Source organism: Paenibacillus glucanolyticus (genome assembly GCF_037333485.1).
GTDB classification, from domain to species: Bacteria; Bacillota; Bacilli; order Paenibacillales; family Paenibacillaceae; genus Paenibacillus_AQ; species Paenibacillus_AQ glucanolyticus.
Genome location: NZ_CP147845.1, coordinates 885,343 through 943,013 on the forward strand (window position 1 = coordinate 885,343; position 57,671 = coordinate 943,013).

The 57,671-nt window shown below is 50.8% G+C and carries 48 protein-coding genes (2 of these 48 only partly in view); 39 read left to right on the forward strand and 9 right to left on the reverse strand.

Annotated elements, in window-relative coordinates; translation table 11 throughout:
- The 9 genes from WDY75_RS04150 to WDY75_RS04190 form a co-directional block, all read left to right on the forward strand.
- Positions 1-639: the 3' portion of a sugar-binding transcriptional regulator gene (locus WDY75_RS04150; RefSeq protein WP_006212807.1), read on the forward strand. The gene continues 297 nt to the left of window position 1, outside the view; the window shows 639 of its 936 coding nt (coding positions 298-936); the start codon falls outside the window, past its left edge; the stop codon is at positions 637-639.
- A gap of 388 nt (positions 640-1,027) precedes the next feature.
- On the forward strand, positions 1,028-1,693 hold the full coding sequence (gene deoC / locus WDY75_RS04155) for a deoxyribose-phosphate aldolase (protein WP_036643563.1): 666 nt from the start codon (positions 1,028-1,030) through the stop codon (positions 1,691-1,693).
- Positions 1,694-1,770: 77 nt separating this feature from the next.
- Positions 1,771-2,949, forward strand: a complete 1,179-nt coding sequence (locus tag WDY75_RS04160; RefSeq protein WP_063477813.1) for a NupC/NupG family nucleoside CNT transporter — start codon at positions 1,771-1,773, stop codon at positions 2,947-2,949.
- A gap of 80 nt (positions 2,950-3,029) precedes the next feature.
- Positions 3,030-4,208, forward strand: coding sequence for a phosphopentomutase (gene deoB / locus WDY75_RS04165; protein ID WP_036643642.1), 1,179 nt, complete (start codon positions 3,030-3,032; stop codon positions 4,206-4,208).
- A 24-nt stretch (positions 4,209-4,232) separates the two neighbouring features.
- On the forward strand, positions 4,233-4,940 hold the full coding sequence (gene deoD, locus WDY75_RS04170; protein ID WP_006212804.1) for a purine-nucleoside phosphorylase: 708 nt from the start codon (positions 4,233-4,235) through the stop codon (positions 4,938-4,940).
- Positions 4,941-5,049: 109 nt separating this feature from the next.
- Positions 5,050-6,351, forward strand: a complete 1,302-nt coding sequence (locus WDY75_RS04175; protein ID WP_006212803.1) for a pyrimidine-nucleoside phosphorylase — start codon at positions 5,050-5,052, stop codon at positions 6,349-6,351.
- A 238-nt stretch (positions 6,352-6,589) separates the two neighbouring features.
- Positions 6,590-6,718, forward strand: coding sequence for a hypothetical protein (locus WDY75_RS04180; protein ID WP_255308638.1), 129 nt, complete (start codon positions 6,590-6,592; stop codon positions 6,716-6,718).
- A gap of 145 nt (positions 6,719-6,863) precedes the next feature.
- A complete protein-coding gene (locus WDY75_RS04185) occupies positions 6,864-7,829 on the forward strand; it encodes an MraY family glycosyltransferase (protein WP_063477812.1) in 966 nt (321 codons plus the stop codon).
- Positions 7,830-7,948: 119 nt separating this feature from the next.
- Positions 7,949-8,815 carry an SDR family oxidoreductase gene (locus WDY75_RS04190; protein ID WP_172963900.1) on the forward strand — a complete coding sequence of 289 codons (867 nt, stop codon included), beginning with the start codon at positions 7,949-7,951 and terminating at the stop codon, positions 8,813-8,815.
- Between the two features lie 127 nt (positions 8,816-8,942).
- Here WDY75_RS04190 and murQ read toward each other — a convergent pair whose 3' ends face one another.
- Both murQ and WDY75_RS04200 read right to left on the reverse strand, forming a co-directional pair.
- Positions 8,943-9,854, reverse strand: a complete 912-nt coding sequence (gene murQ / locus WDY75_RS04195) for an N-acetylmuramic acid 6-phosphate etherase (protein ID WP_063477811.1) — start codon at positions 9,852-9,854, stop codon at positions 8,943-8,945.
- 55 nt (positions 9,855-9,909) lie between these two features.
- Positions 9,910-10,866 (reverse strand): BadF/BadG/BcrA/BcrD ATPase family protein, encoded by a 957-nt coding sequence (locus tag WDY75_RS04200; RefSeq protein ID WP_063477810.1) that lies wholly within the window; start codon positions 10,864-10,866, stop codon positions 9,910-9,912.
- 225 nt (positions 10,867-11,091) lie between these two features.
- Here WDY75_RS04200 and WDY75_RS04205 point away from each other — a divergent pair, with 225 nt between their 5' ends.
- From WDY75_RS04205 to WDY75_RS04285, 17 genes are all read left to right on the forward strand, one after another.
- The gene (locus WDY75_RS04205) at positions 11,092-11,928 is read left to right on the forward strand and encodes a MurR/RpiR family transcriptional regulator (RefSeq protein WP_036643553.1); all 837 of its coding nucleotides are present in this window, start codon (positions 11,092-11,094) and stop codon (positions 11,926-11,928) included.
- A 45-nt stretch (positions 11,929-11,973) separates the two neighbouring features.
- Positions 11,974-13,368 (forward strand): ABC transporter substrate-binding protein, encoded by a 1,395-nt coding sequence (locus WDY75_RS04210; RefSeq protein ID WP_006212797.1) that lies wholly within the window; start codon positions 11,974-11,976, stop codon positions 13,366-13,368.
- A 138-nt stretch (positions 13,369-13,506) separates the two neighbouring features.
- Positions 13,507-14,424 carry a carbohydrate ABC transporter permease gene (locus tag WDY75_RS04215; protein ID WP_006212796.1) on the forward strand — a complete coding sequence of 306 codons (918 nt, stop codon included), beginning with the start codon at positions 13,507-13,509 and terminating at the stop codon, positions 14,422-14,424.
- A 33-nt stretch (positions 14,425-14,457) separates the two neighbouring features.
- Positions 14,458-15,291 carry a carbohydrate ABC transporter permease gene (locus WDY75_RS04220; protein WP_006212795.1) on the forward strand — a complete coding sequence of 278 codons (834 nt, stop codon included), beginning with the start codon at positions 14,458-14,460 and terminating at the stop codon, positions 15,289-15,291.
- Positions 15,292-15,305: 14 nt separating this feature from the next.
- Positions 15,306-16,412, forward strand: a complete 1,107-nt coding sequence (locus tag WDY75_RS04225; RefSeq protein WP_006212794.1) for an ABC transporter ATP-binding protein — start codon at positions 15,306-15,308, stop codon at positions 16,410-16,412.
- 26 nt (positions 16,413-16,438) lie between these two features.
- Entirely contained in the window at positions 16,439-17,134 is a 696-nt protein-coding gene (locus WDY75_RS04230; RefSeq protein ID WP_063477809.1) for a hypothetical protein, read from the forward strand.
- Positions 17,131-18,309, forward strand: a complete 1,179-nt coding sequence (locus WDY75_RS04235) for a DUF1343 domain-containing protein (RefSeq protein WP_063477808.1) — start codon at positions 17,131-17,133, stop codon at positions 18,307-18,309. The genes WDY75_RS04230 and WDY75_RS04235 overlap by 4 nt, the downstream gene beginning before the upstream one ends.
- 3 nt (positions 18,310-18,312) lie before the next feature.
- Complete coding sequence (locus tag WDY75_RS04240; RefSeq protein ID WP_063477807.1) at positions 18,313-19,503, forward strand: anhydro-N-acetylmuramic acid kinase; 1,191 nt, start codon at positions 18,313-18,315, stop codon at positions 19,501-19,503.
- 165 nt (positions 19,504-19,668) lie between these two features.
- Complete coding sequence (locus WDY75_RS04245) at positions 19,669-21,132, forward strand: FAD-linked oxidase C-terminal domain-containing protein (protein ID WP_063477806.1); 1,464 nt, start codon at positions 19,669-19,671, stop codon at positions 21,130-21,132.
- A 15-nt stretch (positions 21,133-21,147) separates the two neighbouring features.
- Positions 21,148-22,551, forward strand: coding sequence for a (Fe-S)-binding protein (locus WDY75_RS04250; RefSeq protein ID WP_063477805.1), 1,404 nt, complete (start codon positions 21,148-21,150; stop codon positions 22,549-22,551).
- A gap of 214 nt (positions 22,552-22,765) precedes the next feature.
- A complete protein-coding gene (locus tag WDY75_RS04255) occupies positions 22,766-23,341 on the forward strand; it encodes a class I SAM-dependent methyltransferase (RefSeq protein ID WP_006212786.1) in 576 nt (191 codons plus the stop codon).
- Positions 23,342-23,438: 97 nt separating this feature from the next.
- The gene (locus WDY75_RS04260) at positions 23,439-24,062 is read left to right on the forward strand and encodes a hypothetical protein (protein WP_063477804.1); all 624 of its coding nucleotides are present in this window, start codon (positions 23,439-23,441) and stop codon (positions 24,060-24,062) included.
- A 310-nt stretch (positions 24,063-24,372) separates the two neighbouring features.
- Positions 24,373-25,158: a TerC family protein gene (locus WDY75_RS04265; protein ID WP_006212784.1), complete on the forward strand. Its 786-nt coding sequence runs from the start codon at positions 24,373-24,375 to the stop codon at positions 25,156-25,158.
- A 541-nt stretch (positions 25,159-25,699) separates the two neighbouring features.
- Entirely contained in the window at positions 25,700-26,446 is a 747-nt protein-coding gene (map, locus tag WDY75_RS04270; protein ID WP_006212783.1) for a type I methionyl aminopeptidase, read from the forward strand.
- Between the two features lie 47 nt (positions 26,447-26,493).
- Complete coding sequence (locus WDY75_RS04275; RefSeq protein WP_156515023.1) at positions 26,494-26,649, forward strand: hypothetical protein; 156 nt, start codon at positions 26,494-26,496, stop codon at positions 26,647-26,649.
- Positions 26,650-27,025: 376 nt separating this feature from the next.
- On the forward strand, positions 27,026-27,838 hold the full coding sequence (gene pdxK / locus WDY75_RS04280; protein WP_036643640.1) for a pyridoxine/pyridoxal/pyridoxamine kinase: 813 nt from the start codon (positions 27,026-27,028) through the stop codon (positions 27,836-27,838).
- A gap of 259 nt (positions 27,839-28,097) precedes the next feature.
- Positions 28,098-28,754, forward strand: coding sequence for a YqaA family protein (locus tag WDY75_RS04285; RefSeq protein ID WP_006212780.1), 657 nt, complete (start codon positions 28,098-28,100; stop codon positions 28,752-28,754).
- 126 nt (positions 28,755-28,880) lie between these two features.
- Here WDY75_RS04285 and WDY75_RS04290 read toward each other — a convergent pair whose 3' ends face one another.
- Positions 28,881-29,501 carry a hypothetical protein gene (locus WDY75_RS04290; protein ID WP_063477802.1) on the reverse strand — a complete coding sequence of 207 codons (621 nt, stop codon included), beginning with the start codon at positions 29,499-29,501 and terminating at the stop codon, positions 28,881-28,883.
- Between the two features lie 311 nt (positions 29,502-29,812).
- On the opposite strand from WDY75_RS04290, the gene WDY75_RS04295 reads away from it, so the two are divergent.
- Both WDY75_RS04295 and WDY75_RS04300 read left to right on the forward strand, forming a co-directional pair.
- Positions 29,813-30,880, forward strand: coding sequence for an ATP-binding protein (locus WDY75_RS04295; protein WP_063477801.1), 1,068 nt, complete (start codon positions 29,813-29,815; stop codon positions 30,878-30,880).
- 66 nt (positions 30,881-30,946) lie between these two features.
- On the forward strand, positions 30,947-32,170 hold the full coding sequence (locus tag WDY75_RS04300) for an MFS transporter (RefSeq protein ID WP_040681059.1): 1,224 nt from the start codon (positions 30,947-30,949) through the stop codon (positions 32,168-32,170).
- Positions 32,171-32,319: 149 nt separating this feature from the next.
- On the opposite strand, the gene WDY75_RS04305 is transcribed toward WDY75_RS04300, so the two are convergent.
- Complete coding sequence (locus tag WDY75_RS04305; protein WP_231888097.1) at positions 32,320-33,918, reverse strand: ribonuclease J; 1,599 nt, start codon at positions 33,916-33,918, stop codon at positions 32,320-32,322.
- Positions 33,919-34,223: 305 nt separating this feature from the next.
- Here WDY75_RS04305 and WDY75_RS04310 point away from each other — a divergent pair, with 305 nt between their 5' ends.
- Complete coding sequence (locus WDY75_RS04310) at positions 34,224-34,976, forward strand: YqcI/YcgG family protein (RefSeq protein WP_063477800.1); 753 nt, start codon at positions 34,224-34,226, stop codon at positions 34,974-34,976.
- Positions 34,977-35,280: 304 nt separating this feature from the next.
- On the forward strand, positions 35,281-36,702 hold the full coding sequence (locus WDY75_RS04315) for a glycosyl hydrolase family 18 protein (RefSeq protein WP_338841929.1): 1,422 nt from the start codon (positions 35,281-35,283) through the stop codon (positions 36,700-36,702).
- Here WDY75_RS04315 and WDY75_RS04320 read toward each other — a convergent pair.
- Entirely contained in the window at positions 36,697-37,575 is an 879-nt protein-coding gene (locus WDY75_RS04320; RefSeq protein WP_063477799.1) for a helix-turn-helix transcriptional regulator, read from the reverse strand. The genes WDY75_RS04315 and WDY75_RS04320 overlap by 6 nt on opposite strands.
- A 200-nt stretch (positions 37,576-37,775) precedes the next feature.
- Here WDY75_RS04320 and yicI point away from each other — a divergent pair, with 200 nt between their 5' ends.
- The 3 genes from yicI (at position 37,776) to WDY75_RS04335 (ending at position 43,688) form a co-directional block, all read left to right on the forward strand.
- The gene (gene yicI / locus WDY75_RS04325; RefSeq protein WP_036643536.1) at positions 37,776-40,106 is read left to right on the forward strand and encodes an alpha-xylosidase; all 2,331 of its coding nucleotides are present in this window, start codon (positions 37,776-37,778) and stop codon (positions 40,104-40,106) included.
- Positions 40,107-40,351: 245 nt separating this feature from the next.
- On the forward strand, positions 40,352-42,160 hold the full coding sequence (locus WDY75_RS04330) for a sensor histidine kinase (protein WP_036643535.1): 1,809 nt from the start codon (positions 40,352-40,354) through the stop codon (positions 42,158-42,160).
- The gene (locus WDY75_RS04335; protein WP_063477798.1) at positions 42,135-43,688 is read left to right on the forward strand and encodes a response regulator transcription factor; all 1,554 of its coding nucleotides are present in this window, start codon (positions 42,135-42,137) and stop codon (positions 43,686-43,688) included. The genes WDY75_RS04330 and WDY75_RS04335 overlap by 26 nt, the downstream gene beginning before the upstream one ends.
- A gap of 172 nt (positions 43,689-43,860) precedes the next feature.
- On the opposite strand, the gene WDY75_RS04340 is transcribed toward WDY75_RS04335, so the two are convergent.
- Positions 43,861-44,097, reverse strand: a complete 237-nt coding sequence (locus WDY75_RS04340) for a hypothetical protein (protein ID WP_156515022.1) — start codon at positions 44,095-44,097, stop codon at positions 43,861-43,863.
- 114 nt (positions 44,098-44,211) lie between these two features.
- Between WDY75_RS04340 and WDY75_RS04345 the strand changes: the two genes are divergently transcribed.
- The 5 genes from WDY75_RS04345 to WDY75_RS04365 all read left to right on the forward strand — a co-directional run bounded on the left by WDY75_RS04345 (position 44,212) and on the right by WDY75_RS04365 (position 52,610).
- Positions 44,212-45,174, forward strand: a complete 963-nt coding sequence (locus tag WDY75_RS04345; protein WP_006212767.1) for an ABC transporter permease — start codon at positions 44,212-44,214, stop codon at positions 45,172-45,174.
- Between the two features lie 15 nt (positions 45,175-45,189).
- On the forward strand, positions 45,190-46,098 hold the full coding sequence (locus tag WDY75_RS04350; RefSeq protein ID WP_006212766.1) for a carbohydrate ABC transporter permease: 909 nt from the start codon (positions 45,190-45,192) through the stop codon (positions 46,096-46,098).
- A 98-nt stretch (positions 46,099-46,196) separates the two neighbouring features.
- Positions 46,197-47,909 (forward strand): ABC transporter substrate-binding protein, encoded by a 1,713-nt coding sequence (locus tag WDY75_RS04355; protein WP_006212765.1) that lies wholly within the window; start codon positions 46,197-46,199, stop codon positions 47,907-47,909.
- 172 nt (positions 47,910-48,081) lie between these two features.
- Complete coding sequence (locus tag WDY75_RS04360) at positions 48,082-50,490, forward strand: glycosyl hydrolase family 95 catalytic domain-containing protein (protein WP_231887943.1); 2,409 nt, start codon at positions 48,082-48,084, stop codon at positions 50,488-50,490.
- An 86-nt stretch (positions 50,491-50,576) separates the two neighbouring features.
- Entirely contained in the window at positions 50,577-52,610 is a 2,034-nt protein-coding gene (locus tag WDY75_RS04365) for a beta-galactosidase (protein ID WP_063477797.1), read from the forward strand.
- A gap of 180 nt (positions 52,611-52,790) precedes the next feature.
- Here WDY75_RS04365 and WDY75_RS04370 read toward each other — a convergent pair whose 3' ends face one another.
- The 3 genes from WDY75_RS04370 to WDY75_RS04380 form a co-directional block, all read right to left on the reverse strand.
- Positions 52,791-53,366: a dihydrofolate reductase family protein gene (locus WDY75_RS04370; RefSeq protein WP_053435337.1), complete on the reverse strand. Its 576-nt coding sequence runs from the start codon at positions 53,364-53,366 to the stop codon at positions 52,791-52,793.
- Positions 53,367-53,615: 249 nt separating this feature from the next.
- Complete coding sequence (locus tag WDY75_RS04375; RefSeq protein WP_063477796.1) at positions 53,616-55,253, reverse strand: response regulator; 1,638 nt, start codon at positions 55,251-55,253, stop codon at positions 53,616-53,618.
- Complete coding sequence (locus WDY75_RS04380; RefSeq protein WP_006212760.1) at positions 55,231-57,069, reverse strand: sensor histidine kinase; 1,839 nt, start codon at positions 57,067-57,069, stop codon at positions 55,231-55,233. Before WDY75_RS04380 ends, WDY75_RS04375 begins: the two co-directional genes overlap by 23 nt.
- 124 nt (positions 57,070-57,193) lie before the next feature.
- Here WDY75_RS04380 and WDY75_RS04385 point away from each other — a divergent pair, with 124 nt between their 5' ends.
- Positions 57,194-57,671, forward strand: partial view of a carbohydrate ABC transporter permease gene (locus WDY75_RS04385; protein ID WP_006212759.1) — the 5' portion only. It continues 404 nt past the right edge of the window; the window shows 478 of its 882 coding nt (coding positions 1-478); the start codon lies at positions 57,194-57,196; its stop codon lies off the right edge, out of view.

Consider the following 57,671-nt stretch of genomic DNA (forward strand, 5'->3'; position numbering starts at 1 on the left):
GATTATTTGCATGAAACGGTTCAGGATGCCGACATTATCGGCGTGACCTGGGGAACGACCATGCATGCCGTGGCGCTACAGCTGCAGCAGAAATCGGTCCGTGGCGTAGAGGTCGTGCAGCTGAAGGGCGGGGTCAGCCATTCGCATGTGAACACGTATGCAGCGGAGATTGTCAATCTCTTCGCGGAGGCGTACCATACGATGGCGAGATATTTGCCGCTGCCCGTCATATTTGACACGATGGAACTGAAGGAAATGGTTGAGAGGGACAGGCATATCCAGCGAATCATTCAATTAGGCAAGCAAGCCAACATTGCCATGTTTACGGTGGGCACGGTGCATGAAGATGCGCTCCTCTTTCGACTCGGCTACCTGAGCGAGAAAGAACAGAAGCTGCTGCAGCAGGTCGGCGCAGGTGATATCTGCTCCCGGTTTTTTGACGCCGAGGGCCGGGTGTGCAGTGAGGATATCAACAGCCGTACGGTCGGCATCGATTTGGAGGATTTGCGGCACAAGGAGAAATCCATTCTCGTTGCAGGCGGGCAGCGAAAGGTAGATGCCATAAGAGCTGCGCTAATCGGTAAATATGCCAACATACTTGTGACGGATCAGTTTACGGCGCAAGCCTTGCTTTCATGAAATCGTGCATGTCGATGCACAAGAAGGATCAAACACACCTCATTGCGGTGATCATCGAAGCGGATCGGCTTCGTGCTCACCTTCATGAGGTGTGTTTGTGCTGTGGAATATGTGACGGACTAGTGAAGGGACCGTATCTTCTGTTTATGTTTACCCCGACAGGGTATAGAGCATAGTAAACAAAGAGTTGTTAGATTATTCCTGAATGATGGCAAGTTGTTAAGCGAACAATGATAAATATCATTGCCATAAATCGGAATGAACATATTTTCATCATGTGTTTTACATATGTTCATAGCTGTGATATGATGGTCCCGTCTACAGGTTTAAGCGTAATGAGAGCGCTTTTACAAAATTACAAAAATTATATTAGGGAGTGTTTAACCAGATGAATATAGCAGGAATGATTGACCACACACTGTTGAAGGCGGATGCAACCCAAGCCGAGATTACGAAACTTACGGATGAGGCCAAAAAATACGAATTTGCTTCGGTTTGTGTGAACCCGACTTGGGTATCCTACTGTGCTGAGCAGCTTGCGGGCACTAAGGTTAAAGTATGTACCGTTATCGGCTTCCCGCTGGGAGCTTCGACAACAGCAGCCAAAGCATTTGAAGCGAAGGACGCTATTGCCAATGGGGCTGGAGAAGTGGATATGGTCATTAACATCGGGGCGCTTAAAGATCGTAATGATGAGCTCGTGCTTAAGGATATCCAAGCTGTAGTGGATGCAGCTAAGGGCAAAGCGCTTGTTAAGGTCATCATTGAGACAAGCCTTCTGACCGAGGAAGAAAAGGTGCGTGCATCCGAGTTGTCCGTGAAAGCGGGAGCGGATTTTGTTAAGACCTCTACAGGCTTCTCTACAGGCGGAGCTACTCCGGAAGATGTTGCCTTGATGCGCAAGACCGTTGGTCAGAACACCGGCGTTAAGGCGTCCGGCGGCGTACGCAGCAAAGAAGATATGGAAGCCATGATCAAAGCGGGCGCAACCCGAATCGGTGCAAGCTCCGGCGTGAAAATCATGGAGGGCGGCCAGTCCAGCTCATCCTATTAATGTAACCAGCAGTTCTGAATGATCATCGGATTAACCGTGTTATATCATAAAAATTCACCTATGGGGGAACAACGACGATGAAATTTTTAATCGCCATACTAGGTTTGCTGGTCGTATTCGGTCTTGCGTTCCTTATCAGTAATGATAAGCGCAAAATTCGTTATCGTCCGCTGGCTGTAATGATTGTGCTGCAGCTGATCCTGGGATTTATCCTGCTGAACACCAATATCGGCGAGTATCTTGTCAAAGGGATAGCGAATACGTTTAAAGCGCTGCTTGACTACGCGGGAGCCGGAATCGAGTTTGTATTTGGTGGCATTGCCAATGAAGGTGCAGGTCCGTTCTTCTTGAACGTTCTGCTGCCCATCGTGTTTATTTCCGCGTTGATTGGTATACTTCAATATATTAAGGTACTGCCGTTTATCGTAAGATATATCGGTCTCGTCTTAAGTAAAGTCAACGGCATGGGAAAGCTGGAGTCTTACAATGCGGTAGCTTCCGCGATCCTGGGGCAATCCGAGGTGTTTATATCGGTTAAAAAACAGATCGCCTTAATTCCGAAGCACCGTATGTATACGCTCTGTGCTTCCGCGATGTCCACGGTATCGATGTCGATCGTAGGTGCGTATATGACCATGATCGAGCCGCGGTACGTGGTGACCGCGCTGGTACTCAACCTGTTTGGCGGATTTATTATTGCTTCCATCGTGAACCCATATAAGGTGGAGAAGGATGAGGATATCCTGGAAGTGCAGGAAGAGGAGAAGCAATCCTTCTTCGAGATGCTGGGCGAATACATCATGGACGGTTTCAAGGTAGCGATTACCGTTGCCGCGATGCTTCTCGGATTTGTTGCATTGATCGCGATGATCAACGGCATCTTTGATATGATTTTCGGGATATCATTCCAAGAGCTGCTAGGATTTATCTTTGCTCCCTTTGCTTTTGTCATGGGTGTGCCTTGGAAAGAGGCAGTGGACGCCGGCAGTATTATGGCAACGAAGCTTGTATCGAATGAGTTCGTAGCCATGCTTGAGCTGTCCAACTTCACGAATCTGTCCGAGCGCACCATTGGTATCGTGTCCGTATTCCTGGTGTCGTTCGCAAACTTCTCCTCCATCGGCATTATTGCCGGTGCGGTGAAGGGGCTAAACGAGAAGCAGGGGAATGTGGTTGCACGTTTCGGCTTGAAGCTGCTGTACGGTGCAACGCTGGTAAGCGTGCTGTCTGCAACGATTGCCGGACTGTTCCTGTAACCAAGGGATGGAAGTAAACAACAAGCGAGCCTTATGGATAGTTTGATTTTTTGAGATCATATATGAGGGGGAGCATGGATATGGAACGTTTTGACCGAATTCACTTGATTGTACTGGATTCTGTAGGCATCGGTGAGGCACCGGATGCGGCTGATTTTGATGATATCGGATCTGACACGCTGGGGCATATCGCCCGCGAATGCGGGGGGCTCAACATGCCGAATATGGCAGCGCTTGGGCTGTCGAACATCCGGGAGATCGAAGGAGTGCCTGCTGCCGATAAGCCTCGGGCTTATTATACGAAGATGCAGGAAGCTTCGAACGGCAAGGATACGATGACAGGTCATTGGGAGATCATGGGCCTGTATATTGATACGCCTTTCCGAGTGTTCCCGGACGGTTTTCCGGATGAGCTGATTCAGCGGATTGAAGAGAAGACCGGACGCAAGGTTATCGGCAACAAGCCGGCAAGCGGAACGGAGATCATTGAAGAGCTTGGCGAGGAGCATGTAAAGACAGGTGCGCTGATTATTTATACCTCGGCGGACTCTGTGCTGCAAATCGCGGCGCATGAGGATGTGGTTCCCCTGAAGGAACTGTATGAAATTTGCGAATTCTGCCGCGAAATTACGCTGGAAGATCCTTATATGCTCGGCCGGATTATTGCGCGTCCGTTCACTGGCGAGGTTGGCAGCTTCAAGCGTACCGCGAACCGGCATGATTATGCCTTGAAGCCTTTTGGACGCACAACCATGAACGAGATGAAGGATGCAGGACTCGAAGTGATTGCCCTCGGCAAAATCTCCGATATTTATGATGGTGAAGGCATTACGAAGGCTGTCAGAACCGTATCGAATATGGACGGCATGGACAAAATGGTGCAGACCATGGATGATTCCTTCAAGGGTCTGAGCTTCATAAACCTCGTGGATTTCGATGCGGTGTACGGGCACCGCCGCGATCCGAAAGGATATGGCCAGGCATTGGAGGATTATGACCAGCGCCTGCCAGAGGTGTTCGAGAAAATGACAAACGATGATCTTCTGATCATCACGGCAGACCACGGGAATGATCCTACTTACAAAGGGACGGATCATACGCGGGAATACGTACCGCTGCTTGTCTACTCCCCGCGTTTTGCGGAAGGCAAGGAGTTGCCGCTGCGCAAGACCTTTGCCGACATTGGGGCCACGGTTGCAGACAATTTCGGGGTGAAGCTGCCGGAGCATGGCATAAGCTTTTTGAATGATTTGAAATAAATCGAAAAGTGGAGGAATTTGCACATGAGTACACATATTGGAGCGAAGCCGGGAGATATCGCAGAATCGATTCTGCTGCCAGGCGATCCGCTGCGGGCTAAATTTATTGCCGAGACGTATCTGGAGGATGTAACCTGCTACAACGAAGTGCGGGGGATGCTCGGATTTACGGGAACTTATAAGGGAAAGCGCATCTCCGTGCAGGGCTCGGGCATGGGCGTGCCTTCCATCGGTATCTATGTCAACGAACTCATTCGTGATTATGGCGTCAAAAATTTGTTCCGTGTCGGAACCTGCGGCGCGATGCAGGAGCATGTTCGTGTGCGCGACGTCATTCTGGCTCAGGCAGCATGCTCGGATTCCGGTATGAACCGCCATCACTTTAGCGGCTATGATTTCTCTCCGATTGCCAGCTTCCCGCTGCTGCTTGGTGCATATGAGCGCGGCAAGGACAAGGGCTTGAAGATGCATGTCGGCAATGTGTTCACATCCGATGTATTTTACCGTGAGGACAAGTCGGTGGTTGAGAAGCTGATGCAGCATGGCGTGCTGGGCGTAGAGATGGAGACAACGGCTCTCTACACGATTGCGGCACGGTTCGGTGTGAATGCCCTGACAATCCTGACGGTAAGTGACCATTTGCTGACAGGGGAAGAGACTTCCTCCGAGGAGCGCCAAACCACGTTTAACGAGATGATGGAAGTAGCGCTGGATACGGCGATTTCGTTGTAAAGGAATGACGAAGGAATCCGGGGGCAGCAGCGATCGGCCGAACCATTCGCGTTTGTAGTGCTGCCCATAGAAAGAACACAATCATCGCAAACAGTGAGGAGAATGTACGATGAGAATGGTTGATTTAATTGCGAAGAAACGCGACGGCAAGGAACTGACAACAGAAGAGATCAATTTCTTTATCGATGGATATACCAAGGGAGATATTCCTGATTATCAGGTAAGTGCCATGAATATGGCGATCTATTTCCAGGACATGTCCGACCGGGAGCGGGCGGACTTGACGATGGCGATGGTAAACTCCGGAGAAACGATTGATCTGTCCGCAATTGAGGGAATCAAGGTTGATAAGCACTCCACCGGGGGTGTTGGCGATACGACAACGCTTGTATTGGCACCGCTCGTAGCGGCTCTGGACATTCCCGTAGCGAAGATGTCCGGACGCGGTCTCGGTCATACCGGAGGAACGATTGACAAGCTGGAGTCCATTGAAGGCTTCCACGTGGAGATCAGCAAAGACGAATTTGTGAACCTTGTGAATCAACATAAAATTGCTGTAATCGGCCAAACCGGGAACCTCACCCCGGCTGATAAAAAGCTGTATGCACTGCGGGATGTGACGGCAACCGTCAATTCCATTCCGCTGATTGCCAGCTCTATCATGAGCAAGAAAATTGCTGCAGGTTCCGATGCGATCGTATTGGATGTTAAAACCGGTGCGGGCGCGTTCATGAAAACCGTGGAGGACGCCAAGGAATTGGCGCATGCCATGGTTAGCATCGGCAACAACGTCGGCCGCAAAACGATGGCCGTCATCTCCGATATGAGCCAGCCCCTTGGGGCTGCGATCGGCAACTCGTTGGAGGTTCAGGAAGCGATTGATGCGCTGCGCGGCGAAGGTCCGAAGGATCTGGAGGAGCTGTGCCTGGCTCTGGGCAGACAGATGGTTTATCTGGCGCAGAAGGCAGACTCGCTTGAAGATGCCGAGGAGAAGCTGCGTGAGGTTATCCGAAACGGCAAGGCACTGGAGAAGTTCAAGGAGTTCATCCAGAACCAAGGCGGCGATTCGTCTGTGGTGGATCATCCCGACCGGCTGCCGAAGGCGCAATATCTGATAGAGCTTCCTGCACAGCAGGACGGCGTTGTCGCCGAACTGGTAGCGGATGAGATCGGTACCGCGGCGATGCTGCTTGGGGCCGGACGTGCAACGAAGGAATCCGAGATAGATCTGGCTGTAGGCCTGATGCTGAACAAGAAAGTTGGCGACACCGTGAAGAAGGGTGACTCCCTCGTCACGATTCATGCCAACCGCGAGAACGTGGACGACGTGAAGCAGAAGCTGTATGAAAGCATTCGAATTGCTGATCATGCGGATGCACCTGTATTGATCTATGATATCGTAACGGAGTAGGTTAAATCCTAATCCGATCAAGCCATAACGCTGATCACCGTCAGGCGAAGCGAAGACTCTTCAAGATAGGGGGAGAGGGAGCTCTGCCCGGTGTGTCAGCACGATGTACCACCTGCCCTTTCAACCGTTCGCTGAACGGGGGCAGGTTTTTTTTTCTGGGATCTCGTCATAAATCGGGAGCGAGCCCTCATAGGATGGTAGTGGGGAAAGTAAGTAAGGCATTTAACGGGAGAGTGAGATGTATAGTCCGGGCAAGAGCCATCCTGTCATAAGGAGGCTTTCCGCCATGACCATCGATCAGTTGATTGCTTTGCTGGCACTTATCGTTATGATCATCGGACTTGTGGTGAACAAGAAGGAGTCTTAACCTGTGAGTCCGGAGGGCTGCTGCTAAGTAGATAATTCTACTGATGTGGCAGTCTTTTTCTTTTGATAGGTTGATAGAGTTCCTTATAAGTCATATACTTAGATTGCAATGTTCTCCATTATTCATCATTTATTGGGAGGAAACCATGCTCTATTTAGCAGCGTTTGTCATATCCATGGTGCTGGTCCTGGTATTGATTCCGCCATTTCGCAAACTTGCGATCAAGATTGATTTTGTGGACAAGCCAAGGCCGGACAGCGAGCGGAAAATACACCGCGAACCGATACCGCTGACAGCGGGCATCGCCATATTCATCGGATTTTTTATCACATATTTTGCACTTACCGGCACCATTTCCAGGGAAGCGGTAGGTATCTTTATCGGTAGTGCCCTGATTCTTGGGATTGGTCTTGTGGACGATTGGTATAAGTCCCAGGGCAAGGAACTGGCTTCACTGCCGAAGTTCATTGTTCAGATGAGCGCGGCTGTCGTTGTATACAGCTACGGTATTGCGTTTGAAGGATTCAACAATCCGTTCACGGGGCAATATATCAATTTGCCGGAATGGCTGCAGCTCATCTTGACAATATTATGGATTTTTGGTGTAACGACCGTCATTAATTTCTCGGACGGCATTGACGGACTAGCCGGAGGACTCTCAGCCATATCCGGAGGCACGTTGTTTGTAGTGGCCATTACGATGGGCAGAGGCGAATCCGCGCTGCTTGCGGTCGTTCTCGTGGGTGCTGCGCTTGGCTATTTGCGGTACAATAAGCCGCCGGCCAGAGTATTCATGGGGGATGCCGGTGCAACCTTCCTTGGGTTTATACTAGGGATCATTGCTCTGGATGGCGCGTTTAAAGGGGCCACCTTGGCTTCCTTGTTCGTTCCCATCTTTGCTCTGGGTGTGCCGATCTTCGATAATATCATTGTGGTTATCCGCAGAATGCTTCAATCCAAACCGATTTATCAGGCCGACGCTTCCCAGGCGCATTATCGTTTGCTGGCAACGGGGCTGAATCAGAAGCAGACACTGGTATTTCTGTGCTTGCTGAATCTGTGTTTCGGTCTGGCTGCGATCATACTGGCGATGAATGGGAGCGGAGCCTAAGGCGCTGATCCTTTGTCTGAATTACATCTGTACGTTATCTAAGTCCCGTCTCCAAATTGATGTTGGTGGCGGGATTTTTTGTTAGCATGATAGGGTAGGAAGTAAGAGGAGGTCTGCGGATGAATGACATGGCAGGGAGTATCATTATTGTAACAGGGGCTAACTCTGGTATGGGCCTGGCTACAACGATTGAGCTTGCCAAATTGGGGGCGCATGTTGTGATGGCATGCCGGAGCCAATCCAGAGGGGAAGCGGCGCTTCACCAGGCGCTGGAAGAGAGCGGAAGCACAGAGCTTGAACTGATGACGCTGGATCTGGGCTCTTTTGACAGCATTCGGGCATTTGCTGCCGATTTTAAGGCCAAGCACAACAAACTCGATGTTCTGGTGAACAATGCCGGTGTGGTTACCATTAAGCGGGAGTTGACGAAGGACGGGTACGAAGCCATGATCGGCGTTAATCATTTAGGTCATTTCCTGTTGACAAACGAGCTGCTTGAACCCCTCCAGCGTGCACGGCAGGGTCGGATCGTGAACGTATCCTCGGGGGCGCATAAGGTTGGAAGCATCCACTGGGAAGATCCTAATCTGGCGAAGGGATTCAATGTGGCCAAGGGTTATGCGCAGTCGAAGTTGGCCAATATTTTATTCACCAAAGAGTTGGCGCGCCGACTGCAGCCGACGCGGGTGACGGTCAATGCACTCCATCCCGGCGCCGTAAGCACCAGTCTTGGTGTAAACCGGGATACAGGCTTCGGTAAAGCGGTCTATAAGCTGCTTCGCCCGTTCTTCTTAACGGCGCTCGAAGGTGCCCGGACAGCGATTTATCTGGCCTCTAGTCCTGAAGTAGAGCATGTGACAGGGGAATATTACGTCAAGTGCCAGCCGGACAAAACCACAGAGAAGGCAAGGGATACAAAACTTGCCGCTCGCCTGTGGGAATGGAGCGAACAACAGGTTGGAATGAAGCAGGGCATGGACAGATGAGATCATAGGCAGTGAGTATCCGATAAAACAGCAAAAAATAAACGGGATATCGTACAGGCCAACATGGACCTGGAGATATCCCGTTTCTATTCATGGAAGGCTTACACAGCATAACAAGCCCATTGCTTTACTTGGACGCCTTTAGATCAATCGCACCGCGAACGAATCCGCGGGTACCATCAAGCAGCGTGGATGCCTCCGCAGCACTGACATTCGCCAAGAGCATAACAATTGCTGTTTTGACATGGGCACCGGCTTCATGGTAAGCCTTCTCTACTTCCTCCTCCGATGCACCTGTTGCAAGCGTAATGATGCGTTTGGCACGATGCACAAGCTTGTTATTCGAAGGGTTGAGGTCGACCATCAAGTTTTTGTACACCTTGCCAATTCGAATCATGGCCGTTGTTGTCAGCATATTGAGGATCAGCTTTTGCGATGTACCGGCCTTCATGCGCGTGGAGCCCATAATGACCTCAGGGCCAACGACGGCTTCAATCACAAAATCCGCATACTGATGCATGGGCGATTCGTAGTTATTGCAGAGCCCGACAACAACCGCTCCGAGTTCCTTGGCACGTCGCATAGCTCCAAGAACATAAGGCGTGCGTCCGCTGGCGGCGATCCCAATGACAACGTCCTTCTTGCTGATACCGTTTTCATTGATGTCCTGGGCACCCAATTCCTCGCTATCCTCCGCACCTTCAATCGCCTCCTTCACGGCTCTGAAGCCGCCTGCGATCAACCCTTGCACCATGGACGGATCCGTCCCGTAGGTAGGTGGGCATTCGGATGCGTCAAGGATACCGATTCGACCGCTGGTTCCTGCGCCTATGTAGAACAATCTGCCGCCATTCTCGAAAGCTTCTACCACGAGATCCGCTGCTCGGGCTATAAGAGGGATCTGATCACGAATCGTTTCGGTGATCAGACTATCCTCGTTATTAATAAGGATCATAATTTGTTCTGAGCTCAACTGATCAATGTTCTGCGTATGTTCATGAGGCTGTTCGGTTGTCAATTGACTTAGAGTATTCGTCATGAGACAGGTCTCCTTTTTTGCCTTGGAATATGGACGGGCACTGATGATGTGAATGCTACAGCAAGTCAGAGACGCCGTCTGTAAATAGCTTGCAGGCTAACAGGGCTGCACCATGCGCGGGTGTTCGTTCACGGTTCCCTTCGGGAAATCGCAGCTGAGGATAACGCATTAGCAGGGAGTCGCAGTACGCCTTCCGGAACTCTGGCGAATGCTTGAATATCGAGCCGATCCATACCAGATCACTCTCTTCGAATTCAGCTTGCTGCCTGATGAGAGCGCTAGTTGTATCGGCCAGCTCTTCAGCCTGCTGCCGGATGATACGGAGTGCCGCTTCATCCCCGGCTTCCGCTGCTTCAATGCAGCAGCGGGCGAAGGAAGCGATATGCTGTTTCGTTATAGCGGGCTGGTAAATGTAAGATTTGAGATCGGTAATATGCTGGAGAGGGTAGGATTCAACAATCAGGCTGGTCATGATAGTGGGCGGTGTAATGCCTTCATGACTCTTGATTACCGATTTCAGGGTCTGAAGCCCAATCTGGTAACCGCTGCCTTCATCCCCGAGAAGATGCCCCCAGCCGCCGACGCGGTGGATATCTCCCGATTGGGTGATACCGTAAGTATTGGAGCCGGTTCCCGAGATGGCAAGCATTCCATGCTGACGCTCCAGCACAGCCATTAATGAAATTTCGGCTTCCGAACGCATGTATATGCGTATGGAGGGCAGCCGCTGCTGAAAATAGGAAAGAAGGTGTAATTGAACACGCCGACGTTCATCCACAGAACTTATACCTGACATTCCAAGACATATTGATGTTAATGAAAATGACTCATCATTCAGAGGTGTCAGGAGCCCATCCAACACGTTTTGGAGTTCCGCCATCGCTTTATTGAACGTTACAATATAAGGATTTGTGGAACCTCCGGTAAAACGGGACAATACCTCTCCGCTGCTGTGGATAGCGGTTGCATCAGTCTTTGTGCCGCCACCATCAACACCGATATAAATTTCCATATTGAACCACTTCGCTTTCTATATCCAGTATAGGAGAAAAAAGAAGTGTTGTAAAATAAAATTTTAAATCATCAATTATGTATTGAAATATAATTTCATACAATTTATAATGAACTCAATCCACTGATATTGAAAGCGATACCAGTCATGCTTTCATTCAATAGGTGTAAAGTAATATTACATATGAATGATCATCAGAGGATTATGAGTAAAGGGGGGCAAGGAATGAACGGCGGATTGGTTCGATTGCGTGAGGTGTATGATTCATTAAATCCGTCCGAGCGCAAGGTTGCAGCCTTCATTTTGCAGGAACCGGCAGAGATGATACAGATGTCGGTCGCGGATCTTGCTGTCCGAAGCGGTTCCAGTCAGGCTGCTATCGTGCGCCTGTGCAAAACGATGGGATTCAAGGGCTATCAGGATCTGAAGCTGAAGGTAGCCGGAGACTTGCAGGAGCCATTAGCCACCGGATATCAGGATATTCGGCCCAATGACAGCATTTCTGCAATTATACAGAACGTCTCGAACAATAACATTCAATCGATTCGGGATACGATGAAGATTATGGAGGAAGGGAAGGTGGAGGAGGCCGTACTGGCCCTCGATCAGTCTAAGCGTATTTTCATGTTCGGGGTAGGGGCTTCGAATCTGATCGGGATGGATGCCCAGCAGAAATTTTTGCGGATTAATAAGGTATGTATATCTTTTCCGGACCCTCATGTGCAGCTCACCTCGGCGGTGCTGCTGACTCCAGATGATGCGGCCGTATGCATCTCCTATTCCGGTGAAACGGATGAAGTGATTCGCGCAGCAGCCATAGCCAAAGAGAAAGGATGCAAGACGATTGGCATTACGAAATACGGTGACTCTACCTTAAGCCGATCGGTGGATATTCCCTTGTACACCTCCTCGACGGAGAACGAAATTCGCAGTGGCGCGATGTCGTCTCGTATTACGCAGTTGAATCTTATCGATATTTTATATCTTGGCGTCGCCAGCCGGAATTACGAGAACTCAGTGAAATACCTGGATGAGAGCCGGCAAGCGATCAAGCGGTTGTAGTTCATAGCGAAACCACAAATATATAAATGATAAGGGGAGTAGTACATGAAGAAAAAAGGTTGGCTTACATTGTTGGCTTCTTTAATGCTCGTGTTCACCGCGGCTTGCGGCGGTTCCGGCGGGGCGAAGGCTCCTGAAGGCGGAAGCGGAACAGCTTCGGAAGGAAATGGCGAGGCTGCACCGAAGCAGGACACGGTTGTTGTCTGGACTTATCCGGTACATGGTAAATATGAAGATGAATTGAAAGAGCATGTAGCGGATTTGAAAGAAAAATACCCGCACATTACAGTCGAAACCGAAGTGCTTTCATGGGCTGAAGGTCCGAAGAAGTTCGATGTAGCCCTGAATGCCGGTAATCCGCCTGATCTTTATTTCCATGCGGTGGACGGTGCTTATGTGGATACCGGTCTGGCACTGGAATTAACCCCTTATATCACAGACGAGATAAAGAACGACTATCTCCCGGGCACACTCGAGCTTGGTCAAATCCAAGGCAAGCAATACGGTCTTCCGCTGTACCAATCCCTGTGGGCATGGGGCGGCAATAAGAAGATCCTTGAAGAAGCAGGCATCGACTGGAAGTCCATTCAGGAGAACGGCTGGACCTGGACCGAATTCAAGGCAGCTGCCGATAAGCTGACCACCAAGCTCCCGAACGGCAAAACGCGCTATGCGCTGGTAACGGACGGAACTTCCCTTGACTTCATCGAAATGCTGACACGCAGCAACGGGATGCCGGACGTCCTGAACGATAAAGGCGAGTTTCAATGGAATGATGAGCGCATTCTGGACACGATGACGTTTGTTTCCGATCTGATGAAAGCCGGGCATATGCCGGCTGAGACAGCGGCGATTCAACCCGCTAAACGGATGGACTGGTTCTACGCAGAGGAAGCCGCCATCGTATCCAAGGCAATCCCTTATTACGATGTGATGCTGCAAAACCGTGCGAAGGACATTGACAGCGGTACGGTGCAAGGCGAGAAAATCGACTTTGTTCTGCTGCCGGTTCCGCACAACGACGGGGCAGAGCGCAAAACCTCCATGTTCGGCGAAGGCTACGTAGCCTTCAAGCAGAAGAAGGATAAGGGTGAAGAGCATGCGAAGAATACCTTCCTGATCATGGAAGGCCTGAGCGGCGCGAAAGCCGGTAATTCCGCCAATGAACTGGTGCTGCCATTCGTTCGCAAATCACAGGCGGAATTCTATGCAGGCAAAGGACTTGGAACAGAATCGACCATCAAAGCAGCAGAAATTTTTGCGAACTTCAAAGACATTCCTGTGACCTTGAGCCTCGATGCCAAAGATTCCGGCAACCAGAAGAAATTCAAGGAGCAAGTGGTGAAGCCGAACATCCAGGCGTTGTTCTCGGGTGAGAAGACGCCGGAGCAGATCGCACAAGACTTCATAGACAAAGGCAAACAAATTTTAGGACAGTAATTGAAGTTATAAGGGGGTGTCCCGTTGTCCTTAGCAGGAACAAATCGGGTCACTCCCTTTTTAAACGAATCGCTCTAGGCTTTGTAAGAATTAAGGCTTCATGAACATACTTCACCTGTGCGCAAAGGAGGAAATCAAATGCAGACTGCCCCGGCGCAAGCCCGGCCTTCACGTCCCCCCATGAAGGGGTACTGGCGCGAATATGGATGGGCGTATTTATTCATTCTGGCTCCAGTACTGTTGTTCTTGGTATTTACGCTATACCCGGTTGCTTCCGCCTTTCTGATGAGCTTCCAGGAATACAGCGTTATGGGCTCCGAATGGATTGGAACGGATAACTACACACGGATGGTACAGGATGAAGTGTTCTGGAAATCCATGAGGAATACGGTCTTATTCACGATCGGCACGGTTCCGGTCAACATTGTTATCACGTATGGTCTGTCCTTTTTTATTTTCCAGATGAAGAACAAATGGCAAACGTTCTTCAAGGCTACGATGTATTTGCCGGCCGTAGCCTCCGGCGTAACGATCTCCGTCGTATGGCTTGCCATTTACGATCCGACGAATGCCGGGCTTTTGAATCGGTTCATTGGATTGTTCGGATTCGATCCTGTCATATGGCTTGGCAAATCGGATACCGCCCTCTTTTCGCTCATATTGATGAACTGGCTCGGTTCGCATGGTGCAGGCATTATTCTCTATCTGGCCGCCATGGGCGGGATTCCCAAATCGCTCTATGAAGCCGCGGATATTGACCATGCCAGCGGATGGTCCAAATTCTGGCGCATTACGTGGCCACTGATGAAACCAACCACGCTGTATCTGCTTGTGACGGGCGTCATTACGTCCTTCCAGGTGTTTATCTCGGTGTATCTGATGACACAGGGCGGACCGAACTTTGCGACGACCACCATCGCCTATCTGATTTACAGCACGGCGTTTAATTTCTACGAATTCGGGCTTGCGGCGGCGCAATCTTTTGTACTGGCTGCATTGATTATCGTCATTTCCATCATTCAGTTCAAATATTTCTCTTCCGACGTAGAGTACTAACGTATATCACTGAAGCTAAAAGGGGGTGCACCCATGAAATCAAGATCAAAAGTGATCATGCTGATTGTGGCTTCGGTCATCCTGGTGGTATGGAGCGTTCTGACGATCATTCCGATGTACTGGATGTTGATTGGCTCTGTACAGGACACCAAGTCGGCCGCTTCGTTTATTCCCAAAATGATCCCGGACGTGCTGTCCGTAGCCCCATATGAGCGTTTTTTCGGCAAAACCAACGTAATGAGGTGGCTCTTTAACTCCTTATTAATCTCCACCATCCTGACGGTGACCAACGTGTTTCTCGCATCGCTCGCAGGGTATGCCTTTGCGAAGCTGAAGTTCCCGGGGAACAAAGCGGTATTCTGGGTTTTGCTCAGCACCATGATGATTCCGGCACAAGTTACGCTGATTCCGCTCTATATTTTGATGATTGACGTATTTGATCTCGGGAATACATATACGGCCATTCTGCTCCCCGGAATCGTAAGTGTGGGCAACATTTTCTTGATGAAGCAGTACATGTCGTCGCTGCCCACCTCCTTGATTCATGCAGCGCGGATCGATGCTTGCGGAGAGTTCGGTATCTTTTGGAAAGTCATTCTTCCTATGGCTAAACCGGGTCTCGCCGTACTCGCTATCTTCACGTTCGTTGCATCATGGAACGATTTCTTCTGGCCCTTCCTCGTGACCAATTCGGCGGAAATGAGGACCATTCAGGTAGGTCTTGCTTCCTTCGTCTATGCGGACACAACCGATTTCGGCGCACTTATGGCTGGAGCCACCGTCGCGGCACTGCCGATGATGATCCTGTTCTTCTCGCTTCAGCGCTATTTCCTGCAAGGCATCACCATTGGAGCCGTTAAAGGCTAGAAGGAGGCAAAGTTATGGCACGCGTAGAATTCCGTAATATACGAAAAGAATTTGTAGACGACAACAAAGGGACCTTTACCGCTGTAGCGGGGTCGGACTTTGTAATTCATGATAAAGAGTTTGTGGTATTTGTCGGTCCTTCCGGCTGCGGCAAAACCACTTCGCTGCGCATGATTGCCGGGCTTGAGCGTCAAACTTCCGGTGATATCCTCATCGGCGACCGGGTGGTAAACAATCTCCATCCGAAAGACCGGGATATCGCCATGGTGTTCCAGGATTACGCCCTGTATCCCCATATGACAATTCGCGAGAATCTCTCCTTCGGTTTGAAGAATCTGAAGAAACCTAAAGAATATATTGAGCAAAAGGTATCACAGGCCGCCTCCATTCTCGGCCTGGAGTCGATGATTGATCGGAAGCCGCGCGAGCTGTCCGGTGGACAGCGTCAGCGCGTTGCGGTGGGCCGGGCGATTGTACGCGATCCGCAGGTGTTCCTGTTTGATGAGCCGCTCTCGAACCTGGATGCGAAGCTTCGCGTGCAGATGCGCGTGGAGCTGTCCGAGCTGCATAAACGTCTTGAGGCAACCATTGTATACGTAACGCATGATCAGGTTGAAGCGATGACACTCGGCGAGCGGATTGTCGTGATGAACAACGGGATTATTCAGCAGATTGCATCACCGACGGAGCTGTATGCGAATCCGCAAAACATGTTTGTTGCCGGTTTTATCGGATCTCCGCCGATGAACTTTATCGATGTGCATAAGGAAGGAAACGTGCTTCGGATGGAGGGCGGCGAATTTGTCATTCCCGATTCCATGGCGGCTGCGCTGAGCAAATACGAGAATGAGCATCTCATTCTGGGCATGCGTCCCGAGCATATTACGGGTGAGGATATACCGGTCATCTCGAATCTGGACTATACGTATTCAACCAAGGTACAGGTCGTTGAACATCTGGGCTCGGAGAATCTGGTGTATTTCCGAGTTGGCAACCGGACCGTTACCGCGAAGGTTCATCCCGAAACGACAGGTTATCCGGGCATGGAGAAAACATTCATTTTCAATTTTGATAAAGTGCATTTCTTCGATCCTGAGACGGAACAGCGTATTGATTGGTAAACAACGACGAAGAGGAGAGGAAATCTATGCGCAAGCTGAATGATGTGTTGAAAAAGACAGGGGTTGAGGTTTACCGCGAAATTACGGCGGTGGCCTTATACAGCATGATAACCTCGCTGATCCTCGTGGTTGTCGTGATGTTTGTGCCGCTGATGGCGGCGCTACTGCTGCTGCCGGTGCTGTATATGCCGTTGTTCTACGGGGTTTGTTATGCTTACCATCGCAAGACGGAACGGGGCAAGTCCAGGCTCAAGGACGTGTTCCAAGGCGCGCTTAAAGGCCTCGGGCCTGCTGTGGTTATGGGCTTCTTCTTCGTAGTGATGGCACTGATTCTGTGGTCCACCTGGTGGTATTACGGAGGCAAAGAGGGAATCGGCTATCTCGCGATCGGTGTATTCCAGACCTATTTTGTCATTATGGCGCTCATCTCCCAATTCTACACCTTTCAGCTTGTCATTCAGGAAGGGATGGGCATTTTTAAAGCGATGGCCTACAGCGTCAAGTTGTTCCTGAAGTTTCCGGCCTATACGCTTGGAGCAAGCTTTCAAGCCTTCTGCGTTGCGATTCCACTGGTCCTTACCGTGGTTGGTTTTGGATTCCTCTTTAACGGCATGTGGGCGATATACCAGCATAAGGTTACGTATAATGTACTGAATCCGGAAGAGGCCAAGCCGGCAGAAGACGGTATTGCAGCCTCGGAAGCGAGAGGTGTAAGCGTATGATGAGGGGTAACATGCGGAGCGGAATTGATGTCCTGCCGGGATTATCGCATGAGAAAATCACAGGCTGTCGCCTTGGCGTCATCACGAATCCGACGGGGCTCACGTCGGATTTTCGTTCATCTATTGAGGTGATTGCAGGCTTGCCGAATTCGGAATTGACGGCTTTGTTTGCTTGTGAGCATGGGCTGCGCGGTCAGCTTCAGGCAGGCAAACACGTGGACGATGAAGTAGATCCGGTATTCGGTGTTCCTGTGTACAGCCTGTACGGCTCCCGGCGTAAGCCGGATGCCGATATGCTGAAGAATGTCGATACCGTCATCTTCGATATTCAGGACCTCGGTGTGCGTTTCTACACCTATATGACCACCCTGCTGTATGTCATGGAGGCATGCGCCGAACATGGCAAGAGTCTGCTCGTTCTGGACCGGCTGAATCCGCTCGGCGGGGAACGCTGTGAAGGCGGCTTGCTGCAGCCGGGATACGAATCGATGGTGGGCGGATGGCAGATACCGATTTGCACCGGGATGACCATCGGTGAATTTGCGCGTATGGCTAACGAGATGCGGGGAACCGGCTGTGATCTGGATGTCATTGGGCTGGAAGGTTGGACCCGCAGGATGGACTACACCGAGACGGGGCTTCCGTGGGTGCTGCCTTCCCCGAACATTCCCACGATGGATACGGTTCGCCTCTACAGCGGAACCTGCTTCTTCGAAGGGACCAATCTTTCGGAAGGCAGAGGCACGACCCGGCCATTTGAATGGATCGGTGCTCCGTGGATCGACGGCGAGGAGCTGGCCAAGGCGTTTAACGCCTATCGACTTCCAGGCATCCATGCCCATCCCATGTTCATGACACCAACCTTCTCGAAGCATCAGGGTGAAGGATGTGGAGGCGTGATGCTGTTCATGACGAAGCCATCTGAAGTGGAGGCTGTACGTACTGGGCTTACGCTTCTGCATCTGGTCAGCCGGATGTACCCGGAGGAGTTCCAGTGGCTTACTCCGCCGGCAGGACGCAATCGATATTTTATTGATTTGCTCACAGGAAGCGAGGATGTCCGAAGGCACATCCATGAAGAAGCCGGACTTCAGCGTATTGCTGCGCAGTGGGCCCGGGAATCGGAACAGTGGAGAACGATGAGGGCTCCTTACCTGCTGTATGGGGAGGCGTAGACGATGATGTTCTCACCATGGAAGGATGGAAGGCCGACCGTTGTGGTCGGCTTGATGTCCGGCACTTCGCTGGATGGCATCGATGCTGCGATTGTCCACATAAAGGGAAGCGGCCTTGCAGCCTCGGTTGAGCTCTTGCATTACTACAGTAAGGCATATGAGCCGGAGCTTCGTCAGCGGCTGCGTGATTTGTGCGTGGAAGCGAATTCGAACAGTGCTCTAATATGCAATATGAATGCGTTCCTCGGTTATCAGTTCGGAGCGGCTGTTCTGGAAGCGGTTGCCGATGCGGGCATGCATGTCGATGAAGTGGATCTGGTCAGCTCTCACGGACAGACCATCTGGCATCAGCCGGTACCGGAACAAGGCGACCCGTATGCTGTCGCGTCGACTTTGCAGATCGGCGATATCTCTGCTATTGCCAAGCATACCGGCAAGCTCGTGGTCGGGGACTTTCGTCCCGCGGACATGGCGGTCGGGGGCCAAGGCGCACCGTTTGCTCCGTATGGGGATTGGATATTATTCCGTCACCCGGAGCGTGGAAGGCTGCTGCAAAACATCGGCGGGATCGGCAATTGTACGGCGCTGCCCGCAGGGGCGGATCCTTCGGATGTGCTGGCCTTTGATACCGGACCCGGCAATATGGTTATAGACGCTGTGGCCCACATCCTGTCCGGAGGGCGGTTGTTGTATGACGACGGAGGTAATTGGGCTGCCCAAGGCAAGCCGGACCGCGTTTTGTTGGACGAAATGCTGGCCCATTCTTACTTCGGCACCCCGCCGCCCAAATCAACGGGGAGGGAGTTGTTCGGCCACAGTTATGCGGTTTCGTTCCTGGAACAAGCCAAGCTGCGCAAGCTGTCGGACGAGGACGCAATGGCAACGGCAACGGCTTTTACAGCTCATTCCATTGCTGACAGCTATGAGAACTATGTTTTTCCCCGTCACGGGATCGATGAAGTGATTGTGACCGGTGGAGGAGCCCACAACAAGACCTTGCTCTCCATGTTAGGCGAGTTATTGCCGGGGCAGAAGGTGATGACCTCCAGAACGCTGGGGTTTGATGACGATGCCAAGGAAGCCGTGATCTTTGCGCTGCTTGGCAATGATTTCATGCTCGGCGTTCCCAACAATCTGCCTGCAGCTACTGGAGCGTTTCGCCCAACCGTGATGGGAAAGCTGGCGCTGCCCTAGTGGGAGAAGCAAGCCTGAATTTCTCTAGCTTAGGAAGAGGGACGATGGGCTCGATGCCGTTCCTATAATTGATATTCAAGCATCAGGACGGAAAGCGTATTTAACTTCGTGAGAAGCAAGGGGAATTTATCGTAGTAAAGCCCGTAATGGGAGGGGGAATGAAATGTGCTGGAATCGGTTATTCGCGAGTTGTTGATCAAAGTGGTTGGCGGGGAGTGGTTCAAGGACGATCCGGAAAGCCTGGTTTCTTACAGTTATGATGCTACCCCGCTATATCAAGCGATGCCGGACGGGGTGATTTTTCCCGAAAGCACGCAGCAGGTATCCGACATCGTCAAAATTTGTTCAAAGCATCGGATACCCGTCATTACACGAGGTGCAGGCAGCAATCTGTGCGGCGGCACCATTCCGCTTCAGGGCGGGCTGGTGGTGGTCATGACTCGAATGAACAAGCTGCTGGAGATCGATTCGGATAATCTGACCGCGACCTTCCAGACCGGTCTGAATACAAAGCAGTTTCATCTGGCGGTTGAACGGACCGGGTTGTTCTACCCGCCGGATCCAAGCAGTATGATCATCTGTACGATGGGCGGCAATATTGCCCTGGGGGCTGGTGGACTGCGTGGTTTGAAGTACGGCACAACCAAGGATTATGTCCTGGGGTTGGAGGCTGTATTGCCGGACGGCAGCATCCTGCGTACAGGCGGCAAGCTGGTGAAGGATGCGGCAGGGTACGATCTGACCCGACTATTGGTAGGATCGGGCGGAACGTTAGCCATACTCACAGAAGCAACGGTTAAATTAATTCCGAAGCCTTCTTACAGGAAAGCGATGGTCGCCGTTTATGATGACCTCCATGCGGCTGCCCGAACGGTTTCGAACATTATAGCCCATCATATTTTTCCGTGTACGCTGGAATTTATGGATCAGCCCACACTTCAGGTGGTCGAGGATTTTGCCAAAATCGGACTGCCGGTTCACGCTAAAGCGATGCTGGCTATCGAACAGGATGGCAACGCCGATGATGTGGAGCGGGATTTGAAGCAGCTGGAGGAAATATGTCTTGCATCGGGTGCGGTGCAGCTGAATATCGCCAAGACTCCGGAGGAAGGGGCGAAGGTGATGGAAGCCAGACGGAGTGCGCTCGCAGCGCTATCCCGTCTGCGGCCCACAACGATATTGGAGGATGCTACGGTTCCCCGTTCGAAGATTGCGGATATGGTGCTTGAGGTTCAGCGAATCGCTCAGAAATATGATGTGCAGATCTGCACATTCGGTCATGCCGGGGATGGCAATCTGCATCCGACCGCGATGACGGATGCACGGGATCCGGAAGAGATTCACCGCGTGGAACAGGCCTTCGCCGAAATCTTTGAAGTGGCCATTGCGATGGGCGGCACGATTACCGGGGAGCATGGCGTTGGGATCGTGAAGGCACCTTACTTGGAATGGAAGGTGGGCGAAGCCGGCATCAAGATGATGAAATCCATCAAGGATGCGATCGACCCGCATCAGATCATGAACCCGGGCAAGCTGTTCGCGGAAACGAGAAAGCGGATCATTTATCAGGATCGAACGGAAGCTGTAGAACGGACGACAACGCAGGATGAGGAGATTCAAACACCGTGAGGGGAGCGAGAGCGCATGAATTCAACCCATGAGAAGCTGGCCCAGTCGCTGAAGCTGACGCTGGATGAGGATCAGCTGACAAACTGTATGCGCTGCGGATTTTGCCAGACCGCTTGCCCAACATTCATCGAGACGGGACTTGAGGCGGCCTCCCCCCGTGGGCGGATTGCACTTATGAAAGCCGTTGTTGATGGCTTGATGGAGCCGGATGAAAGCTTCCGTAGCCAGATGGATCTGTGTCTGGGCTGCAGAGCCTGTGAGCCAGCTTGTCCTTCGGACGTGAAGTACGGCCAATTGATCGAGCAGACCCGGGCTGCCATTGCTGCGGAGAAGCCGTATTCGATGCCTGTGCGAATCGTCCGCAAGACCTTCCTGCAAGGGGTGTTCCCGCATCGCAGAAGGCTGAAGCTGATTGGCAAGACGCTTTCCTTCTATCAGAAATCAGGGCTGCAGAAGTTTGCCCGAAACTCAGGGGCCATGAAGCTGTTTCCCGACCATCTTCAGCAGCTTGAGCAGGCACTGCCTGATGTATCGGGCGATGGCCTGGAAGAGCTGTGGAGCAAGGCGGGCTTTCCTTACCGGCGTGAAACGACTGACAGTGGTTCAGGGCTTATGGTTATTCCAGCGGCAGGAGATACGGTTGGCCGGGTGGGCATGTTCCGGGGCTGCATTATGGATGTTATGTTTGCACCTACGAACGTAAATACCGTGCGACTGCTCCGTCAGGCCGGGTTCGAAATCGTCATACCGGAGGAGCAGGTGTGCTGCGGAGCACTGCATGCCCATGCGGGTGAGATGGGTGATGCCAAGCAGCTGGCCGGTCGAAATATTTGGGCTTTCGGGGAAGCGAACGTCGATTATATCGCAAGCAATGCGGGGGGATGCGGTGCCTTGCTGAAGGAATACGATCATCTGATGCGTGCGGAACCGGATGAGCGTCTTTCGCAAGCGGCGGTCCGTTTTGCAGATCAGGTGAAGGATATCTCCGAGCTGCTGCACAACCTGGGCAGGCCGCTTGAGCCGATCCATGCGGAAGCCGGGAAGGACGATGCGGCGGTTGCCGTCACCTATCAGGATTCCTGTCACCTGCGCAACGTGATGAGGGTGCAGGAAGAGCCGCGCCAGCTGATGTCGCAGCTTCCGGGCGTGCAATTGTGCGAGCTTCAGGGGGCAGAGGTATGCTGCGGTTCCGCTGGCATATATAACCTGACCCAGACGGAAATGTCGACAACGCTGCTGGACCATAAGATGGAGCATGTGGAAGCTACCGGGGCCAAGGTCATTGTGACTTCTAATCCGGGCTGCCTGCTGCAAATGAAGTGGGGTATCGAGCGTGCCGGTTTGCAAAATGGCGTAGAGGCCGTTCATCTCGCAGATTTCCTGGCAAAGCAGGTACGAATGGAGGATCAACTCGATTAATTGCACGAATGGGTGTCCCCGTGATCAATAATGATCATGGGGATGCCCTTTTCGTTTTGGGCATAACCGGTTTACATCATCAACGAACAACGGTATGGTAACCTCAGGAAGACGATATGGTAGCCACAGGAAGGGTGGACTCTATGTCACCTACAGAATTTGTATTTATGTGCTTACATATGAAATGCAATGATACAAGGAGGGAAACAACAAGATGAAGGAAAGCTTTGATAAGACACTCATAGACCGATTGGAAAGTCCGGAAAGAAAGAGGGAGCTGCCCGCATCTTCGCTGCTTGAGAGGCTGCAGGTGAGTGGAGAGGTGGATGTGCTGGATATTGGAGCAGGCACCGGATATTTTTCCATACCGGCCGCTGCGCTAACGACAGGCACCGTATATGCTCTGGATACCGAGCCAGCCATGCTGCAAATGATGCGGGATCGTGTACGGGAGCAGGGGTTAACGAATGTCAACGTCATGGAAGGGATCGTGGAAAAGCTACCGTTCCAAGAGGGAACGATGGATCGTGTCATCGCTTCCCTCATTCTTCACATCACGGATGAACTGGAGGAGTCCATTCAACAGATTGCACGAGTCTTGCGCCCGGGCGGACGCTGCTTATGCCTGGAATGGCAGGAGGATCCATCGGAGCAGCGGGTTCCTCGTCCGAACCGGATCGACCCGTATGTCATGAAGAACCTGTTGGAGCAAGCGGGGCTGAAGGTGGAGAACATCGAGTACCCAACAGAACGACACTATTTGATGGTAGCCAGTAAACAGCCTGTATGATGCGACCTATAAATCTCTTGCCGGATCGTCCTTCCTTTTATAGATCAACGGGAACATTTTAGAGGAGAGAGACGTCTAGGGATTGAGGTGATCCTTTATGAGAAATTTCACGGTCATGATCCTGCTTAGCTGTTTGCTGCTGCTTGTGAGTGTATATGCTGTAAAACCAACGGATGTATTCGCCTGTTCTTGCGCTGGACCGCCTACGGTTCCGGAAGGCTTGGAACGGAGCGCTGCTGTATTTGCTGGCAAAGTGACAAAGATGGTTGGCCCGAAGCCAAAGCTGGTGATGTCCTCTACAGATCCGGTCGTTGTGACGTTTGAGGTAACTGAGGTATGGAAAGGGGAGTTGCCACTTAAGACGGAGCTTACAACGGCGATGTCTTCAGCCAGCTGTGGTTATGATCAGTTTGCGGTGGGAAGTGAATTTTTGGTGTTCGGTTATGCACGCTCCGGTCAGCTGCAAACAGGGCTGTGCGACGGAACGAAGCTCCTCTCTGCGGCAGGTAAGGAACTAACCGAGCTTGGCAAGGGGTATTCTCCACAAGAAATACCTAAATCAGGGGATACAGGGGAGAACGCCCTTCCCGAGGAAGTCCCTGCAAGCGAAGATCAGGGGGCAGGTCAGTCGCCGTTACTGCAGCCTTTCTTGTGGGGAGCTGCAGTCGTTCTCGCAGTTGTACTGTTGGTCTATGCCTGGAGGAAGAAAAGAGAAGTGTAAACGGAATGTAAAATTTTCGGAAATCTATTGGCGCCATTATACAGCCATGCTATAATCCATTTATTCAAGTAAAGGGGAGTAGCAACCTCAGCAAAGTCGTCAATTCGTGACACGTAACGTGTCTCCGGCTTTGTTGGCAACGAAAGTTGTTTGCGAGACCTTTGCCGATTCGGTAAAGGTTGTTATTCCTGTGAGCTATTTCTGGGTATGATACCTTTATCGCCGATTTTCGGGATAAAGGTTTTTTTGTTTCCTTCAACCTTTTTAAAACGGAATCGGAACATTTCATAACAAGAAGGAGAGATTGCGTTTGGAAATGGGACTGTTGCTTGAATATGGATGGGTACTGATTGTGCTGATTGGACTCGAGGGTATCCTCGCAGCCGATAATGCACTTGTCATGTCCATCATGGTCAAACATTTGCCGGAGGATAAGCGGAAGAAGGCGTTGTTTTACGGATTGGCAGGAGCTTTTGTATTCCGTTTTGCCTCGCTATTCATTATTTCGTTCCTGGCAGATGTCTGGTACGTACAGGCGATCGGAGCCTTCTACCTGTTGTATATCAGTATCAATCATATCGTTAAACAGTTCTTTGTGAAGAAGAAGAAACATCTGAAGGAAGCTGAGACGAAGACCGAAAAATTCTGGGTTACCGTATTGAAGGTAGAGCTTGCGGATATTGCCTTTGCAGTCGATGCGATTTTGGCAGCCGTTGCGCTTGCCTTGACGCTTCCAGAGACCAACCTGCCGAATATCGGGGGGATGGACGGCGGACAATTCCTGGTTATTCTCACAGGCGGAATCATCGGCCTCATCATCATGCGATTTGCGGCGTCGTATTTCGGAAGGCTGCTGGTAAGAAGACCCGGCTTGGAAACGGCAGCTTTCCTGATCGTAGGATGGGTAGGGATTAAGCTGGCCGTATATACGCTCGCGCATCCTGATATCGCTGTACTGGAGAAGACATTTCCGAAGAGCACGGGCTGGAAGCTTGTATTCTGGGGAGTGCTGATCCTGATTGCGGTTCTCGGCTGGTTCCTGTCCAAGGAGAAGAGCGATATGACCGATGAGGAACGGAAACAAGTGGAAAGCTAAGTACCTGGATCCATTTGATATAATAAAGCATAGGAAAAAAGAAAGGATTTGTGATCTCGCGTGTAAAATTATCGTTTCTGCGCATCCTTAATATATATTTTAGTTTTATGAGGAGAAACGATTGTTTTGGTTAAATGAAGTTTTAAATGGGGAAAATGGATGCCTGTTTTTATTCTGCTCATGGCTATAGAGAGTCATATGACCTCCTGGATTACGGCAGAGTTGAAGCTGCCCCCGAGAATACAAAATGTATACGCAGCGGCTCTTGTACCTGTTACGTTTAAATCGGAGGGCAGATATTCATAACGGAAATGTTTGAGGTTACCTTAGCTTAAGAGTAGAATAAGATGATGTAGGGCGCTTCAGCTTTTCTTTTTGGGATATACGATTTAAGAAGAAAGCAGATACATCTTGTGCTTGTGAATCAGCCTTATTGGCAGGGGAGTATGGAGGGCAGGTGCCTGTCCTTGGCTCTCCAGCCAGCTAAGGCTTTTTGATTTGGATAGGAGATAACAGCATTTGAAAAAAGGAGTGAGCAGGATTGATAATCCTCAAAACACAAGAACAAATCGCCAAGATGAATAAGGCTGGAGACATTCTTGCCGAATGTCATCGGCAAATTGCGCAGATGATTAAGCCGGGCGTGACAACACTGGAGATTGACCAGTTCGTGGAGCGTTTCCTGGCAGAGCGAGGTGCGACCCCGGAGCAGAAGGGATATCACGGATATCCCTTTGCCACCTGCGCGTCGGTCAACGATGTGATTTGCCATGGCTTCCCGAGCCATGAACCGTTAAAGGACGGAGATATCGTTACCATTGACATGGTAGTGAAGTATGATGGCTGGCTTGCCGATTCCGCTTGGTCTTACCCGGTAGGCAGCGTATCTGAGGAAGCACAGCACCTGCTCGATGTGACCAAGAAATCCTTGTATCTCGGGATTGAGCAGGCAGTGGTCGGCAATCGGATCGGTGATATCTCTCACGCCATTCAGTCCTATGCAGAGTCGCAAAATTTATCGGTGGTTCGCCACTTCGTAGGGCACGCAATCGGCGAGAACATGCACGAGGAGCCGCAGGTTCCGCATTACGGCCCACCCAATCGGGGGACACGGCTTAAAGAGGGCATGGTCATTACCATCGAGCCGATGCTTAATCTGGGAACGTACCAATGCAAGATTGACTCAGACGGATGGACGGCAAGAACGGTGGACGGCAAATGGTCAGCTCAATATGAGCATACTCTGGCCATCACGAAGGATGGCCCGGTGATTCTGACGGAACAATAAGTTTCTCCTCCACTCCATAGGGCTAATGCCTAGCGGGAGTGGGGGAGATGTACAAGCTGCGAGAACTCTCACGATGCTCCAACGGAGCAGGCGGAATTGTTCTGGAGAAGCGAAGCGTTCGCCTGAAAGCTTTCCAGAGGAAAGCTGGCATCGGAAGCATAGGCTCATCCGGATTTCAACGATTTATTCGTGATTCAGAATGAAATCTGGGGGCAACAGCGATCGGAAGAACAAACCGTATGTGGAGTGATGCAGAGACCTGACGAATCTGTAGCATCAAGAAGATTATAAAGGTTTAAAGACTTGCTCCAACGGAGCAGGCGGAATTGTTTTGGAGAAGCGAAGCGTTCGCCTGAAAGCTTTCCAGAGGAAAGCTGGCATCGGAAGCATAGGCTCATCCGGATTCCAACGATATATTCATGATTCAACAGGAATCCGGGGGCAACAGCGATCGGAAGAACAATCCGCATGCGGAGTGATGCAGCATCTTTCAGAATTCGTCAGCATCTGCGAATAGACGCCAATAAGATCTTTTCATATAATAGAATCATCATTTTACAAGCGAAGGGAACATGGAACATGACGATACGTAAAGCACTAACAGTAGCGGGCTCGGATACGAGCGGCGGTGCTGGCATCCAGGCCGATCTGAAGACGTTTCAGGAATTTGACGTATACGGTATGACCGCTCTCACCACCATTGTCTGCATGGAACCGAAAACATGGGATCATCAGGTTTTCCCGGTGGCGCTCGATATCGTGGAAACACAGCTGAAAACAGTGCTTGAAGGCATCGGCATTGATGCAATGAAGACCGGAATGCTCGGCTCTGTTGAGATTATTGAACTTGTCTCCCAATATATCGATCGCTATGACTTGAAACGGATTGTCATCGATCCGGTCATGGTATGCAAGGGAACAGATGAGGTGCTGCAGCCGGAAAATACGGAAGCGATGCTGGAATTCCTTCTTCCGCGTGCCGATCTGGTAACGCCAAATCTGTTCGAAGCGTCCCAATTGGCGAAATCCGGTCCGATCACGTCCCTGGATCAGATGCAGGAAGCTGCCGCCATCATTCACGAGCGCGGCGCGAAGAATGTGCTGATTAAGGATAGAGGCAAAATTCGCGAAGGAAAAGCGATGGACCTGCTCTATGATGGAAAGAACTTTGAATGGTTTGAGGCCGATACCATCGTGACGAAGTATACTCACGGTGCAGGCTGTACGTCATCGGCATCCATTACAGCGAATCTTGCCAAGGGATTGACCGTGCGCGAGTCGGTACAGCAAGCGAAGGCCTTCATCACGCAGGCGATTTCAAACGGCTTCCCGCTGAATGATTTTGTGGGTCCGACAAGACATTCGGCACATCGCAGTATTTCTGCAAATTAAACAAAATACATTTTTTTGCAAGCTTATTCATTTTTGATTCCGGCTTGCACAATGTGACGAGAAACCTTTCTTTCTGCAAGAAAGGTTTTTTTGTTGTTAGCTGAATTCGATGCATATACTATATAGGAGCAAAGGCATGCTTCTTTATTCACGTATTTCCGCAGGGCTGGAGTGGCTTAGGTCCTTTCCAGTATAATTATGTGCTATAATTTATAAAGGGTCTGATAGAAACAGGAAGAAAATATTTAGGGGTTGAGACATGTTTCAGGTCATTTTGGATTTTTTGAAGAGTTTTGGTCCATGGGGATTGTTTATTCATTCATTTGCTGATGCTGTAATTTTTCCGATACCCGCCTTTTTTCTGCAAGTTTCGCTAAGTATTGTTCATCCGCAGGATGCACTTTGGCTTGCAACTTATGGTTTTATCGGGTGCTTGCTGGGAACACCATTTGGTTATTTAATCGGAAAGCTGCTTGGGAAGTCGGTATTATACAAGATTTTGAAAAAAGAGTGGATTGACGCTGCAACGAACATGTTTCAGAAAAACGGCGAGGCGGCCATATTGATTGGTTCCTTTACGCCGGTTCCCTTTAAGGTGTTCACCATCCTTTCAGGTTGTTTGAACTTCCCGTTATGGAGGCTCCTGGCGTATGCTGCGATTGGCAGAGCCACCAAGTTTTATGTGGTAGGTACTTTGTTTTACCTGTATGGCAACGCAGCCGAAGGTATGGTTAAGGACGTATCCTTGTATATCGCGCTTATTGCCGTTCCGCTTCTGTTAGTCGGCGTGTATTTCAACCGTAAACGCAAGCGCAAGAAAATGGAGCAGCAGAAGCTGGCTGAAGCGAATTTAACTGTCGTGGAGAAGACACCAGTTGTTCTGGATCAAACCTCGGATCAGACTCCATCAGCCTAAACCTGAGCACGACGTCGGGGGAAATCCCGTGAAGAACATATAAAGAAGCAGCCGGGCGATCGCCCGGCTGCTTTTTTTCCAAGATGTTATAGGTTCCTATTTATATCATAGCTAAACATTTCGGTATTAACCCGTTTTCCCGATTCGGAAGAACTTGCCTCTGCCTTTGGTTGTTGCAGGAGCAAAGGTCGGCGTCGGGGACAGCGGGGAGGTCATGTCTTGAGCAAGATAACCATGAAGAGGACCGTGATAGATTTCATTCAACTGCGGTGAATGGGCGAAATCTTCTGGCGTTACCAAGTGACAAGGTTTGTTCACAGGCCGCAGGCCTGCTTGCTCGAGAACGGTAGCGACAAAGTGAGAGCAGAAGAAAGCATCATCACGATCAATATGAATCCGAAACAATATACCCAGCAGCCCTAGCAGATTATATTTGTAGCGGTTCTGATCACGCATCATCTCTTTGACAAGATTGTGCATGCGTTGATAGTCCTCATTACTGACGCGGCAGCGGTAAACGGCGCATTCCGAGGTGTAGAAGAATGGAGCGCGCAAATTCTCGCGAACCAAACCGCCATCAAACGGATTGTTTGCCTTCTTTCGGCCAAAGCTGTACACTTCGCGTAATTCGGAATCAAACGCAATGGATGCATGGTTTAGTGGGGCCTTCGTGAAATATTGGATCATTCTGCTGAACCAGGTGCCCGTGCCTGTAAGCACAATCCAAATATCTTGTTCCGTGTACATACTCGCAAACTCCTTTGTTAACGGTCCTAACGACTAGCAATTGTAAATGACTTGCTTTCTTTCACAATAAACGAAAAAGCGATGGCGTTCAAGTCAAAAAATACCATTTTCTCTCAGTTTCACTAGAATAGCTCTGGTATTGACACCATATATTAGAAACTCCATAACAATATATTCGCCTTATGTCCAAATTATCCTTTGGTTTGCTTTATTTATATTTTCTAATATAGAGAAGAGGAGAGGAGAAGCAAACCTATATCTCGAAATATGTAAAACGATTTGAACAACGAAGGACAAGGAGGATCTCCACGATGATGAATAGTGAATGTCTCAACTATGATTTTATGGTTCAGGCGGTTGAAGTTGCGCCGATCGGAACGGTATTCATCGATTCTGAGGGGAGCATTATCAAGATCAATCCCGCTGCTTGTGTCATATTAGGGTATGAGGCGGAGGAATGTCTGTACCATCCGTATTATCATTGGATTTATCCGGAAGACGTGAATAAGGACAGGGAACGACTGGAGAAATTAATGTCGGGTAAAGCCCTTTCCCTGCAAATGGAGAAGAGGTTGTTACATAAACAAGGCGATATCAAGTGGGTATCCTGCAGGTTAAGCATAGCCCATAGCAGAGATGGAAGAACGCTCGGCTACATAGCTCACTTTACGGATATCACCGATTTAAAGCGAGCCGCCCATCAGGAAGAGGAGAGGCTGATTCAGTCCGATAAGTTGTCGATGGCCGGGCAGCTTGCGGCAGGTATCGCCCACGAAATCCGAAATCCGATGACCTCCATCAAAGGATTTGTCCAATTAATTCGATCCGGTGCAGGTCGGAAGGATCAATATTTCGATATTATCTCTTCAGAGATCGAACGGATTGAGCTGATTGTCAGCGAGCTTCTGTTCCTGGCAAAGCCGCAGAGTGTGAAATTCGAACGTACGGATATCCGGCAGCTCCTGGAGCAGGTGATAACACTCTTGAATACACAGGCTATTATACATAACGTTGAGATCATCACGGATTTCGGAGCGCACGAGGCCAGCGTGGATTGCGATGTGAACCATCTGAAGCAGGTGTTTATTAATTTTATCAAAAATGCGGTGGAGTCCATGCCAGATGGCGGGGAGCTGACCATTCGGCTGGGAAGAGGCGAAGGCCATACCATCGCCATCCATTTCATTGACAATGGCTACGGGATTCCCGAGTCTATTCTCTCCCGTCTGGGTGAGCCCTTTTTTACGACCAAGGAGAAAGGGAACGGCTTGGGATTCATGATCAGCAAAAAAATGATTGAGGATCACAAGGGGGAGGTTCATGTTTCCAGCAAGCTTCAGGTAGGTACAACCATCTCTGTGATCTTGCCGATGGCATAATCCAGCTTGACCAGACGTATTGTTCGCTCTACATTATAGAAAGATATAGGAGAGGGGGCGGTCAATATGGGCAACATGCAATTATTAAAAGAGCCGAAGCGGCGCAAGCTACTGTTCAGCGCGGGACTCAGCTGGATGTTTGATGCGATGGATGTCGGGATGATTTCGTTTGTTGTCGCAGCGCTGGCAACCGAATGGTCGCTAAGCTCGCAGCAGGTTGGAATCCTGACGAGTACAACGTCGATCGGAATGGTATTTGGCGCGGCGATGGCTGGGTTTTTGGCGGACAAATACGGACGGAAGAACATTCTGCTCTGGACGCTGCTCATATTCTCGATAGCGAGCGGCCTTTCCGCGCTGGCTACCGGTTTTATTATGTTGTGTTTTATGCGCTTTATCGCCGGCTTTGGACTTGGCGGAGAGCTTCCGGTTGCATCTACCCTGGTGTCGGAAAGCATGCCGGCAAATGAACGGGGAAGAGCGGTTGTATTGCTGGAGAGCTTCTGGGCAGCGGGCTGGATTTTATCCGCACTTATCGCCTATTTTGTCATACCGGATTACGGCTGGCGGGCAGCCTTTGTGATTGGAGCTCTGCCTGCTTTCTATGCACTCTATCTGCGGCGTGCGATTGAGGATTCGCCAAGGTATATACAGCAGAAGGCAAAGATGGCCACGAAGGTGACCTTAAGACAGCGGGTAGCCTCGGTCTGGTCGGTCGAACATCGGCGTACAAGCATTATGCTGTGGGTGCTGTGGTTTACAGTCGTATTTTCCTATTACGGTATGTTTCTGTGGCTTCCGACGGTTATGGTGGACAAAGGCTTCAGTCTGGTCAGGAGCTTTCAGTACGTGCTGATCATGACACTTGCCCAATTGCCAGGATATTTTACAGCCGCCTACTTTATTGAGAAGTTTGGACGGAAGTTTGTTCTAGTTACATACTTGGTGCTTACGGCTCTAAGTGCAATCTGGTTTGGCTATGCCAATACGGAAGCATCACTTCTTGCTGCGGGGATTTCCCTGTCATTCTTCAATCTGGGGGCATGGGGCGGACTCTATGCCTACAGTCCGGAGCTCTACCCGACGAAAGTACGTTCAACAGGGGTTGGGCTGGCGACGTCCTTCGGACGGATTGGCGGCGTGATTGCGCCGCTTCTCGTCGGTGTGCTGAAGCAGAACGGGACCAGCATTGAGTTCATCTTCGTGATGTTCTTTGTGACCATTCTAATCGGGGCTGCGGGGGTATTGATTCTTGGAAAAGAAACAAAAGGGCTGGAGCTTGCGGATTAAGTAATCAGCATCGCAAGCAGCGATAGCTGTTCTGTTATTCACAGCAAGGAACTGAATGTAAGAAAAGGGTGGACCCACAAAGGTATGAAATACCTTGGGTCCACCCTTTTTGTATGGTGATTCTGTTCATGCGGCAGGGCGTGAAGCGTTTATATTTCCATAATGGAAGGCATAATGTACGGGCTTCGGCCCAGCTCCCGCTTGAAGTAACGGTTAAGCGTGTTGTTGGTCATCTGCTCCCAAGCCGCGCGGTTGTATTCACGCTGCTCTCCGGCCTTGTTCAGCTGTTTGCGCAGCATGGCTTCTGCGCGGCGGAGAAGAGGTTTGGAATCCTGCATATAGACAAAACCGCGGGTGATCAGCTCCGGCCCGGACATCAGCTTGCGCGTTTCGCGATTGATGGTAATGGCAACGATGACAACGCCATCGTGAGCGAGCTGTACCCGCTCTTCAAGCAATTCCTTTTCATGAGTGCGAAGCTCACCGTTATTAATATAGACGTCTCCGGAAGGGATGTTCCGGCCTTTCCGCGCGTAGTTGCGGAACAGGGACAGCGTATTTCCGATGTTCATCAAGTAAACGTTGCTGTCAGGAACACCAACCTGCACGGCCAGATGACGGTGATTGAGCATCATCCGGTACTCCCCGTGAATCGGTACGAAATATTTAGGACGCAAACTGCTGATCATCAGCTTGAGATCTTCGCGGCAGCCGTGACCCGAGGTGTGAATATCGAGAATGGATCCGTATTTGACCTCTGCTCCGGCCCGCATCAAGAGATCGATGCTGCGGTTTACATTCTGGGTGTTTCCGGGAATCGGCGAGGAGGAGAAAATGACGGTGTCCTCCGGATGAATTTGAATGGAACGATGGGCACCTGAGGCGATACGGGTCAGTGCCGCATTGGGCTCGCCCTGACTGCCTGTACAAATAATTAGCACCTGGTCGTCCCGATAACGGTTAGCGGCTTTGGCATCGATAAACATGCCGTCAGGGACGCGAATATAACCGAGTTCTTGTCCGATGACAAATACCTTCTCCATACTACGGCCGACAATCGCGATTTTGCGTCCTGTTCGGATGGCAGCCTCAACGACCTGCTGTAACCGATGGACGTTAGAAGCAAAGGTTGCGAACAAAATCCGTCCGGGACATTCCTGGAACAGACGCAGAATGGAGTTGCCCACGGTACGCTCTGAAGGCGTAAATCCGTCGCGCTCGCTGTTGGTGCTGTCGGCCATAAGGGCGAGCACGCCGCGTTTGCCAATATGCAGGATTTTATGCAGATCAGCGGGTCTATCCTCTGGCGTAAAATCAAATTTAAAGTCCCCGGTATGTACGATCGGACCGTATGGGGTTTCTACCACGACCCCGAAGGCATCCGGAATGCTGTGGGTGGTTCTGAAGAAATGAACGGAAAGATGACGGAATGAGATGGTTTCGTCTTCATGAAACACACGCAGATCGCTTTGGTCCAGCAGACGATGCTCTTCCAGCTTCACACGAACCAATCCGATGGTCAGCGCCCCGCCATAAATCGGCATCTGGATTTGACGAAGGACATAAGGAATAGCCCCGATATGGTCTTCATGGCCATGGGTCAGAAACAGACCCTTCACTTTGTGTTTGTTATCGATTAAATAACGGATATCCGGAATGATGTAATCGACTCCGCTCATTTCGGCATCCGGGAATTTCAGCCCGGCATCGATGAGGATAATCTCATTCTTGAATTCCACACCGTACATGTTTTTTCCGATCTCTCCAAGCCCCCCCAGCGCAAAGATGCGCACAGGCGGAGCGGATGGCCTCGGTTTTTTGGCAGGCTTGGCAGTTTGAATCTGATCTGTTAGCAGGGGTTTAGACATAATGTGAAAGAATCCTCTCTATGGTAATTAAGGCAGAAGCCTGGTCATTTTATATTTCTTCTCTACTTAAGATATCAGAAAGTTCAAGCTTCGTGAAACGCTTTTCGAAATTCATTTGGATTTCGGCCGGGACAGTCACCCATTTTTATCCACTCTTATATGCTGTAGAAAGAGGAGGACTGGTGATGAGCGGTTTAATGAGGTTGGAAGATATGGATGCTATTCATGGATTACCGGAGGACTGGCAGCGTGAAGCGATAATAAAGCTAACCGAGAAAATGACGGACCGTTCCGCCAAATTCCCCTGTATTCCGGCAGTGCAGGGACATGTGCTGAAGCATTTTAGATATGGCTTTATTAATCAGGGCGAATCGCAGGAGGCAGCGGGACAACTGGCCTCACTGCTGCATGAGTTCGGACTCGGCTCCAGAGATTTTGGGCCGTATACTTCACTTGTCGTGTTGATCAACACGGAACATAGCAGGAATGACTTGGCAGGCGTCGAGTACTATGAGCGTTTATTCTGGCAGCTGCTAAGCCGAACAACCGAATACGACGCAGAACCTTGGCCGGAGGGTCTCCCCGAGGAGCCTTCGGAACATCTGTGGGAATTTTGTTATGCAGGCGAGCCTTATTTTGTGTATTGCGGCACACCCGCGCATGAGCTTCGTCAGAGCAGATATTTCCCTTATATGATGCTTGCCTTCACGCCCCGCTGGGTTCTGCAGCAGTTCAATGCCCGGGAAGGGCAAGCAGAACGAACAAAGGCCATGATTCGCCAGCGGTTAGTTGAATATGATCCCGTACCGCCTCATCCGGATTTAAAGTTCTATGGGGCGGAGGATAATTATGAATGGAAGCAATATTTTCTGCGGGATAACACAGAATCGCTGTCAAAATGTCCGTTTGGAAGGCTCCACAAGGAGATCAACAGATAACAAGAAATAACACACTGCTATCATCATACCCTAAATTGTAGTAAGGGTTAACCAAGCTTATCCATTCAAGGCCGTTATTTTGCGAAAATTTGCAGAGTGACGGCTTTTTATTGGAATTATGGATTCATTAGGGTGTAGGATTTTGCCCCTATATAAGTAAATCTTATCCTTTTTATACAAAGATCCACCAAGTTACACTTAAAGTGCGTTTTATAATTTCATTGGTATAGACCTGGGGAGGTGTATGGAACGAAGCTTTTGTCAGATTTGAAAACGCTTTAATAAGAATAATGGAAGGAGTTGTATGATGATGAACAGCATGTCCAGAACCATGAGAGGTTTTATTCTCGGAATCGTTGCTGTGCTGGTATTCAGTGTATTTCCAGTGTTCAAGGCCCAAGCAGCCGAGGCTTGCACAGAGCCTGCGTGGAGCAGTTCGGCTGTGTATGGTGGAGGCAACATAGTATCCCACAATGGTCATGCGTGGAAAGCGAAGTGGTGGACGCAGGGCGAGGTTCCTGGAACGACCGGACAATGGGGCGTATGGGAGGACTTGGGGGCCTGCAATCCAGGAACACCACCAGTCGATCCGCCAGTGGATCCCCCGGTCGATCCTCCTGTGGACCCACCTGTTGATCCTCCGCTGCCTGGGAGCCGGATGTATGTTGCTTACGCGAGCTCTTGGAATACAAGCATATACGACCTGACTACGGCTAATGTTCCCAATTACATTACCCATGTCAATCTGGCATTTGTAAGACCAGATACCACGTATGCCAAAGGCTCTTATGCATTTGACCAAGCCGTTGCGGGTTTGGAATTCGTGGAAGGAGCAACAACGCCAAACGGCCAGCGTAAATTTACTTCCCAGCAGTCCCTGGACCTTCGAAACAACATCGCGGCGCTGAGAGCCCGCGGAACGAAAGCGTTCCTGTCAGTAGGAGGCTGGTCGTACAGCCAAGGCTCACAGTGGTCCGGATTCAATGCCAAGAACATTGTGGATCTGGCACAGGATTTGGGTGTGGCCGGTGTCGACATCGATTGGGAGTCCAGCGGCAGCAGCTGCAACAAAGGAACAGCCGCTCAGTTCAGCTGCTCCAAGGATGGCGAGATCGCCGGCATTATTACGAGCCTCTATAACGAAATCAATGCAAGGAATGCCAATCTTCAGATCTCCATCGCAGGATGGTCTACGGGCGCTTATTATGTGAAGGGAACGCCGTTTGAGGAAGGCAAAGTTCAATGGGGTTCCCCTTTTGGCGGCACGATGTACCGTGTCGTCAAGGATCATGGCAGCAAGATCAATTTCATTAATCTGATGTCCTACGATGGAGGCATCTACTACGATCCTCGTGAAGGATACGAATCTTATAAGGCGATATATAACGGGCCGATCAACATGGGCATGCAGATTGCACCGGAGGGCTCCGGCGGCGCTGTCCTGCAGCTAAATGCAGCACCGGGGACGGTGTATGATGCCGAGATGATGAACGGACAGAATAACATCGCAACACAGTATTATAATGTAGAAACGATGGTTAATTACATCAAGAATAAGGGAAAGGCCAATGATGGCTTCATGCTGTGGCAGCTCTGGAAACAGCGGGTGCACCAGCCTGCACCTTCGGGAGCAGCGAACGAGAACAGCGCCGGACAGTACGTATGCCGTAATTTGCAGCTACCTGGGGATTGCAATCAGACCATACCAAGCTTACCGAAATTATAATTTCTTCCGATACTCCGATGGTGTGCAGTTCATGATCTTTCGGAATACCCGAACAAAATAACTGATGTGTCCAAATCCGACATCGAGTGCGATGTCGGATATTTTATTGTCCGGCTGCCGAAGCAGCTCTGCCGCTTGGCGAACGCGATAGGAGTTCATATAATCCACGGGGGTTTGCCCGGTCATGGATTTAAAGAACCGGCAGAATTGGCCTTCGCTCATCGGAATGAGCTCTGCCAGCTCACTCAGCCGGATGGGGCGGTGGTAATGATTCTGAATGTAGAGAATCACCTTTTTTAAGCGCTCGGTCCTCGTGATATCAGCGGTCTCGCTCCGGCTTCGGTTTGCCAGCCTTCCAGTGGATGCAGCTTCAAACAACATGAGAAACAGATGTCCCTTTATAGCGGCTTCATAACCGGCAGGCTTTTGCTCCGATAACCCAATCATTTCCTTTATATGTCCAAGCAGCCTGTCATCGGTTTCGGAGGTCATCCGTCTTGGGAAGGTTGCCCTCCGCTCCTGAAACGGGATAATCATGCCCTCCTGAACAAGATCATAGTGGGGGCTTGCAAGCATGCCGAAATCGAACACCATGGCGCAGAAGCTGCACCCTTGGTCGCCCTGGGCATGTCCGGTATGGAGGTCGCCTCCGTCGATAAATATCGCTTCACCCGCCCGAACAGGAATATATTCCGAATCAATCTGAAACAGAACCTCCCCTTCCATGACGTAAAAAATTTCCGCTTCCTTATGCCAATGGGAGTCTACCACATGGGCACCGGGGGCAAAGTGATACCAGTAGGCGCCGAACGGAAACCGCTCATTCCCGTGGATGGTGCTTTCTTTTAACGATTGACGAAAAGATTGATCCATATGGAATCCCCCTTGGAAGTGGAATGCGTGAAGTGGAATTAAAATTGAAATCGAAATTGGTAAACCGATAGTTTGCGTCAATATTGTGCTATATATAGATCGAATACTGATAGTATGGGTAAAAATAGATCAGTATAATGACATTATAACGCTTACATCATAAAGTTCAATTTACCAAATATAGAAGGGCGGTATATAGCATGAAATTTACGGACGGCAACTGGCTTATCCGGGAGGGTTACTCCGTTTCGGGAGCGGTTCAGGCTTATGATTTCGCGGTAAAAGGAAACACGCTGACGGCTTATGCATCTACGGCACCCATTCCGGGAAGAGGAGCCACAATTAATGCCCAACTGATCACCGTGCAATTTCATTCGCCGGCACCCGGCGTCATCGGCGTTAAGCTGGTTCATTATGCGGGGGTACGAGATCGCGGTCCTGCATTTCAATTGTATGGGAATGAAGGTGACCACACGGTCATAGAAGAGAACGAGCAGGAGGCTGTTCTTCGCAGCGGCAATCTGAGCGTTGTGATCAGGAAGGGGCCGGAATGGTCGGTTCACTTCTATAGGGGAGGCGAGCGCATCACCGGCAGCAGGGCCAAATCCATGGCGCATATCGTGGAAGATGGCGGACAGGCCTACATGCGCGAAGAGCTGGACCTTGGCGTCGGCGAATGGGTATACGGACTTGGCGAGCGCTTCACTTCGTTTGTGAAGAACGGTCAGGCTGTGGACATATGGAACCAGGACGGCGGCACCAGCTCCGAGCAGGCCTATAAAAACATTCCATTCTACATCACGAACAAAGGATATGGTGTGTTTGTGAACCAGCCGGATCTCGTATCCTTTGAAGTAGCATCGGAAAAAGTGAAGAAGGTGCAGTTCAGTGTGCCAGGAGAGTCCCTGGAATATTTCATCATCGACGGACCGGACCCGAAAGGCGTCCTGGACAAATATACGAATCTGACGGGGAAACCGGCACTGCCGCCGGCTTGGACCTTCGGATTGTGGCTGTCGACGTCTTTTACCACGCAATATGACGAAGACACTGTAAACTCTTTTGTTGACGGTATGCTGGAGCGCGATATTCCTCTGCAGGTCTTCCACTTTGACTGCTTCTGGATGAAGGGGCTCAATTGGACGGATTTCCAGTGGGATGAAGAGGTGTTCCCTGATCCTGAAGGCATGCTGAAGCGGCTGAAAGAAAAGGGACTGAAAATTTGCGTATGGATCAACCCGTACATCGCCCAGCGCTCGCGTCTTTTTGAGGAGGGCCGTGAGAAGGGCTATCTGGTGAAAAAAGAGAACGGCGACGTTTGGCAGTGGAATCTGTGGCAGCCGGGCATGGCGCTTGTGGACTTCACGAACCCGGATGCGTGCGAATGGTACGCAGGATACCTGCGCGAGCTGACGGATATGGGCGTTGACAGTTTCAAAACAGATTTCGGTGAGCGCATTCCGACGGATGTGGTTTATTTTGACGGCTCCGATCCGCATAAAATGCACAATTATTACACCCAGTTATACAACCAAGTGGTATTCAACGTGTTAGTCGAGAAATTCGGCAAGAACGAAGCGGCGGTGTTCGCTCGCTCCGCAACGGTTGGCGGGCAGCAGTTCCCTGTGCACTGGGGCGGCGATTGTTATGCGGATTATGAATCGATGGCGGAGAGCCTGCGCGGGGGCTTGTCCCTTGGTCTCGGCGGCTTTGGCTTCTGGAGCCATGATATCGGCGGTTTCGAAAATACAGCTCCAGCGCATGTGTTCAAACGCTGGCTGGCATTCGGCCTGCTGTCTAGTCACAGCCGTCTGCATGGCAGCAGCTCCTACCGGGTGCCATGGTCTTATGACGAAGAGGCTGTTGACGTTACGCGTTTCTTCACGAAGCTGAAGAGCCGTTTGATGCCTTATTTGTTCCATACAGCTGTGCAAGCATCGGAGCAAGGCGTACCAAGCATGCGCGCCATGTTCCTGGAATTCCCGGACGACCCGGCTGTCGAGATGCTGGATCGTCAGTATATGTTAGGGGATTCTCTGCTTGTGGCACCGGTATTCAGCGAGAAGGGGGATGTGAAGTACTACCTGCCGCAGGGCCGCTGGACGCATCTGTTAACAGGAGACACCGTGGAGGGCGGATCCTGGCGCAAGGAAACGTACGATTTCCTTGGACTGCCATTGTTTGTACGCGGCAACTCGTTTGTTGCCCTCGGTTCGAATGATGCCCGTCCGGAATATGACTATGCAGACGGTGTAGAGCTTGGTCTATATACGCTGGAAGACGGCAGCGAGGCATCCGTCACGGTTCGCAGCATGAGCGGAGAGAGCGAGCTGGTCGTGCGGGCCGTACGCGCAGGAAACCGCATTGACTTTACGGTGGTGGAAGGCAGCGGCAAGCCATTCTCCGTGAGGCTGCACGGGACAGGAGCCGTGTCATCCGTCGAGGGCTCAGGGGCGAGTCTGCAAGAGGGTCAGATTCAAGTAGAAGCAGGACAACCAGCGGTGAGCTTCTCAGCAGTGCTGGCAGGATAAGAGTACAACACTTGTCTGTAGAGGTTTCTGGCATGAAGTAGAAGGTTTGCTTATTAAGGAAAAAACATAGCGAAGATAAGCCCGGACCAGCCTTGTGTTGGAGTCGGGCTTCTTCCATATTTTAGTTGGCCTTGGATGAATGGCAATGCTGATATAATAGGCCTGCGGCAAGCATAAGTGCACTGTTTTGTAATCGCTTTCCTAAAAAAATGCCGAAGACTAGAGGACAGGAGCGAGACGGTCCGATGTTATCCAATTTCATTCAAATTATGAACGACATGAAGATCCGCAACAAACTAATATTGTCCTTTGTTGTTGTGGTTTTTGTACCGGTGGCCATCGTGGGGATATTCCTTACGGGAGAGCTCCGGAAATTCGCTTTGAACAATGCTTTGGAACAGGCTTATCAGAATGTGGACCGCATTAAGAAACGGTCAACCGAAGTTATCAACGTGGCGGACGATTTATCCTATCGCCTATCGTATGATGAGCGTCTGAAGAATGTTGCCAACCGGCAATATGAAAGCGTATACGACGTATTTGTAGCATACAGGGAGTACCCTGACTTGCAGCAGGCCATTCGGATGTATAAGGAAATATCGAATATTCGCTTTTATAGCGACAACCCCACCATGCTGAACAATTGGGAATTCATATACCCGGAGGGTGAAATCAGGAGAACCGAGTGGTATCGGCGAGCCGAAGACAATATCGGCGTCATCTACTGGGATTATGTTCGAGATGAACGGGATCAGAAGGTATACCTCAGCCTGATTAAAGGGGTCGACCTGGGAAGCAAGGACAATCTGGGTGTATTGGTGATTAACGTGAACACCGGCTTGCTGAATACGATTCTGAGCCAGGAAACGTTCGACACGATTATAGTAGACAGCAAGAACAATATCGTTGCGGCCAACCGCCCAGAGCTGTACGGAAAGACTTTGGCGGAAATTCACGATAACAACGGCGCTGTGTACAACGCCAGTGGAAGCTATGAATCCGTCATTGACGATGAAGCCTCCAAAGTTCTGATTGAGCCGTTGAATACGGAATCGGGCGTAAACGGCCTGCGTATTATCTCCATTTTTTCGATCGACAGCATTGTGTCGGATGCCAACCGAATCAGCAAGCTGGCAATGACGGTTATTATTGTGAGCCTGCTGTTGGCCGTTATCCTCATTTACAGCTTCTCTGCACTGATCTCTAACCGGTTGCTGCGTCTCAGCAAACATATTACGAAGGTGGGTACGGGTAACCTTGGCGTTGCCATGGCCATTGACGGCAAGGATGAAATCGGCCAACTGTCGCGTCAGTTCAACTCCATGGTGGGCAATGTTAACGACCTGATGAACGAAGTGCAGGAGTCCAACGAACAGAAGCGGTTAATGGAGCAGAAGCAGAACGAAATCAAATTCAAAATGATGGCCAGCCAGATCAATCCGCATTTTCTGTTTAACGCGCTGGAGTCCATTCGCATGGAGGCGCATCTCAAGGGTGAGAGTGAAATCGCCAGAATTGTGCGGCTGCTTGGCAAAATGATGCGGAGCAACCTCGAGGTGGGCAGTGGAAAAACAACGATTAAGGACGAGATCGAGATGGTGCAGTGTTATCTCGACATTCAAAAATTCCGCTACGAGGATCGTCTGAAATATGAGCTTCAGGTGGATCCCGATGCGAATCACGTCAGAATCCCGCCCTTGATCATCCAGCCGCTTGTCGAGAATGCGGTCATACACGGGATGGATCACAAGGAAGAGGGTACCTTCATAAGGGTTAGGGTCACGGCCGCCGAAGGGATGCTGCACGTCATCACCGAGGACAATGGAGCGGGAATATCTTTGGACCGGTTAAAGATGATCTATGGCTATTTGAACGATACCGACGAGAAGGACGGCGGACGGATCGGGCTCCGTAACGTTCATGTTCGTCTGCAGCTCACCTACGGCCCTGAAGCGGGGCTGATCATATATAGTGAACCGGGAACGGGAACACGTATTGAATTCAGGATTCCGACAGGAGGAGAGAAGGATGTTGAGAGTGTTAATCGTGGATGACGAACCCAAGCTGCGTGAGGGGTTGAAAAGCATTGTGCCTTGGGGCGAACTGGGGTATCAGATTGTGGGCACAGCAGCGAACGGGAGCGAGGCATTGGAGAAGCACAGACACCTAGCCCCTGATGTGATGCTGGTTGATATTCGAATGCCAGGTATGGACGGATTACGGCTAATTGAAGCCATACGGACCGTGGATGCTGCGATTCATCTGTTGATCCTGAGCGGATACGCTGATTTTGATTATGCCAAGCGGGCCATCTCCCACCGCGTTGACGGGTACCTTCTGAAACCGGTAGATGAAGAGGAGCTTCGCCAATATTTGCTTCAGATTAAGGAAGCGATAGAACAAGAGCAGGAATGGAGGACATTGAACAGAGCAGCTTCCGATATGAGTCGTGAGCAGTTCATTCAAACCTGGTTCAGCCAGGAGAGTAAGCCGGACCCGGCTTGGCGGCAAATCGCCGAGAAGATGGGGCTGTTATGGAATCATTATCAGGTGCTGCTTATCCATGATCATCGGCATGTTGAATCCGGGCAGGAGGGCAGCCATCTGTTGAAAAATAGGCTGATTGAGGCTTTTGAGGAACAGGGGCATGGCGTGGTATTTTCAATGCATGACTATATCGGCATTCTAATGCCGATTCCGGTTCTGACGGCAGGAGGAAGGAAGGAGCTGCTTCAGATGGCGGAAGGAGCTGCAAGTCTTGCAGGCACTGCAATTACATCTTCTCTAGGACGCCAGGCTCACCGTCTGGAGGAGGTCCCAAGCTCCTACCGCTGTGCCAAGGAACGAATTCGCGAACGCTTCTTCTATGCGCCGGGGGAGCTATTATTCTCTGGATCTGAGCGATTTGCGGGTGACATTTCACGCGACGAGCAGCAACCCTATGATCCGTTGCAGTGGATGGAACAGCTCTATTATGCCGTGGATGTGGGCAATGTCGAGGTGCAGCGAAATCTGCTGCGCTCCGCCGCTTATGCCATGGTCCATGAGGGATACAGCGAGGAGGGAATGAAGCGTTCGTTCGTTGCGCTCCTCACCGGCGTGTACAACAAGCTGATGCAGCATCATACCGAGCTCCAGTCGCGGACGAAGGAATATTCGGATCGGATCGCCGCGATATTCCGTCAGCGGACGGCGCATGATTTATGCCAGCATTCATCTCAATTTCTGGAGGAGCTGATCTGGCAGGCAGGCAAGGGGGGGCGGGACCAGGAGATGAAGCGGATCATGGATTTGATCCAGCGCAATTACAGCGAGAATATCAAGCTGGAAACCCTGGCGACGGTATTTAATTACAACAGCGCTTATTTAGGGAAAATGTTCAAGAATACAACCGGAGAATATTTTAATACCTATCTCGACAAGGTCCGGATCAGCAAAGCCAAGGATTTTTTGAAGCAGGGCATGAAGGTGTATCAGGTCGCGGAGAAGGTAGGTTATACCAACGTGGACTATTTCCACAGCAAGTTTAAAAAATACGTCGGCACATCCCCGTCCAACTACCGCAAGGAGCTGGATCTGTAATTTAGCCGTGCCGTAACGCTGATTCGCACAATGTGACCGAGCCCGGATGTGGCGCCGAGGTTATACAGCCCATTGTGACAGAGTATCGCATGAGTAACCGCAGTGAGCCGGCACACGGCAAATAGGCTTCAAGCAGCTCCGCGCCATAAATACTTTCATATATCGCTGCCCATTAAGACGCGACTAAGGCACGCGTCTTTTTGTTTTTCCTGTGCCTCCCCCAAGGCATTACCGTGGGAGCCGAATGCTGCGAAGCATAGAGCGGAGGGGCCGGAATCGTATCGGAGAAGCGGCAGCGGTCACCTTTTAAAGCCGGGAAACCACCGCCCCGTGTCAATCGAAGTTTCCCGGGTTTAACAGCGATCGGAGATACGATCCGGACACGGAGCGGCGTAGAGGTCTTTGGCATTTTCACTCCCACCGTTAATGTCTAATTTTTATATGATTTTTAAGCCAATCCTTTGGGTACTTCCCTGCCGCAGCCTGGTTTATCATCAGAATATACAAGAGAGGAGGGGTTGGTTTGAAAGCGGTAACAAAGACAGAAGGCAGCATCCAACCTGCCGCAAAGAGAAAGAAAGGCTTCTGGGCCACTTTCAAAGAGCAGAAAGTACTGTATGGAATGTCGCTCCCATTTATCGTCATTGTGTTCATCTTCAGTTACATGCCGGTATGGGGCTGGTTGATGGCATTCCAGAATTATAAGCCCGGCAGGGGCATATTTGACCAGAAGTGGGTGGGTCTGGACCATTTCATCGCCTTGTTCTCTGACGATAAGTTTTATCTGGTGCTGCGAAATACACTCGCCATGAGTTTCATGGGATTGATTGTCGGATTTACGATTCCGATTCTATTCGCAGTCTTGTTGAATGAGCTTCGTGGAAGCGTATTCAAGAGGACGGTACAGACGATATCTTATCTCCCGCATTTTGTGTCCTGGGTTGTGGTAGCCGGTATCGTAACCAAGATGCTGTCCACAGATGGAGGCGCTGTCAATCAGCTGCTGATGTGGCTGGGCTTCATCGATCAGCCGATACAGTTTATGGCTCAAGGGAATCTGTTCTGGTATATCGTAACGGGTTCAGATATATGGAAGGAAATGGGCTGGAGCGCGATCATTTACTTGGCAGCGATTTCAGGGATTGACCAGGAGCAGTTTGAGGCAGCCAAGGTCGACGGTGCGAGCCGGATTCGCCAGATATGGCATATCACGCTGCCCAGCATCGCTCCTACGATTGCTATTCTGATGATCATGTCGATCGGGCATCTGATCAGTATCGGTTTCGAGAAGCAGTTTTTGCTGGGCAACCCGCTGGTGGTTGATTACTCGGAAGTATTGGATCTGTATGCACTGAACTATGGGCTTGGCATGGGACGTTTCTCATTCGGTACGGCAATCGGGATGTTTAACTCCATCGTAAGTATCATCTTGTTGCTGCTCGCCAACGGGGTGTTCAAAAAATTCACCAAGCAATCCATTATGTAAGGGGAGGGAAGCAGCATGGCACGAACCAAAACAGCATTCAAGCCCACGCTCTCCGACCGCGTGTTTGATATTTTCAATTTTACATTTATGATGCTGGTCATGATTGTCACCCTGTATCCGTTCCTGAACGTTCTTGCGATATCGCTGAACGATTCCGTTGATACGGTGCGCGGGGGAATCTACATCTGGCCACGGGAGTTTACGCTGGAGAACTACGTGCAGATCTTTAAATACGAAGGCTTGATTACCGGTTCAAAAATCACTATTCTTCGAACGCTGGCAGGAACCTTCCTTGGTCTGCTTAGCGGAACGATGCTGGGGTATGTCCTCAGCCGAATGGATTTTCAGGGAAGGAAGTTCATGTCGACTTTTCTTGCGCTGACGATGTACTTCTCGGGCGGCATGATTCCGGTGTTCATTCTGATCCGCGACTTGAACATGATGAATTCGTTTCTGGTCTACATCATTCCGGGAATGGTCAGTGCGTTTAACGTATTTGTTATCCGCTCCTTCATCGACAGCTTGCCTTACTCGCTGCAGGAATCGGCGAAGCTTGACGGGGCCAGCGATTTTACGATCTATTACAGAATCATTCTGCCGCTTTGCAAGCCCGTGCTGGCTACCATCGCGTTGTTCCTGGCAGTCGGGCAGTGGAATTCATGGCTAGATACGTATCTCTACAACGGTAACGCTCCCCATCTCACGACGCTTCAATTCGAGCTGATGAAGGTGCTGCAGAGCACGCAGGGGCAAACCAGCGGCATGATGTCCGGGCAGAATATGGCGGAAATCGTGAAGCAGGTCTCGCCGGAATCGATCAAAATGGCAATCACGATTGTGGTCACGGTTCCGATATTGCTCGTCTATCCGTTTCTGCAGCGGTATTTCGTGAAGGGCATGACACTCGGCGCTGTGAAAAGCTAGCATTCATGTACGGTATCAGCAGGGCTTGCGTCCTGTTATACGATAGATTTTTTTGAAAAATATCAGAACATTTAAAAAATCGATTAGGGGGTAAAGCAATGAAACACAAGCAGAGATTGTCACTGCTGCTCGCTATGATGATGCTGGCTACGTTCGTTCTTGCGGCGTGCGGCAACGGCGACAGCAGCAATAGCGCCAACGGCGGCAAAGATGGCAGTGGCGGAAGCGATACGCAGCAGGAAGAGAAGCTTGAGCCGATGACCATGACGTATTACAGCGCCGATTCCAATGCGAATTGGGCTAACATGCAGGATGCGGTCGGCAAGAAGCTGACCGAGAAGACCGGCATTACGATTCAGGCCGAATACGCGGTGGATGGCTCCAATCAGAAGCTTCCGCTGATGGTGGCGAGCGGCGAATATCCGGACCTGGTATTTGCCAAGGGCGATGCCAATCTGTTCGTGGATTCCGGCGCGTTTATTGATTTGACGGATTTAATTGAAGAGCATGCGCCGAACATCAAGAAGGTATACGGTGACTACATGAGCCGTCTGAAGTGGAGCAACGAGGACGAGGCTATCTATGTGCTTCCGACACTTGCAGCGGTGGACCATCAGATGCTTGATGCGGGCGGCACGTTCCAGATCCAGCATGAAGTGCTGAAGGAACTCGGATACCCGGAACTCAAAACCGTAGAGGATTACGAGAAAGCGTTGAAGGATTATTCCGATAAACATCCGACCATTGACGGACAGCCAACGATTCCGCTCACGCTGAATGCGGACGGATGGAGAATTATGATCTCCGTCACCAATCCGGCCTTCATCGCGACCGGCGCATCCGATGACGGTGAATATTATATCGACCAGGAAACGGTGGAGGCGAAGCTGCACTACAAGCGCCCGGAGGAGAAAGAGTATTTCCGCTGGTTGAATCATATGAACGCTACAGGACTTCTGGATAAAGAAACCTTCGTACAGAAAACGGACCAATACGAAGCTAAAATCTCCTCCGGCCGCGTCCTTGGTGTCATTGACCAGGAGTGGGGCTTCGGCAATGCAACGAATGCGCTGAGATCCGCCGGCAAGGAAAATCGCACGTATGCAAGATTCCCGATCCAGCTGGACGAGTCCAGTAAGGATGCAACGTTCCAGAACGCGGGTTACGTCGCAGGATGGGGTGTGGGAATTACGACATCCGCGAAGGATCCTGTTCGGATTATCAAGTTTCTGGATTATTTGGCCTCCGAGGAAGGGCAAGTTTTGATGAACTGGGGAATTGAAGGCGAGCATTACGACGTCGTGGACGGCAAACGCGTCATTCCGGAAGACGTGCAGGAGCGCAAAACCTACGATAATGCCAACTTCACCAAAGAAACGGGAATCGGCTTGTACAATGCCATGTTCCCTCGTTACGGCGACGGTGTGAAGGATTCGACAGACAACTACTATACAACGAACTTCCCGGAGACCATCATCGAGAACTATACGCCATCCGCCAAGGAAACGCTGAAGGCCTACGGCGTGGAAATGTGGAAGGACCTGTGGCCGAAACAAGAAGAATTCGAAGTGAAGCCATGGGGCGTGGCTTACAACATTCCGGTACCAAGCGACTCCAATATCAATATTACCTACAAAAAAGTGGAGGAGATTACCCGCAAACGCATTCCTGAAATTATTCTGGCCGATCCGGCCAAATTCGATGGGCTGTATGATCAGTTCATTAAAGAGCTGAACAGTGCAGGTGCAGAAAAAATGGAACAGGAATATACCCAGCTGGTACGTGACCGCGTCAAACTTTGGAACGATTAAAGGAATAGGGGAATAGAAGGGGCCGGCTGCATGCGGCCCCTTTTGCCGCTATCTGAAGGCCGGGATTGTATAGCTGCGTCCTTTTGCTCATCGCAGAAATACGGTTGGGGGTTGAAGGATTTGAAGAACTCTTCGAGAAGACACTTATCAACAGGAATAAGGAGGGATTACAGTGAATCCAGCGTTTACAGTGAATCCAGCGAAGCAATGGACCTCAAAGCTATGGTACCGGGAACCGGCAGCCAAGTGGGAAGAAGCGCTCCCGCTCGGGAATGGCCGGCTGGGTGCAATGGTGTTCGGGGGAGTAGAGGAAGAGCGTATTCAATGGAATGAGGATACACTCTGGTCCGGATTTCCAAGGGACACGAATAATTACGAGGCACGACGGCATTTGGCAGCCGCAAGGAAGCTCATCACATCCGGGCAGTACAAGGAAGCGGAGGAGCTGATTGAGGACAAGATGGTGGGAAGGGGCACGGAGTCCTTCCTGCCGCTAGGAGATCTGTTGATCAGACAGTCGGGAATTCACGGCCACCGGACGGAATATCGGCGCGAACTGGATTTGGATACGGGGATCGCGTCCGTTCGCTTTCAGTCCGGCGGTTCGGCTACCTATGCCAGGGACATGTTCATCAGTGCCGTTGACCAGGTAGCGGTTATACGCTGTGCGAGCCCGAATAACGAAGACATCCGGCTGGATATCAGGCTGGACTCTCCGCTGCGGCATGGTACACGCCGCTGTGCGGAAGACGGGTCCCTGGTGTTATATGGACATGCTCCAACCCATATTGCTGACAATTACAAGGGCGATCATCCCGGGTCGGTACTCTATGAAGAGGGGCTCGGCATACGGTATGAGATGAGGCTGCTGGCCTTGCCGGACAGCGGTCAGGTGACGGTGGATGACTGTGGCATGCACATCAACGGGAGCGGCCCGGTCACTCTGCTGATTACGGCGGCAACGAATTTTGCAGGCTTCGACCGTTCTCCGGGCTCTGGAGGAATTGATCCGTCCGTTATATGCAGGAAGAGGCTTCAGGACGCGGTACAGCATGGATATGAGGAACTGCGCGAGAGGCATGTGAAGGATCATCAAGCATTGTTCCGGCGTGTGGATCTTCGGCTTGAAAGCCTGGATTGTGAGCGGTCCACAGAGAGTGCGGCGACCGACGAGCGCATGAAAGCGTACAGGGAAGGGCAGGAGGATCCGGCACTGGAGGCACTGATGTTCCAGTTCGGAAGATATTTGCTCATGGCGAGCTCCAGGCCGGGAACACAGCCTGCACATCTGCAGGGGATATGGAATCCGCATGTACAGCCGCCATGGAATAGCGATTATACAACGAATATCAATACCGAGATGAACTATTGGCCGGCAGAGACAACTCATCTGAGCGAGTGTCACGAGCCGTTGATACAGATGATTCGGGAGCTTAGCGTGAGCGGGCGCCGGACCGCGAAGATTCATTACGGAGCCCGCGGATGGGTTGCCCACCATAATGTGGATCTATGGCGCATGGCAAGCCCGAGCGATGGGAGAGCGATGTGGGCTTTCTGGCCCATGGGTGGCGCGTGGCTGTGCCGGCATTTATGGGAGCGTTATCAATTTCAGCCAGACCTTGAATATTTGCGGGGAACGGCATATCCGTTGATGAGGGAAGCGGCGCTGTTTTGCCTGGATTGGCTCATTGAGGACGGAAAAGGCCATCTGGTGACCAGTCCGTCAACATCACCGGAGAATCAGTTCCTCACCGCGGAAGGCGTGCCTTGCAGCGTGTCTGCAGGCTCCACCATGGATATGGCCATTATTCGCGATTTGTTCCATAACTGCATAGAAGCGTCGCAGCTCTTGGGGCAGGATGCTGATCTGCGGGAGGAGTGGGAGTCGGCGGCCGCACGGCTGCTCCCTTATGGAATGGACGGGGAGGGCAAACTCATGGAGTGGAGCGAGCCTTATCGGGAAGCAGAGCCTGGTCATCGGCATGTGTCCCATTTATATGGACTCTATCCGGGTTCCGATATTACCCTTCAAGGCACGCCGCAGCTAGCGGAGGCCGCATATCGTACGCTATCGTCCCGCATCAGCAATGGAGGCGGACACACGGGCTGGAGCTGTGTGTGGCTCATTAATTTGTTTGCCCGGCTCCGGCAGGCGGACAAGGCCTATGGTTATATCCGGATGCTGATTTCCCGCTCGATGCACCCTAATCTGCTTGGAGATCATCCTCCGTTCCAGATTGATGCGAATTTTGGAGGGACTGCAGGACTTGTGGAAATGCTGCTCCAGAGTCATCTGGGGGAGCTTCAGCTGCTCCCTGCGCTGCCCTATGCATGGAGGGAAGGCTCCGTAAAGGGCTTGAAGGCGCGCGGCGGATTTATCATCAATATGGAATGGAGCCAGGGGCTTCTCATTTCGGCAAGCCTCACCTCAACCCATGGTCAGCATTGCAGGCTGAATTACCCTGAGTCTCTTATCGTTACAAGGGAAGACGGAAGTGTTGTGAAGACGCAGGAGGACGGTGCGTTTGAAACGGTGATCGGGAGCACTTATTATATTACGCCGGTTACCAACAAGGCCTGATCGAACAAGGGCAAGGGCTGCTCATGAATGGACCGTTCGAGTTGAATGTATACCGGATCTAAAATCTTAAAGGAGCTGAGTCCAATATGATTAACGAGAAGTTACCCAAAATGTGGTATGGCGGCGATTATAATCCGGAGCAGTGGGATGCGGATGTCTGGAAGGAAGATGACCGCATGTTTAAACTGGCGGGCATCGATGTAGCTACCATCAATGTATTCGCCTGGGCTTTAAGTCAGCCGGATGAGGAAACCTATGATTTTGGCTGGTTGGATGAGACGATAGACCGGCTGTACAGCAATGGAGTGTACGTCTGTCTGGCAACCAGCACAGGCGCACATCCGGCCTGGATGGCGCGTAAATACCCGGATGTGCTGCGTGTCGATTATGAAGGGCGGAAACGCAAATTCGGCGGCCGCCATAATTCCTGTCCGAACAGCCCCACCTACCGTAAATACGCAACGATTATGGCCGGGAAGCTGGCGAGGCGTTATAAGGAACATCCGGCCGTCCTGATCTGGCACGTATCGAACGAGTATGGAGGTTACTGTTACTGCGACAACTGTGCAGCGGCATTCCGTACCTGGCTTCAGCAGCATCACGGGACGCTGGATGCCGTAAACAAGGCATGGAATACCCGTTTCTGGGGCCACACCTTCTATGACTGGGAGGATATTGTTGTGCCTAACGCTCTAAGCGAGGAGTGGTCCGGCAGCCGGACCAATTTCCAGGGCATATCCCTGGATTACCGCCGTTTTCAGTCGGACAGCCTGCTGGAATGCTATAAGCTGGAGCGGGATGAATTGAAGCGGATCACGCCGGATATTCCGGTGACCACCAATCTGATGGGCTTCTATCCGGAGCTGGATTATTTCAAATGGGCCAAAGAGATGGATGTTGTATCCTGGGACAACTACCCGTCGCTGGATACTCCGTTCAGTTATACTGCCATGACGCATGCCTTGATGCGTGGGCTTAAGGGCGGACAGCCCTTTATGCTGATGGAACAAACGCCAAGCGTGCAGAACTGGCAGCCGTATAACTCCGCCAAGCGTCCGGGCGTTATGCGATTATGGAGCTACCAGGCGGTCGCCCACGGTGCGGATACGGTGATGTTCTTCCAACTTCGCCGCTCGATCGGTGCCTGCGAGAAATATCATGGAGCCGTCATTGAGCATGTGGGCCATGAGCATACACGCGTGTTCCGCGAGTGCGCGGAGTTGGGCAAGGAGCTGCAGCAGTTGGGGGACCGCATTCTGGATGCCCGTTCCGACGCCAAAGTCGCAATCATCTATGACTGGGAGAACCGATGGGGCATTGAGCTGTCGAGCGGTCCGACCGTGGCCCTCCATTACGTGGATGAGGTCCATAAATATTATGATGCCTTGCATCAGCTGCATATCCAGACCGATATGATCAGCGTTGAAGAGGACTTCAGGAAGTATGAGGTAGTCATCGCACCTGTAATGTACATGTCGAAGCTGGGATTCGCAGAGCGCGTTGAGGCTTTTGTAGCGCAAGGCGGAACGTTTGTGACAACCTTTTTCAGCGGTATTGTGAACGAGAACGATCTGGTGGCGCTGGGCGGTTATCCCGGAGAGCTGCGCAAGGTCATGGGAATCTGGGCCGAGGAAATCGACGCGCTGCTACCTGGCCAGCACAATCAGATCGTGATGCGAGGACGGCAGGGCCGTCTGGAAGGCACCTATGACTGCGGAATTCTGTGCGACGTGATTCATGCAGAGGGAGCGGAGGTTGTTGCCGAATATGGCTCAGATTATTATCAGGGCATGCCGTCGTTAACCGTCAACGCCTTCGGGCAAGGGAAAGCATGGTATGTGGCGACAAGCCCGGAACCCAAATTCCTGAAGGATCTGATGCAGACCATCTGCAACGATCATGGCATTGAGCCGGTCCTGAAGGCTCCTCAAGGCGTCGAGGTAACAAGACGCATCAAGGAAGATAAAGCATTCACTTTCGTGCTTAATCACATGTCAGAGAGCAAATCCGTTCCCCTGGACGGGGATACCTATGTGGACCTGCTGACAGGGGAGGAGCATCGGGATACCTGCGAAGTTCCGGCACGAGGCGTGATGATATTAGAGCAACGGAGGGGGTAGAGAGAGCATGAGGACTTTTTGATGAAAGCAAATAGGATAGGGGTCGTTTTTGGAAAAGTCTATGTTAAATTCTAATTCTAATTCTAATGCTGATTTGTGACCATAAGAAAACCGCCTTTGTGAAAAGGCGGTTCATTGAGCTATCGTCTCCCGTTAGCGTAATCACCTTAAGTGACAAGGTCATCTTACCGTCTGGTAAACGAGACCTATGGCTCCAGAATCAAAGGTCTTGTTTTCGATTAGCTTAAGATTGATCTTCTCCTTGAGACCTTGGAATAACGGCAATCCCTTACCGATCAGGACGGGAGAAACCGTAATTTTATACTCATCAATTAAATCGAGCTGCATAAGGTGGTGTGCGAACCTAGGACTGCCGAGGATGACCATATCCTTGCCTGGCTGCTGTTTGAGGTTATTGATCTCTTCCTCGACATCTTCTTTCACGAGTCTGGAATTATTCCATTCGACTTTCTCCAGCGTTGTGGAGAAAACGATTTTGGCTGTCTTTTCGATCCACTCGGCATGATTTCGTTCATGCTGCGAAGCGGATGGGTTTGAAGGCACAGATGGCCAGTAACTGTGCATCATCTGATAAGTCCCACGTCCCCAAATGACAGTGTCGGCAGTACTCAGAATTTCTTTCGCATGTTTCTCCAAATCAGCATCGTAGGAAACCCAGCCAATGTCCATTTCACCATTCGGCCCTTCTACAAAACCGTCAAGCGATGCGTGCAGAAATAGAACGAGTTTTCTCATTTTCAGTTCTCCTTAGTTTATAAGGGATATATATATTATAAATTAACTACATCTTAGCAGAATTCAACTCGGGTTGTTTCTTATGGATTGCTAATCTCAAACCTGCCCTTTTCGACAACGCCTGAGAGATTTGACGTTGCAATAATTTTCTCAATTGTTGAAGCGCCGTAATCTGACGATCCACTTGGGTATGCTCAGGTTTTACAACAAGTAAAAGTTCCAATTTAAGGTACAGGTGAATTAGACGGGTTACGTATAACCGCCCGTTAGCTTGCGGAACTCCTTGGGGGAAATGCCCTCTTGCTTCTTAAATACAAGACTGAAGTATTTCTCGTTCTTGAAGCCTACCATCTCGGAGATCGCTGCCATCTTCAGGGCCGGGTTTTGCAGCAGGATTTTGGCTTTGGAGATGCGGATCCGGTTTAGATGCTCCGGGATGTTAATCCCGTGTTTTTGCTTGAATTTGCGGGAGATGTACTCCCGGCTTACGTGAAAACGGTTTGCAATATCATACAGGGATACATCGTTCTGATAATTCTGCTCGATAAACGCCGTAATGTCATGGATCAGGTCTTGACCTGTTTGCTTCTGGGACTGCACAAGCGAGGCGAGCAGGCTCATCAGCGCTCCCCAATGCTGCTGCCACTCCGCCAGGGAGCATATATACTTGTCCGGGCTTGGCCGCTCTATGTTGACGCTTTCTTTTTTGTATAATTTCAATAGTGTTTCAGACGAAGGGTTTGCAGCTTCATGAATGACATGGTTGGCGAATCTTTCAATTTCCCGGTCCCAGCGCTCCAGGAGCTCCGGCGTGAGGATGCCGCTTTTGCGGATGGCCGCTATCCAGGTCTCTACTGCTTCGGCGATGGGGCCGGGTTGCCCGCTAAGGATAGCAAGCCTCCATGAATCTTCAAATCCGCTGAACTGCACACCATTATGATGATCGGCAGCGGCGAGATGCTGTTTCTCTCCATCATGGATGAAATGGTTCAGCACCGTTAAATCACGCGAATGAAGGGCTGCCGAGCTGCGGGCATACAATTCGGGAATGTCTTGGGGGTACCGTCCGTCAGAACTGATGCCAAAATGCATGTGGCGCGACAAGGTGCGGTGCATCCCCTGATTGATCTCTTGAAGCCTCGTAGGCAGCGTGGCAAGCTGATCCCACAACAGAATAACCAGCTGGTGCGGAGAACCGAAGTGACGGAAGGCGATCCCGGTCCGGTCCTTTTGCAGAAATTCATTGCATATATTCAGCAGGGCAAACATGAGCAGGTCCAGATGGCGGCCGAAGCGGTTAAAAAGCGCATGATCGGTCTTGTCCATCTGCATGACGGCCAAGCGTATGGTCTTCGTGTCCTCCGGTACGATGCCTTCGTCCCTGAGACGGTTGACCACCTGGGAGTGGGCACTCCTGTCATCGATGAGGCTCGACAGCAGCTTCTCCGAATAGACCGGCCGGTACTCGTTCACCTGAACATGCTGCTGCCGCGCCGCAAGGCGCTCCTGCTCCTCGGCCCTCCAGGCCGTGGTTGCTTTGCGGACTGCTTGGTTAATGACGGTCTCCTCGATAGGCTTCAGGATATAGTCCGTGCCGCTGTACCAGATCGTGTTGCGCACGAATTCAAAATCGTCATGCCCGCTGATAACGATGAATTTGATATCCGGGTAATTTTTGTGAATCCATTCCATCAGGTCGACACCGTTCTTGAGCGGCATCAGCATGTCCATCAGCACGAGGTTTGGCCGGAACTTCGGAATCAGCTCCATGGCCTCCAGCCCGTTGGCTGCTTCTTCAATATCGGTTATCCCGTGCTCTTCCCACTGGACCAGCAGCCGGATGGCTCTTCGCACACGAGACTCGTCATCCACGATTAATGCCTTCATCCGTTTCACCTTCCACATTTATAGTCAGTACAACCCGAAAGCCGTGAGGCTGGTTGTTTTCAATGTTGAATTTGGATTTTCCGCGATAATACAGCCTGAGCCTTGTCATGATGTTGATGAGCCCAATTCCGCTGCTGTCTTCCGCTTCTATCTCGGAATGAACCTGCAGCTGTTCCAAATCCATCTCTTCCATCAATAATAAGTGTTCCTGGAGTGCTTGGAATTTCTCATCCTGCATTCCGTTTCCGTTATCCTCGACCGTGATCTGAACGATGGAGGCCGAGAGGCGGCGGCTTTTTAATGCGATGTAATTGTCTTGTGTCAGAGGGTTCATCCCATGCTTGAAAAAGTTCTCGATCAGCGGCTGAACCAGCATCTTCGGTATCAACACCTGCAAAGTCGACTCATCCACATCGTAACGGAAGTCGAACTGATTCTCAAATCTCTCTTTTTGCAGCTCGACATAATCGTGGATATGATCAAGCTCTGTGCTCAGTGTGACCGGTTTATCGGTGTTGTACATGCTGTATCTCATCATTCGGGCCAAGGCCGAGATCAGGGAGTAAATCCTCTTCATCCCATGCTCCAGTGCAAGCGTTCCGATCGTTTGCAGTGCATTGTTCATAAAATGCGGGTTTACCTGGGCCTGCAGCGCCCGGAGCTGATTGGTCCGGTTCGCGAGTTTCAGCTTGTATTCCTGCAAAATAAGGTTGTTGATCGTATCCATCATGCTGCCGAATCTGCGATGCAGGGTTCCGATTTCGTCCTTGCGGTCGGAGGAGATATCAACGGTCATTCGTCCGCTTTTCACTTGGCTCATGAGTCCTACCAATTGTCGAATCGGTGCTGTGATGTACACCGAGATCCAGATCATGGCGATGATGATGAGGATCAAGGACACGCCTAACAGTGAAATGTTGACAAATGCCGCTTTTTCCGCGCTGCTCAGAATATAGGAGGACGGAATTTCCTTGATCATTGTCCAGTCGCTGACAGACGTCTTGATATTGTTATATAAATAGATTTTGTTGTTATATTCGAAATGACCTTCCTTGTGGCCGGATTCCTTTATTTTGCTATACCAGTCTTCCTGGATCTGCCGACCCAGCGTGGCTTCGTTACCGGAATACATGACATGACCGTCTTCATTCACAATATAGAGCTGCTCATGCTCGGGCTGAAACAGCTGACCGCTAATTCGGCTGAGGAAATTCATATTCAGATCAATGGCGAGAATACCCAATCGTTCCGAAGAAGGGACTCGTTCAATGACTCGGTACATCGTGAATACTTGTTGATCGGCTTCATAAGGATAGGCTAATTGAAAGCCGTATGTGTGAAGGGGATGGGGAGGCTGAATGGACACCGTATGGCTCTTTAGATCGGGTATTTCGGGATAAAGCGCGACATCGCTTGTCTTTCTGGCGATATCCTGCGCGAACAACGTAGCTTCTCTTTTGCCGTCAACATAGAGATAGACCTGCCTTGCGCCGCTTATAGCTTTATTGATCGATTGCAGCGTAGCGGATTGCCTGCCGCTGGCATTGATATTCTCGTGGCTGTAATAGAGGCTGCGGAAAAAATCCGGATCCGAATAAACCGTAAGGGAATTACGGTTCATGTCTTCCAGATAGCTCTCCAAATTCAACCGTCCCTGATAGAGAAGGTTCATATTCTCAACAACCGCCCGTTCCTTGAGCGAGTTGGTTGTCATGACATAACTGATGATCATGGAGATGGTGGTCGGAATGATGGTAGCCATGATCATGAAGGTAATTAATTTAGTGCGTATGCTGTTCCAGTTCAATATTTTCACCGCCGATCAATTTTCTATACCAATTAGTTCACATCCTATGGTAGTGCCAGGGTCTTCATCTTAGCATAATTAAATCATAGAGAAATGGATAGAGAAACGATAGGACAAGCGGAGGGGGATTTACATGAACAGCAAGAGAACGGCTGCCTTGACGCAGCAGTTGGTTTATATCGGACCCGCGCTGCTGTTTTTCGGTATTACGATCATTATCCCATTTGTGATGGGGATGTATTACTCGTTCACCAACTGGAATGGTGTATCGGGGAATGTCGAATGGGTGGGGCTGGACAATTTCAAACAGATTTTCACAAATGACAGCGCATTCGCACAGTCGTTCTGGTTCACCACCAGGTTTACGATCGTGGGTGTGCTTCTAACGAATGTGGTCGGTTTTTTCCTGGCCTACTTCTTGACAAAAAACATCCGGGCGCGCAACTGGCTGCGAACGATCTTCTTTATGCCGAATGTGATCGGCGGATTGCTGCTCGGTTTCATCTGGCAGTTTATCTTCGTGAAGGGCTTTGCAACCGTTGGCGAGGTTACGGGAATTCCGTTCTTTAATCTTCCATGGCTGGGAGACGAAGTGACCGGCTTTTGGGGGA

Coding starts and splice junctions, on each gene's coding strand:
- deoC (WP_036643563.1), top strand. CDS start 1,028: ATGAATATAGCAGGAATGATTGACCACACACTGTTGAAGGCGGATGCA.
- WDY75_RS04160 (WP_063477813.1), top strand. CDS start 1,771: ATGAAATTTTTAATCGCCATACTAGGTTTGCTGGTCGTATTCGGTCTT.
- deoB (WP_036643642.1), top strand. CDS start 3,030: ATGGAACGTTTTGACCGAATTCACTTGATTGTACTGGATTCTGTAGGC.
- deoD (WP_006212804.1), top strand. CDS start 4,233: ATGAGTACACATATTGGAGCGAAGCCGGGAGATATCGCAGAATCGATT.
- WDY75_RS04175 (WP_006212803.1), top strand. CDS start 5,050: ATGAGAATGGTTGATTTAATTGCGAAGAAACGCGACGGCAAGGAACTG.
- WDY75_RS04180 (WP_255308638.1), top strand. CDS start 6,590: ATGTATAGTCCGGGCAAGAGCCATCCTGTCATAAGGAGGCTTTCCGCC.
- WDY75_RS04185 (WP_063477812.1), top strand. CDS start 6,864: ATGCTCTATTTAGCAGCGTTTGTCATATCCATGGTGCTGGTCCTGGTA.
- WDY75_RS04190 (WP_172963900.1), top strand. CDS start 7,949: ATGAATGACATGGCAGGGAGTATCATTATTGTAACAGGGGCTAACTCT.
- murQ (WP_063477811.1), bottom strand. CDS start 9,854: ATGACGAATACTCTAAGTCAATTGACAACCGAACAGCCTCATGAACAT.
- WDY75_RS04200 (WP_063477810.1), bottom strand. CDS start 10,866: ATGGAAATTTATATCGGTGTTGATGGTGGCGGCACAAAGACTGATGCA.
- WDY75_RS04205 (WP_036643553.1), top strand. CDS start 11,092: ATGAACGGCGGATTGGTTCGATTGCGTGAGGTGTATGATTCATTAAAT.
- WDY75_RS04210 (WP_006212797.1), top strand. CDS start 11,974: ATGAAGAAAAAAGGTTGGCTTACATTGTTGGCTTCTTTAATGCTCGTG.
- WDY75_RS04215 (WP_006212796.1), top strand. CDS start 13,507: ATGCAGACTGCCCCGGCGCAAGCCCGGCCTTCACGTCCCCCCATGAAG.
- WDY75_RS04220 (WP_006212795.1), top strand. CDS start 14,458: ATGAAATCAAGATCAAAAGTGATCATGCTGATTGTGGCTTCGGTCATC.
- WDY75_RS04225 (WP_006212794.1), top strand. CDS start 15,306: ATGGCACGCGTAGAATTCCGTAATATACGAAAAGAATTTGTAGACGAC.
- WDY75_RS04230 (WP_063477809.1), top strand. CDS start 16,439: ATGCGCAAGCTGAATGATGTGTTGAAAAAGACAGGGGTTGAGGTTTAC.
- WDY75_RS04235 (WP_063477808.1), top strand. CDS start 17,131: ATGATGAGGGGTAACATGCGGAGCGGAATTGATGTCCTGCCGGGATTA.
- WDY75_RS04240 (WP_063477807.1), top strand. CDS start 18,313: ATGATGTTCTCACCATGGAAGGATGGAAGGCCGACCGTTGTGGTCGGC.
- WDY75_RS04250 (WP_063477805.1), top strand. CDS start 21,148: ATGAATTCAACCCATGAGAAGCTGGCCCAGTCGCTGAAGCTGACGCTG.
- WDY75_RS04255 (WP_006212786.1), top strand. CDS start 22,766: ATGAAGGAAAGCTTTGATAAGACACTCATAGACCGATTGGAAAGTCCG.
- WDY75_RS04260 (WP_063477804.1), top strand. CDS start 23,439: ATGAGAAATTTCACGGTCATGATCCTGCTTAGCTGTTTGCTGCTGCTT.
- WDY75_RS04275 (WP_156515023.1), top strand. CDS start 26,494: ATGTACAAGCTGCGAGAACTCTCACGATGCTCCAACGGAGCAGGCGGA.
- pdxK (WP_036643640.1), top strand. CDS start 27,026: ATGACGATACGTAAAGCACTAACAGTAGCGGGCTCGGATACGAGCGGC.
- WDY75_RS04285 (WP_006212780.1), top strand. CDS start 28,098: ATGTTTCAGGTCATTTTGGATTTTTTGAAGAGTTTTGGTCCATGGGGA.
- WDY75_RS04290 (WP_063477802.1), bottom strand. CDS start 29,501: ATGTACACGGAACAAGATATTTGGATTGTGCTTACAGGCACGGGCACC.
- WDY75_RS04295 (WP_063477801.1), top strand. CDS start 29,813: ATGATGAATAGTGAATGTCTCAACTATGATTTTATGGTTCAGGCGGTT.
- WDY75_RS04300 (WP_040681059.1), top strand. CDS start 30,947: ATGGGCAACATGCAATTATTAAAAGAGCCGAAGCGGCGCAAGCTACTG.
- WDY75_RS04305 (WP_231888097.1), bottom strand. CDS start 33,918: ATGTACGGTGTGGAATTCAAGAATGAGATTATCCTCATCGATGCCGGG.
- WDY75_RS04310 (WP_063477800.1), top strand. CDS start 34,224: ATGAGCGGTTTAATGAGGTTGGAAGATATGGATGCTATTCATGGATTA.
- WDY75_RS04315 (WP_338841929.1), top strand. CDS start 35,281: ATGATGATGAACAGCATGTCCAGAACCATGAGAGGTTTTATTCTCGGA.
- WDY75_RS04320 (WP_063477799.1), bottom strand. CDS start 37,575: ATGGATCAATCTTTTCGTCAATCGTTAAAAGAAAGCACCATCCACGGG.
- yicI (WP_036643536.1), top strand. CDS start 37,776: ATGAAATTTACGGACGGCAACTGGCTTATCCGGGAGGGTTACTCCGTT.
- WDY75_RS04330 (WP_036643535.1), top strand. CDS start 40,352: ATGTTATCCAATTTCATTCAAATTATGAACGACATGAAGATCCGCAAC.
- WDY75_RS04335 (WP_063477798.1), top strand. CDS start 42,135: ATGTTGAGAGTGTTAATCGTGGATGACGAACCCAAGCTGCGTGAGGGG.
- WDY75_RS04340 (WP_156515022.1), bottom strand. CDS start 44,097: ATGCCAAAGACCTCTACGCCGCTCCGTGTCCGGATCGTATCTCCGATC.
- WDY75_RS04350 (WP_006212766.1), top strand. CDS start 45,190: ATGGCACGAACCAAAACAGCATTCAAGCCCACGCTCTCCGACCGCGTG.
- WDY75_RS04355 (WP_006212765.1), top strand. CDS start 46,197: ATGAAACACAAGCAGAGATTGTCACTGCTGCTCGCTATGATGATGCTG.
- WDY75_RS04365 (WP_063477797.1), top strand. CDS start 50,577: ATGATTAACGAGAAGTTACCCAAAATGTGGTATGGCGGCGATTATAAT.
- WDY75_RS04370 (WP_053435337.1), bottom strand. CDS start 53,366: ATGAGAAAACTCGTTCTATTTCTGCACGCATCGCTTGACGGTTTTGTA.
- WDY75_RS04375 (WP_063477796.1), bottom strand. CDS start 55,253: ATGAAGGCATTAATCGTGGATGACGAGTCTCGTGTGCGAAGAGCCATC.